Origin of the sequence: Nostoc paludosum FACHB-159, from assembly GCF_014698835.1 — a bacterium.
GTDB classification, from domain to species: Bacteria; Cyanobacteriota; Cyanobacteriia; order Cyanobacteriales; family Nostocaceae; genus Nostoc; species Nostoc paludosum.
The window spans coordinates 1-57,671 of record NZ_JACJTU010000030.1 but is presented as its reverse complement, the minus strand read 5'-3'; the positions used below and the strand labels follow the sequence as shown (position 1 = coordinate 57,671).

Sequence of the window (57,671 nt, the reverse complement as noted above, 5' to 3'; positions counted from 1 at the left end):
AATTACACAAGCTGCGGCGGCGGCGCTTCCGACCATCCAGTTGAAACGAGAACGGCGGCGCAAACGTGTCAAGACTTGCTCGGCTGTTGCTTCCGGCGACTGTTGGGCTGTTGGCACTGGGAGAGTCCGTAAGCCCTGCCTCAGCTTTAACAGTCGGGCATACAAGCATTGAACTGAGGCATCATTAGCCAACCATTCTTCCACTTGCCTGCGTTCGGCGGCTGTGACTTCACCATCGAGATAAGCACTTAATAACTCGAAGCGATCGCGCTTCACCATATCCATAAAACCCGTTGATTCATTGGTATACTCAACCATTCCATCTGACAAATCTTCAGGAAGTTGTAAGTGGGAACGATCATCAAACTGAGAATCAGTAGTCATCTTAACATTATTACCAATTCATACACGGGTTAAGTGAACCGAAAATTTGGACAAATTACTCAATTTTCCTCCTCGCGGCAGAAGCAATCTACATCTTTGGTGTAATTCTTAATCAATGCTTAAATTCTGCCATTGGACAGAGGTAAAGTACTGTAAATTAGGAGTCTAGATAGTTTTGCAACTGAGCTTGCAATCTCGATCTAGCTCTGGCGATTCTTGATTTGACAGTTCCCAAGGAAACTCCAGTAATTTCAGCAATTTCTTCGTATGCCATGCCTTCAATTTCTCTTAGGACAATAGTAGTACGAAACACCTCTGGCAAATCCGCGATCGCTTCCCGTAGTTGTTCGTAAAATTCTCTGGTTGTCAGTTCTTCTTCAGGCCCTGGGGTATCACCAGCAATTTCCCAATCCATCTCGCCATCCTCTACTGAGCGGGGGGCATCGAGTGACAAGGGACTCACAATCCGCTTGCGTTTACGTAACTCATCGTAAAATAAGTTGGTCGCAATGCGGCTTAACCAGCCCCGGAATTTAGCAGGCTCTTGTAAGCGGTTAATATTCCGATACACTCGAATCCAAACTTCTTGAGCCAAATCAGCTCTGTCAGGCCAATCTGGAGCTAAATGGTATAAAACCCTATCAACTTGGGTTTGATAGCGGCGCAATAGTTCCGCAAACGCAGCACGATCCGGGCGCAGTCCAGCTTGACAACGCAAAATTAAATCGTGGTTAGGAAGTTTGTCAACTTGCACTGATGCTTCTGGATACTTTGCATCAACCGTTGACCAGGATACAGTAATCGACTGACTCATAGATCGTACTGGCTCTAAATCATCCCTTTCTATTAGACCTGCTAATACGGCACAAGTTCCTTGCTAAGGTGACGGATTTATGACTGGAACACTGAGGCACACAAGTTTGGCTAAATTTATAGCAGTAAAAAGAGCTTGTTTCTCCTTATACTACTTGGATGTTTCTGTTTGCCCATGAGCTAACAAAGGCATCTTAGATAAGCACGTTTTGTTACTTTTAGCAACTGGGTATATACGCTTGATCGAGATAATTAAATTTGGTTATAAGGATGAAGATGAAAATTTTGTAATTCTAACTTCTTGATACCTTTAAAATTTAGGCAATAATTTATAGAAGTTGGGCTGCTCTGGTGGCGATAATGGTGGTTTATTTTTTTGATTTTCTTACCAGAATAGTTGCTGATTGTTCTGGTTGTACCCCGTAACTAGCACCAGTGTTATTTTGTTCTGGTAAGTGAACTTGAAAAAAGAAATTGAGGGAAAATGTAATCGTGACTGCTAGCAATAGTTTTTCAAACATAGTTTTTCTCCCACCCACACCATTAATAATTGATTGCTGCATTTCCAAAGTTGTGTCAGAAAGTCCGAGTAGAGGCTTACGACCTCCTGAACTTTGGAGGAATCAGATTCCTCGCTTAGATTTTTGCTGCTGGGACGCGTATAGCCTTAGTTTGCCCAGAGCTATTGGCAGATTTATATCAGAAGTGATAAGTATTGATAAATTTTTAGCGATCGGATGATGAAGCCATCCAATTCTTCAGTTGGATACGTCAGGGATAAACAATAGGCAATAGCAATGGTAAAAAATGAATCTGTAGGGCGTATGGTAATGTTGCTTTGTTTTGGCACAGCATTTTTGTCTTTAGCTGTGCATTGGCGCATTAGTACAGCACAACGGCAATTTGAAAAGTCTGCATCTGCGATGCGGCAAGGCTCTAGCCTAAACAACCCTCAAGGAAGCCGTCCAGAGGAAGCCTATAAGAATTTCTCACAGGTGAGTTTAGGGCAAGTTGCGCTGGGCGCATCTATGCCTCCTGTTGAAAACACCCAAGCCTCAACTGTTGAAAGGAAGTTAACATCAAAGTCTTCAGCGGTTAAGTCTAGTTCTCAGTCGAAAAAAATTAAAAAGAATGTAGCTAAAGCAACACTTCGTAAGTCTTCTAAACTCAAGGCTCAAACTAAGTCGAAAAAAATTAAGAAAAATCTAGCTAAAGTAACTCAACCAATAGCTTTTAGACTCAAGCGTTCTGCGGTGAACTCTGAAACTAAGTCCCAAACAATTAAGAAAAATATAGCTAATCCCACAGAACCCACAAACAACACGCGGCTAGTGGCACAAGCAGAAACACAAAATCCAATTGTGGATAGTTGGCCAAAAGCTTTATGGCCTCAAGCTTCAGCCCAACAAGTACCATCTAATAAGTCAGTATCGGGTAAAACAAAAGTCGTAGTTGATTTAAGCGATCGCCGCACCTACGTATACGCAGGAGATGAAGTGATTGCCAGCTACCCGATTGCTGTAGGTAAGAAAGGTTGGGAAACACCGACGGGTTCTTTCCAAGTAATGCATATGCGGCACTATCCAGTTTGGCGTCACCCAATTACAGGCAAAGTATTTGAGGCGGGTACAGATAGTCCTTTGGGAGACAGATGGATCGGCTTTTGGTCAGATGGACGGAATGAAATTGGCTTTCATGGCACACCGGATATTGACCTGCTGGGAACAGCTGTATCTCATGGTTGCTTAAGAATGCGTAATTCTGATGTCAGATTGTTGTACGAGCAAGTAAGTTTAGGAACAACTGTGTTAGTACGTGAGTGAGTTAAGGGTCATTGGTCATTTGTTCTTTGTTAATTGTCCTTTTTAGAAAGTCTGAGCGCCAAAAGCCGACGCTCAGACTTTGTGTTTTTTGATTTTTCGTTTGTCCTTTGCAAATGATTAATGACCAATGACTCTTAAAATTATGATTTTTGCTCAAAGTTAGGTGCATATGCTCTAAGCAAAGCACCAATTTGCACGAGAGCTTCATTGCCAGTGCTTTTGCCCAAGACTTGTCGTTCTGGGAACGGACTAGGCCGATCTAGGTAACGATTGATCGCTTCATTTACTTGCTGGGAAATTAGTTCTTGTAGTTCTGCTTGAGCGCGTTGGCGCTGGTAGTTAGCGCCTTCTTCTGTAGTTGCATACAAGGGTGGTAGCCGATTGAGAGCGTAGGCTGCAATATCACCAACATCCAGGGAACTTTCGCTAGTGGCCTCAATTTCAGCAACTCTGGCGATCGCTTCTGTGAGTACCAATTCTTCCATGACGTTAATGAATTGTTTTCGAGGTACCGCCACTACCTCACCTGTCAATAGCGCACCCATTAGGCGATCGAGCGCCATATACTCTTCAATAGAGAGTTCCGAAGCGTTGTCACAGATTCTACCGACTTCTGCTTCCATTGCTGGTGTCAAATAACCATCCTGGAGAGCTTGTTCTACAATTTTTTCGATACTCATAACGCTTATCATCATTTATGTTAGCCAAGGAAGGTAGGGACGGTATCAATTCAATTGATTTTGCTTACTTTGGGCAAAAATATCCAAATTATACACAGACGCTATCAATTCCGCCTCTACTATTTCACGACCTTAGTTCGCCAAGGTGTTGGATCGACAGATAGCCCGTTGACATATAGACCCCAGTGCAAATGCGGCCCAGTGGAAGCACCTGTTGAACCTACTGCACCGATGAGTTGACCAGCTTTGACAAAATCGCCTTCTTTAACATTAATACGACTCAGGTGCATGAAAATACTGCTCACTCCCTGACCGTGGTCAATGCCAACTACGTTACCGTGAACCCTAAATCCTTGGGATACCCTACCTACCAAAGCAACTCGTCCAGCGGCTGGAGCAATCACGGCTGAACCGGTAGCACCAGCGTAGTCAAGGCCACGATGATAGTAGTCCTCTGCAAATTTACCATTATAGTAGCGACGTACACCATAGGTTGTACTCATTCGCCCTGCATTTGGCCTCAGAAATACTCCATTCCAGTATTTTTCTGGTGTTTGTAGAGCTTTGAAAGCTGCTACGCGCTTGAGTTCATACTCTGTGGCATCCACTCCAGCTTTACCTGGTGGTAAAGTAATGCGTTGTACAGGGAATTTGCGATTTTGCACTTTCACTGCCAAGTTTTGCACCTGACCATCTCCTGTAACCTGAAGCGATCTAGTTCCAGCTTTTTCTAAGGGAGTTGTAGGAATAAAAGCTCGATACTGATTGGGCGCAATTTCAAATGCTGGGTATGTATTTTTACCAATAGCTACTGTTGGATTTGTAGCATTATCCGGATTATCTAAATTAATTTCCACCGAAAGTGTATCCCCTAATTGAGGATTAGTTGGAGTCACTTTTACTTGCAAAGCATCTACAGGCAATGCCCAGGTAATGGAAATAACAGCAAACATTCCCTTTAACAAATTTATTGCACGACCATTAGGTGTCAACTTTTTGACATTCAAGCCGAGCAAGTTTTTATTTGAATTGCTAGTGCGATTCTCAGTAATCATAGAGCTACCATAAATCCCTTGCTTGTGTTGGAAAATAGACTAGTTTATTACTAGTAGGATTTTCTTTTGACAGCAGATATTGTTGAAAGCCATAAATTTTGTTTGCCCAATGCTCTAGGCACTTATGAAAATTAAGTCAACAGCGAACAGTGACGAATGGAGAATGATTTGTAAGCTTAATTTGTAAATTTCTATTAACTCTAATAACTAAGGTGTATGGCATTGTGATTGTTCGTAAAATTTCGCTTGATTGATGGTAAAACCGCTTTAGTGGCTTGCCATAGGGATCGCTTGTTAAGCAACAAAAGAAACTTTTTATGGTTAAAGTCACTACATAATGGTACTTGAATAAAATCTGGGAATCAACTGGACACTTCTTCAACTGGACACCAATACCACACTTTCAGGTCAAAGTTGGTCTAAGCAAATCTGCTAAATCTGCTAAATCAGAGGGGAAGTACCAGAAATAACCCAAAAATTTAACCCCGTTAGGATTTTACACAAACCTAGTTCAATTTAGTATGTAATTCCTAATCTCCATCTACATAGTAATAACAGATTTTTTGTGTGTTGGTAAAATATAAAAAATTTCAGTAATTTTACTTAATTATTTTTACTTGGGACTAAGAAGCTTCAAGAATCGAGATTAATGCTTGAAATTTCGACTTATCAACTCGAATAATCGAGCTGAAAAATCTAATTTCCCTGATTTATAGAATTTATAGTAATCTGCTTTGATTTTTGAACTTATTTGTCTACTGGAGAGTAGGTAGACGCGATTAACCCTTGTCTGTACGGAGTGAGGGAATGAGAAAGACAAGACAACAAAGAGAATAACTCCTAACTGGAGGTGGAGCTTTCCTTGCTTTGCTCAACAGTTAACACTTATAATGACCAACAACAAACTCAGCACTTTGCTATAAATTTCAGCTAATTAGCTCCAGGCTGATAGTTTTAGTTTTGAGTTGAGCTTACCATCTTCCATGCGAACGATGCGATCGGCAATGTCTAGGATGCGGTTGTCATGAGTAACCATCAAAATGGTACAGCCTTGTTCTTTTGCCAGTTTTTGCATGAGGTTGACCACATCTCGTCCCGTTTGGCTGTCAAGGGCGGCGGTGGGTTCATCGGCTAGGATAATTTGGGGATGACTGACTAAGGCGCGGGCGATCGCTACTCTTTGTTTTTGTCCCCCAGACAGTTTATCAGGATAGTAATGCAAATGGTTGCCTAATCCTACCTGCTCTAGCATCTGAGCTGACCGAGTTAGCATATTTTTTAAACCAATATGTTTATGTAATTCCAAAGCCATTTTCACATTTTGCAACGCTGTCAAACTGCCATGCAAATTATGTGCTTGGAAAATGTAGCCGTTATGGCGTCGCACTTGTACTAGTTCTTGGGCGCTAGCACCACAAAGTTCTCCTCCCAACACCCGCAAACTACCAGATTGCGTAGAACGCAACCCACCCACTAAAGTCAGCAGAGTAGTTTTTCCAGAACCAGATGGCCCGGTCATGATAACAATTTCACCAGCGTTAATCTCTAAGTTGATATTACATAAAACTTGCTTGCGGAGTGAGCCGTGACCAAAGTAGTGGTCGAGATTATGTATAGAGATGACGGGAAGCATATCAATTTTGGATTTTAGATTGGGCATAGGGCATTGGGCATTGGGCATTCCAGGAAGTGTGGGAGGTGTGGGAGGTGTGGGAGGTGTGGGAGGTGTGGGAGGAAAGGGAAGCATAAATTCTCTTTTTCCCCATCTCCCCACACTCCCCTCTCTCCCCACACTCCCCACACTCCCCACACTTCCTCATCCCCCTCATCTGCCCATGCCCATTTTTCAAAACATATCAGCGGGGTCGGTGGCTTGGAGTTTGCGGGTGGCGATCGCACCAGAAATTGCACACATAATTATGGTCAGCACTAATACTTGTAATGCCCTAATCAGTGTTATGTACATGGGCAAATTTGTAGCTTTGCGAGTCAGTTGGTAAAGTGCTAAGGATACTCCCAATCCGGGAAAGAAACCTAGTGCTGCTAATATTAAAGACTCTTCAAACACCACACCTAGCAGGTAGTAATTGCGATATCCCATTGCTTTGAAGGTGGCATATTCCCGAACGTGGGCATTAACATCAGTGGAGAGGACTTGATAGACAATGATTACGCCCACCACAAAACCCATCGATACACCCAGATTGAAAATAAACCCAATTGGGGAGTTTGTTCTCCAAAAGTTATTTTCAAATTCAATAAATTCTGTGTGGGTTAGAACTCTAACATCATCTCGTAGGTAGGCTTTGAGCATTTCTGCCACTTTTTTCGAGTCATAGCCTGGTTTTACCTTAATCAACCCTAGACTGATGCTGCTAGACTGTCGCCCAGAAAATAGCCGCAAAAAATTTTGATCGCTGGTAATTAAGTTGCCTTCAGCGCCGAAGGAAGCCCCGACTTGGAATAAACCGCTAATGATAACTGTGCGGCGTTCTATTTCCGCAGTTACGATTTTACCTTCTTCAATTTGGGCGATCGCTTTTTGATAATCTCCTCTTGCACCGCGATCGAATAAGGCCGCACCTGGCAGCTTAATTGCCTGCAATTGCTGGTTAACATCTGGTAAGTCAAAAGCTGGCTTGTCTGGATTAAAGCCGATAACTAACACCCCAGTCTCCCGGTGTGTTAGAGGATTTTTCCAGATTGTGTTGTTAAAATACATCGCTTGGGCTGACTTCACCCCCGGTATATCCATTGCTTGGTAAAGTCGCCGCCGAGAAAAGGTAGATAAGCTTGGCAAGTTACGGGCTTGGGGACTAATTAAAACAATGTCTGCTTGCAAACTGCGATGTAGTCTAGTGTTACTGTCATACAGCGCAGTTTGAAAGCCCAGCTGCATGAACATCAGAAGATCCGCAAAGGCAATGCCTAACAAAGCTACCAACAGACGACTTTTTTCATGACTTAGTTGCAGCCATCCTAAAGGAGTTCGGCGTCGCAGTTGTTCAATCAATCCCATAGTTTGAAGTGAGTGGGGAGATGGGGAGGTGGGGGCAAAGGGGCAGAGCCGAGGAAGCAGAGGTGAGAATAATTAATCACTAATGACTAATGACCAGTGACTAATGACTAATTTCAATTACTGCTTTAACTTGCATATTGGTTAGGTTGGCGGCTTTTTGGCTGGAGGCTTTATCTAGTTGGATATGGACTTCTACTACTCTGTTGTCAATATTGGTGGCAGGATCGGTGTCAATGACATTTTGCCGCCGCACTTGCAAGCCTTTGCGATCTACGATTCCTTGGAGTTCAATGGACAGAAAATCGCCAAAGATTCGTACTTTTTGCCCTGGATGTACTTTGCTGATATCGCTTTCGTAAACTTCGGCGATGACGTACATTTGGCTGGTTTGCCCAATATCAGCAATGCCATCATTTGATACTAATTCGCCAGGATGAGTGTGGATATTGAATATCCGTCCGCTTTGGGGCGATCGCACTTCGGCTTGTTTGAGGTTAACTTCCGCTAGATTCATGGCTGCTAGGGCACGATTGACTTCTGCTTGGGCAGCTGCTACATCTACTCCCCGAACTTCGCTGATGCGATCGAGTGTTGCTGTGGCTTCTTTGATTTGTTGCTGGCTAGTCGATTGGGTGCGATTTAACTGGGCTTGGGCTTGTTGCAAGTTTTTTTCGGCTGTTTCCAAATTTAAACGCTTGCTGTCCCGTTGGGAAGCGGAAATTGCTCCTTGTTGGTATAGTTGCTCATAACGTTCGTTTTCTGCTTGGGCGTTTTGCAGTTCGGCCTGGAATTTGGCAATTGTGGCTGCTTGGGCGTCAATATCGCCTTGGCGTTCTGCTTTGAGTCTAGCGATCGCTGCTTTTTGGGCGGTAATTTCACCGCGCTTGGCACCTGCTTGGGTACGGTTTAGGTTAGCCTGGGCTACTTTGACTTGTTCTTGCGCCTCTTTTAATGCTGCTTGTAGGCGATCGTAGCTGCTCAAAATCGCAATTACTTGTCCTGGTTTTACTCTATCGCCCTCCTTGACTAACAACTTTTCTACTCGGCTTCCTTCCCCAGACACCGCAGCAGATAGTTTAATTACTTCACCCTGTGGTTCGATTCTTCCTAAGGCTGTTACCGTTTTTAACTGTGGCAATTGTTTTGCTGCCACTTGTGATTCTTGAGTGACAGAATTTTGCCAGAATTTTACTGTATAAATACTTATTCCGCCAACCAATAAAGATGCAATTATACCTATAGCAACGGATGGACGCAGAATAGACTTAGGGGACGTTGTGTACCCTAGCTTTGAGTTTCGCACCATAGATTACCTCTTAACTAGTGGCGCAGAAAAAATAACAATTTGAAGAAGTCAGAATTGAAAAATCAAAATTTAGAATTGTTAATTTATCACTGTTAAATCCTTAATAAAATTGGAAATTTTGGGAATTTTACTGAGATAAGCTGATTTAGCCAGATAGGAGAATAACAAAACTCTGATTTATGAGGAGTTTTGTGTTAATAGTGAACTACTTTGGTTTTATTAAAGTACTTATGGTGATAGTAAACGTTTTTGAAATTACGGGTTGTAACAGCGCCAACAATCAGATCTAAATTAAGTAAGTAAACTAAATATTTGTGTCTTTGCGACCAGGCAAATTAATGCTCGACTTTGCTATAGTTACTAGTTTTAATACAGTCTATACCTAAGCAATAATAGACTAAACATCAATTTAAGATATAAATATTTTTACGTAAGTAAGTTATTTACGGTCTTTAAATACAAAGTAATTAGTCAGTAAAAGTTGCAATTTATTTTTATTTATAATAAACTTTTATCTTTTAAAAATATTTAATTTTCCCAAAATATATTAATATATTTATCTATATCAAATAATAGACCTCTTGCAAAAGTCCTTACTTTGCGTCCTCTTCTCTGCGCCTGGAGCCTGATACAAAAAATATTTATGCAAGAGGTCTAATGTTTTTAAGCGTAAAGCTCTCCTAGATAAATTTTCACAGTGGGTAAATAAGTGAGGAAAAAGTGCATCTTGGCTTCTCAACTAACAAGATAGATATTGCTACAAATTTATAGATTTGTGCCCATATTCTCAAATCAGCTTAATAATTTACAGTTTTTATACTATTTGTATCCCTGAATACTTGATTTTAGAACATAAGCCTAAGAGACTGATTGTGTCTTTCAATACTAAAAGTATGAGGAAAACTAGGCTTTTTAAATTTCTGCTGCCTTGTGTAGCTGTAGCCCTACCTATAGCGCTGATTGCATATTTACGCCCAACTAAAGCACAATCATCAAGTGTGCATTTAACCTTGGGCAATCCAAGTAATGCAACAACAAGCGTCTCAGTTCCAAACAACTATTTATTATTAAAACCCCAGTATGCACTCAGTTACAGCCGTGATAGAGGGATTGCAAATTGGGTGTCTTGGCAATTAAACTCGTCGTGGCTTGGTTCAGCGCCAAGACAAGACGACTTCCGCGCTGATACCAGCCTCCCTACAGGATGGTATCAAGTAAGTGGCTCTGATTATTCTGGTAGCGGGTTTGATAGAGGGCATATGACACCTTCCGCTGACAGAACCAGAACAGTAACCGATAACTCTGCAACCTTCCTGATGACAAATATGGTGCCACAGTCGCCAGATAATAATCAGGGGCCTTGGGCTTCATTAGAAAACTATTTGAGAAGCTTAGTGAGTCAGGGCAAAGAACTATATATTATTTCTGGCCCCTACGGTATTGGTGGAACTGGCTCAAATGGCACAAGAAATACAATTGTCAATGGCAGAGTTCAAGTTCCAAATAGAGTCTGGAAGATTGCTGTAGTCGTTAACCCTGGTACTGGGCCATCTGGGATTACGACTAGCACGAGGGTTATCAGTGTTGATATGCCCAATACCCAAGGCATAAGAAACAACGATTGGAGAACATATAGAGTCTCTGTTGATTCAATTGAACTCAAAACAGGTTACAACTTCTTATCTAATGTGTCCACATCTGTTCAATCTACGATTGAATCTAGAGTTGACAATCTGTAGTTAATAGGACTTACGCAAAAAAACCTCTCTAACTCTTATTCCTCTGCGTTCTCTGTGGTCCCCTGCGGGAAGCCGCTTTGCGTCTACCGTTTTCCGTGACCTGTGCGTAAGTCCTGGTTAAATCAAAACTAAAACTACACAGCTTTAAACATAATTGTTAATTCGTAATACTCGCCACAGACAAGTATTACGAATTAACAATTAACTGCTAGGTTTCTACAACTTTAGTCGAAAGACCTGCTAAATCTCCAGATGATGTTTTGCCGAGAATGTAGACATCAATATTTATCGTACCTATGCGATAAACTTTGATTTCATTAAGGTTATTTCTAAGTGTCTGTACAAGGGTTTGAAATTTTTTGACATTCTCTTTCTGTTGGTCGTCGTGCCATTCTTTTTCATAGGCGCAATTCCGAAAGAAATAATCTAAACCTACTTCCTCAACCTGCGAATCTGATGGATGATTTGTTAACTGGAGTAGTTTTTGAGTTGTCAGACTGTCAACTGGGCCAGTCCAGAAAACAACCTCAAAAGGGTAGTCTGACTCACTCATCATTAACAAATCAGCAGAAGATTGTTTTAAAATTCCAGCTATTTCATTAGTCATTAGCTTTTAGTTGTTGATAACTTTTTATGGTGATGTAAGGTATAAGATAAGCACGCATTAGAAAACTTACCTTAAATCGCTATGAGTCTTTTTTGTCTAGTTCATGGTGCTTTCCAAGGCGCTTGGTGTTGGGATTTGTTAATTCCTTACTTAGAAGCGCAAGGTCACAAAACGGTAGCAATGGATTTGCCAATTGAAGATGCATCTGCAAGTTTATCGCAATTCGCGGATGTAGTATTGCAAGCACTTCCAAAAACTGATGATGATATTGTGCTGGTTGGTCACTCAATGGCTGGTACAGTGATTCCCCTTGTGGCAGAAGCCCATCAAGTACGTCAACTGGTATTCCTTACCGCCCTTATTCCATGCCCAGGAAGCAGTACCATTGACCAATTTTCTCATCATCTCGATTCTGATAGCCTCAAATCATTAAATTACCAAGCAAAACAGTCGCGTGAACTCGAACAATTCGATGATGAACCTTATATGTTTAATCCAGTTTCTGCGGGTAAAAACTTTGCGGATGAAGCAGTATTGATGGAAGTTTTCTATCAAGATTGTCAACCGGATGTAATGCGTTGGGCACTTTCAAAAAGACGTTCGCAGCAATCAATGGCATATATTTATGAAGTCAATCCTTTGAAGGCTTTACCAAATGTAGATTATAAATATATTTTTTGTACTGATGACCTGATAATCTCTCCTGCATGGTCGCGCTACGCTGCACGCAAGCGCTTGGGAGTTGATGCCATAGAACTGCCTGGGGGACATTGCCCACATTTATCTCGTCCTGCTCACCTGGCCTCAGTATTAACTAACGATCGCCCTAGTAGAGTGAATTAATCAGATTTTGGGAATAATCCTCATAGTGTATGAAAGCATCGTTTTGGTTAGTCTCACACTATGAGAGCGCGATTTCTAGAAAAAAAGCAGATTTTTTGGGGTTTATCTGTTGCATTTAGCTGTATTTGTTGGCTTTGTTTGGCTTTGATTCCAGTACACGCCAATTCTACAGAGTCTATTGATATGCTACGCCAACAACAGCAACAAATGAATCAGCAGCATCGGAGTGTGGTTAACGAACGTGATCGCTTAACAAATCTTCAGCAACAGGCGCAACAACACCTGACTGGTTTAAAGCAAAATCTACAAACCACCGATAGCTATATTCAAGAGAGTGAATCGCGATTACAACTGGCTAGCCAACGTTTGCAACAGTTGGAAAATGATTTAGCTGTAGCCCAACGTTCTTACGAAACTCGTCAAGTAGCAACAGTAGCACGATTGCGCTATCTCCAGCGATCGCCAGCTAGTCAAGGATGGGCTGTTTTGCTGCAAAGTCAAAATATCAGTGACTTTATCAGCCGCCGTCATCAATTGAAGTTAGTCTATCAAGCAGACCAACAAATTTTGGTAAAACTCAACGCCCAAGCAAACTCTATAAATCAGCAAAAAACCGAAGTAGAGGAGCAAAAAAACGAAATTGCTTTGATTCGCGAACAGCTATTAGCACAAAAAGCCGATTATCAAACCCAGGCGGAATCACAATCAGAATTGATTCAACGCCTCAATAGCGATCGCCTCGCCTTGGAAGCAGCGCAAAATCAGCTAGAAAGAGAATCCAAATATTTGGAAGTCTTAATTCAGCAAAAGGTAGCAGCAGCACAAGCAAAAACCAATAGCCGCACAAGTATCATCATTCAAGGAACTGGGATGTTTGCCTATCCTAGCGATGCTCCTACTAGTAGTCCCTTTGGCTGGCGGATGCACCCAGTTCTCGGCTATCGTCGCTTTCACGCCGGTCTGGATTTTGCTGCTAGCTATGGTAGTACAATTCGGGCAGCCGATTCGGGCACGGTAATTTTTGCTGGGTGGTATGGTGGTTATGGCAGAGCTGTAATCATCGACCACGGCAAAGGCATTACTACACTCTACGGTCATACCAGCGAGTTGTATGTTACAGAGGGACAAGGAGTCGAACGAGGACAAGCGATCGCTGCTGTTGGTTCCACAGGTTTATCGACTGGGCCCCACCTCCACTTTGAAGTACGCCGTAATGGTTCGCCCGTTAATCCAGCCGATTATCTTTAATCCGAGAGGAAATGCGATCGCATCTGTGCTATAATGCAGAAGACTAAGGGCGCGTGGCTCAGTGGATAGAGCAACAGATTCCGGTTCTGTGGGTCGGGGGTTCAAATCCCTCCGCGCTCGTTGAAATTAAGAAAAGTACAAATAATTGTAGGGGCACAACATGTTGTGCCCCTAAATTTTACTATTTGTCATGCTTGTTTGGCTAGCTCCTAATCATCAGCGAACAGGACAAGTAAACAAGGGAACAACCCCATATCTAAAGTCAGAACTTTGTAATACGTATTAATACATTTAATTGTACCTGCTACTTTTAATCATATCTGTAGCGATAACTCACAGTTTGGGTTTTCTCAAACAACGAGGAGAGTGGGAGGAATTTAAAGCTTTGGAAGCCTCAGGCAGTATTTTTAAAACATCCTTTTACCTTGACTTTATCCATTTTTGATTTAATTAAGCCAGGTAAACAGTAAAGTCTCTCAAACGCTCAAATAAAAAGTCGGGGAGTTTTATAACTATGAGTTGTTTCGGACGACCTGGAAAAAGGCCAGCCCATAAAAACCGCTTAACGAAAGCTTAAATAAACAACGGATTTCCCAGAAAGTGAAGTACACAAAATAAGTCTCAAAGTCATGGATAAAGCCTGTTTTAATTCTGAGTTCCGTCGGCTGATGCCCTGGAAAGCTTGAATTCACTAATTTTGCTGGATGTTATTGTTTCTATAACAAGCTGTTAACCCAAATTATCAATTTCTTGAATCTGTATGTAGTTATCCTGTAACTGGAAAAGCTCTTTTGATGATTAGCCATAGCTCCAGCTAATCTGTTTCAAGAAATTATTGCTATTGATTATTCTTTGATAAAAAACTTTTCCAGTAATTCAATATGTATTAAGCAACAACACTTATGCTACAGACTGTAGTTTTAATTACATCGGTTAGCCATTATGAATAAAAAAAATCACAAACCTACTATCTAGATTTTGCAAAATGTATTATCATAACTTCGTAGCGTATAGATTTTACAGGTAGAGCGTCCTGTAATATAAGAACCTTGCGTCAAGCAATAAGGTTCTAGGCATGTTAAATGCCAAAATTTTTAGTTGAAGTTAATTTGTATTATTTTCCTGGTTATGTTTTCTGTTAGTCTAATATTGTTTCACTCGTGTCAAACTATCTTAAAATACTATTTTGTATAAACTTCCCATATAATTCACGCCTTTCCTCATTCTTATTTTCATTTATCTGTATACCTTTCTTCAAGAATTGGTAATAAGCTTAATTAGTAATAAGCTCTAATAGCTTGTTACTAATTAGGCAGATAAGTTAGAGGTTTCGTGCATACTCCAGCTTAATATAAATACATAAGTCCAAACATCATTCTTACTTGAAGCCAAATTAAACTAAATGACATACAAAGATTTAGAAGACATCATAGACGCGAAGATACAAAAAGCTATACGTAAGCACGAGATAATAGTTGCTTGCATTAGTAGTATTATTGGTTTGATTTTTATAGTAGGTTTGTTCCACGCAATTTGGCTCAACCACGTTCAAATTCGACAAATTTGGTTGAATTGATTATCGGTTGGCTCGAATGAGTCTTGATTAACAAGCGTTCCCTGATGTCGAGAAAACTAATTAAAGTTACAGATATTTTTATCAAAGGGAATTGCACCTATGGAGAATAAAAATAATGGCAAAGCTATATTTGTCTTATTTTTGACTGTATTTATAGACTTACTTGGCTTTGGAATTATCCTACCGATACTGCCTTTATATGCTCAAGAATTTGGCGCAAATCCAAATGAAGCCACTCTACTTGTAGCTATTTATTCTTTAATGCAGTTCCTATTTGCACCATTATGGGGTGGTTTTAGCGATCGCTACGGTCGCCGTGGGATTTTATTACTCACTTTATCAGGTTCTGTAATTGCATACATAGGGTTAGGCATTGCCAACTCATTATGGATGTTGTTTATTGCTCGTGGTTTTGCCGGGATGATGGCAGGGAATATTGCCACTGCTCAAGCCTACATAGCAGATATTACCACTCCAGCAAATCGAGCTCGTGGTATGGGCGCAATCGGAGCGGCTTTTGGTCTTGGCTTTATCCTCGGCCCAGCTATTGGAGGTATTCTCACAGGCTCCGATCCCAACAATGCTAACTTTCATCTACCGTCCTTGTTCGCAGGTGGATTATCTTTATTAGCATTAGTTTGTGCTTTGATATTACTTCCAGAATCCCTAAATTCTGAGATCAAAGCTAAAATCCAAGCTCATCAATACTATCAACCAAAGTTGAACTGGCTACAACTATCCAGGCGTCCACAGTTGTGTATCCTCATTGGTATCTACTTTTTAGTGACCTTTGCTGTTGCAGCTATGGACTCTACATTGGCTTTATGGTCTAAACAAGAATTAAACTGGGGCCCTCAACAAACTAGCTATCTTTTTGCCTTCATGGGGATTGTAAGTACAATCATTCAAGGAGGACTCATTGGATTCCTCAAAAAACATTTGGGTGAAATCAAGTTACTTTTCTTGGGGATATTTGGATTAGGTTTAGGATTGCTACTAATTGGATTTTCGCAAAGCTTAATTTTATTGTTAATTGCTACCGCACTTGTGGCATGGGGAATTAGTATCAGCCAACCAATATTGACCAGCTTGATTTCTCAGATGGCAGCCCCAGAAGAACAAGGACAAATATTAGGAATTGCCAATTCTTCCTCCGCATTAGCCCGTATCGGCGGGCCTACCTGGGCAGGGGCTAGCTTTATGAATTTTGGGAGTTCTGCTCCTTTCTTGAGTGGCTCATTAGTAATTCTGTTAGCTTTAACTTTGAGTTTGCGGGTAACTAAAAGTGCATCTCAACCAAAAGTAGAACGTGTCGCTAGGTAAGAATTTAGAATTCACAATTTACAATTCAGAAGATTTTGATACCCAAGCTGAATAATTCTTGCCAACAGCTTGGGTATCAATTTTTTTAATCGCAAATCTAAAATCTAAAATCTAAAATTCAAAATCAGTATGATTGGTCGCCGAGTATTGTTTATAGGCATCTTTGTCAGTATTCTCATCACCTACGGAATTTGGCTGGGTGGGAGCATTCCTGCAAGCATCACCAAACTTCCTGACCAAGGATTAAATTGGTACTACTGGAAGCTTCCCAACCCAACTTTTTGGAGTCGAGCCACGGCTTGGGGTATGTATCTTGGGCATCAGTTTAGCATCTGGGGGTGTATCTGGTGGGCGCAGCAAACGCGGCTGAAATACAAATCAGCCTTGCACCCAATTAATTACTTGATGCTTGGTATTAATCTTACGTTTATAGCTTTGCATTTTATCCAGACATATATTTGGTACGATGCTCTGGCTCAAGATACTTCAATTTGGGCTTCCCAAGGCGCGGTCGTACTTTTACTAGTCTTCGTACTGATTTTAGAAACACCTCGGCGCGGTTTGTTTTTTGGTAATCCTGTCCCATTTCATCGACAGTTTTTGCAAATTATCAAGCTGTACCACGGCTACTTTTTCTCCTTCGCCGCTATCTACACCTTTTGGTACCATCCAATGGAAGCGACTTCGGGGCACTTAATTGGTTTTCTCTATATGTTTTTGCTGCTGCTCCAATCATCGTTGATTTTTAACCGCACCCATGTCAACCGTTGGTGGACATTTAGTTTGGAAATTATGGTACTTTTACACAGTGTAGTTGTGTCTTGGATGCTGGGACAGACCAAATGGCCAACATTTCTTTTTGGTTTTATTGGCATTTTGGTAATTACCCAACTCCACGGTTTACCTGTCGGTATCTGGACTAAACGCATTATCTACGCAGCTTTTTTAGTGAGTGTGCTAGCCGTTTATACATTGACTGAACGTGGCTTAGGCAGAATTTACGAAGTAACCTATATTCCTTTAATTGAGTTTGGGTTAGTTGGTGTAATTTACTTCATATTTGTGCTGTTTTTATGGACAATTTCTCGTTTACCTGTGAAGACTTAATATAGCAGCCAACAGGCAACAGGCAATAGGCAATAGGCAATAGGTTTGAACATCTTGTTTGCCATAATTAAGGGTGGGCGAGATGCCCACCCCACAAGAAATAGTAGGATATTTTTGTATTTGGAAGTTCCTAAGCTTTTTATTAAAGCTATTTCGAGGCCGTAGAAACTCTAATGCGTTGCCGTAGTTTCAAAACTCCACCGGAAACACCAAAAATTAATATTGCCAAGGTAGAAGCTGGTTCGGGAACTCCAATAATGCTGACCTTATTGATAGCCAAACCTTGTTGGGGAAAAGAACTACTAAAAACGAGTCGTGAGATGTTTGCCTCATCACTACGAACGCCCAAGAAAAGTGCAGAATTATCCAACAGTAGTGAGGAAGTGCCTTGGGCTGAGAAAGTACCTAAAAGATTATTGTTAATATCATAAGCTGAGACAAATGCATCGAATGTAAAGCGATCGTCTACAGCTATTTGAGTTCCAGCACCAAAAACAGGCTTGTCAAAAGTAATGGTGAAAGGCCCGCCGTTCCCGTCAGTGGGAAAAGAGGCATTAGGCCCAAAACCTGTTACGTCTATACCTCCGAAGAGAACGTAGTCACCTTGGGCGAAGTTAGTCCGAATACCAGGAGGAGGTAAAGTTTGGAAGACAAATGGTTTGGTAATTAAAGGATTATTAGTTGGAGCTATATCTACATCCAACCCTAAACCACCTTGGGATGTTGCTGAAAAGGAGTTAGGTAAAAGACCAGAAATCTCATTAGTGATGGGATTGAATTGGAATACTTTACCTAAACTTACCCAATCAAGTTCATCATTACCTCCAAAAGTAGTGCGATCGGTTACTAAAAATGTAGCCGCTTTAACTGGTAACGAAAAAAGAGTTATTAAAGCTGTAATTGCTGGTAAATATTTGATTGGAAACTTCAATAATTGATTTAACTTAACTGCCACTAGGCTTACTCCTCAATTTTTGATATTCAAATGAACAAAGCAGTATTGTCTCTAATTTAGAGTTGTTTTTTAATATACACAAAATTCTGATTTATAGTGATGAATTTATCTTACAGGATATGGTGAAAATATTGAAGTTTTATCTAAAATCAAAAGTTACAGCAAATAGCAGGTTGATAAAGAATATCAGCTTTGAGGACAGTATAATAACTGCTGTGTAATCTTATTGCATTGACTTACAAACATTACAGCTTTTTTCAAATAATTCAACTACACCATTTTGTACAGATGGGATTAATCACATCTGTCTTTGCTTGAATCTGTAAACAGGTGAAAACTAAATATTTCGTAACTATTAATACTAAGTGATTGCGTTGCAAAAACTTTTTGAAGTTTGGCTGATGAAAGTTGAGGGAATTCATACTTTCTAGCCAAACGTCTTTTTTGCAACACAACTTTGAATCTGAAATACAAACACAATTACTCGTGTTTGTAGGACTCTCAATTTGATATTGATAAAGTACTAACCAGTACTTCTACAACAAAAAGTTTTAACTTGCGATCGCCTCGCCACTGTATCACTTTTTAGACCAACTCAATACTGATACTGGGTGCAGCGTTTTCTAGGAACGCGAATTGAGTTCCCAGGAAAGACAAATTACCGCTAGAGTTATCGTAGAAAAAGTCAGCAAGGCTATTAGTACCAAATCCTACTTTAGAAATTTGGATTTTGTCGCTCTGACCAAAGTTGTAATCTTTGATTGTATCAAGGCCGTCACTGACACTAGCGAAGAAAAACTTATCTGCACCAAAGCCACCTACGAGACTATCGTCACCTTTGCCGCCAGAGAGAGTGTCATTACCAAAGCCACCGGAGATAGTGTCATTGCCATCATTGCCGAACAATTGGTTATTTTGTCCATCCCCAGTAATGCTGTCACTGGCGTTTGTGCCTGTAACATTGTCAAAGTTGATTACAGTAAATGGCAATGTCCCCAAACCAGGAACGTTATTGGCAGCCAAACTTTGATTTTGCAGGTCAACAGTGATAGATACCCCAGGCAAAGAGGCAGATGCATCTATGGTGTTGTTAGCAACGCTAGCATTAGCGACGATGGTTTCAACATTAAAGAGTTCGTCTTTTCCAAATCCGCCAGCTTTTGTAATTGTGCCAACACCTGAGAGAGTAATGCTTTGACCTAGCTTGCTGTAATCTGCGGTATCAATGCCATCGCCACCATCGATGCTGTCATTACCCTGGCTGCCCTTGAAGGTGTCATCACCTGCACCACCTGTTAAGTTGTCAGTACCGCTTCCACCATCAATGAGGTCGTCACCACCTTTACCATCAATGGTGTCATTACCAGCGTTACCAAATAATTGGTTAGTTTGTCCATCGCCTCTAATACTGTCAGCGATATTGGTGCCTTTAACATTGTCAAAGTTGACCACATTAAATGTTAATGTCCCCAAACCAGGAACGTTAAGGGCAGAGATAGTTTGGGCTTCTAGGTCAGCAGCGGCGGATACTCCAGGCAAAGAGCCAGATGCATCTATAGTGTTATTAGCAACACTAGCATCAGCAATAACTGTTTCTACCTTAAATACTTGGTCTGTACCAAATCCACCAGCTTTTGTAACTGTACCAACACCTGAGAGGGTAATAGTTTTACCTAGCTTGCTGTAGTCTGCGGTATCAATGCCATTACCACCATCAATGGAGTCGTTACCACGGCTGGCCTTAAATATGTCGTTGCCGCCGTTGCCGGACAATTGGTTACTTTGGTTGTCACCAGCAATGATATCACTGGCCTCAGTACCGATGACATTATCAAAGTTGACTACATTAAATGTTAATGTCCCCAAACCAGGAACATTATTAGCAGAGATAGTTTGAGCTTGCAGATTAACGTTGATAGATACCCCAGGCAAAGATGCAGATGCATCTATGTTGTTGTCAGCAACGTTAGCATCAGCAATAACCTTTTCAACTTTAAATACTTGGTCTTGTCCGAGTCCGCCAGCTTTTGTAACTGTGCCAACACCTGAGAGGGTAATGCTTTGACCTAGCTTGCCGTAGTCTACGGTGTCAGTACCATCACCACCATTAATGCTGTCGTTACCCTGGCCGCCTTTGAAGGTGTCATTGCCTGTACCACCTGCTAGGTCGTCATTGCCGTCTCCACCATCAATTAGGTCGTTACCACCTCTACCATCAATGGTGTCATTGCCGGCGTTGCCAAATAATTGGTTATTTTGTCCATCGCCTTTAATGCTGTCAGCAATATTTGTGCCGATAACATTGTCAAAGTTGATGACATTAAATGTTAATGTCCCCAAACCAGGAACGTTATTAGCAGAGATAGTTTGGGCTTGTAGGTCAGCAGTGGCGGATACTCCAGGCAAAGAGGCAGATGCATCTATGGTGTTGTTAGCAACACTAGCATCCGCAATAACTGTTTCTACTTTAAATACTTGGTCTTGTCCGAGTGCGCCAGCTTTTGTAATTGTGCCGACACCTGAGAGAGTGATGGTTTTACCCAACTTGCTGTAATCTGCGGTGTCACTACCATCACCACCATTAATGCTGTCATTACCCTGGCCGCCTTTGAAAGTGTCATTGCCGGTACCACCTGCTAGGTTGTCATTACCGTTTCCACCATCAATTAGGTCGTCACCACCTCTACCATCAATAGTGTCATTACCAGCGTTACCAAATAATTGGTTAGCTTGTCCATCGCCTTTAATGCTGTCAGCGACATTTGTACCGATAACATTGTCAAAGTTGACGACATTAAATGTTAATGTCCCCAAACCAGGAACGTTATTGGCAGAGATAATTTGATTTTCTAGATCAGCAGTGGCGGATACTCCAGGCAAAGAACCAGATGCATCTATGGTGTTGTTGGCAACATCGGCATCAGCAATAACTGTTTCTACCTTAAATACTTGGTCTGTACCAAATCCACCAGACTTGGTAATTGTGCCCACACCTGAGAGTGTGATGCTTCTATTTGAATAACTATAGTCTGCTACGTCAAGACCATCACCACCATCAATGCTGTCATTTCCTTGACTAGCCCGAAATATGTCGTTACCGCCATTACCAAATAGCGTGTCATTACCTTGTCCACCATCGATTAGGTCACTTCCCTGATTACCAGAGATGTTATCGTTACCCCCAACTCCAAAAATCTGATCGTCACTATCAGTACCCGACAAAAAATCGTTGTTAGGAGTACCAGCAATAGTCGCCATAATGTATACCTTTTGGGTTTGATGGAGCGAGTAGATTCGCTCAATGTAATACTTGCATATTACAAGACAAAAAGGAATTAATTTCTGGTTAAAAATACTTAAATAACCGTAAATATACCTTTAACAAGTTAAAGCTTTCGTGAAGTTACACTCTTTAACATTAAAAACCTGCGGTTTTTACTTATTTAATTTGTATATAAAGAAAAATAGTTGTTGTATAAATGGAAACAGGCAATAGGCAACAGGGTTAAAAGTTTGCTGGTGTTGGGGTTTGACGATCGCACCATCAATTTATGTCCTAACCTAGCTGGCAACTGCTATACTGCCGGATTTTTGCTGGAATCCGAATTTGATCTGCAAGAAATAACGAGCATACTACAAGCTTGTTGTGCTGCGATCGCACTGAATATCCACTCACAGCGTAACTGCCGTATAATTACTGCCATTGGGAGATTAAGGGACTTCCAAGTAAAAAAATATCCCATTGCTATTGTTCACTGTTGACCGTTGGCAGTTCACAGTCAACAGTCAACAGTCAACGACTTGAAGTGGAATAATTTATTTTTTGGAGTTCCTAACCATTACTGTGTTGTTTGGCTGAGAGTCATCAGATGCTGTTTGGGGTAAGCGCTCAATTTTCACCGCAGCAGAGAATTGACTGGTAGTAGGTAAAGATGGATAATTCTTGGTGCGCTCGCCTAATCGATTCAGCACATTACAAAGTTGGCACATTGGTTTACTTCTTTTTGGTAATGTAGTAGTCATTGTGTAGATCGTGAGCCAGTTGCCGGATCTCCACACTAGTGAAGCCAGCTTCACTCAGCATTTCCACTGCTTTTTCTCGTCCCCACATGGCTCCCAGTCCCATACCGCCAGCTGCTAGGGATACTGTCATACAATGCATACAAGAGATGGTGTACAGAAAAGGGGCAACAGGATGTTCCAGATTGCCATTCACATCAGTTGAGGCGTGGATGTCTTGCATCAGGTAAATACCATTGGGACGCAGGGCATTATAAATATTTTGTAATACAACATCAGGTCTTGCTTGGTCATGCACCGCATCAAAGGTAGTAATCAAGTCGTATTTCTCTACTTCGTCGAATGTAGCAGCATCCTTAACTTGAAATTGAATATTGGTGAGTCCTCTTTGCTGGGCTTCAGTAGAGGCAGTGGCGATCGCTTCTTGGGATAAATCATATCCTGTAAAGCGACTGTTAGGAAACAGGTGTGCTAGCTTGTTGAGGGCACGACCACTACCGCAACCTACATCCAGCACATCAATTCCTTGTTGTAGGGCTTCTGTTAAACCAGAAATCAGCGGCAAAATATGTTCCTCTAAAGCAGCCACCACAGTTTGATTGCTATCTTCCGCCATCACTTCATGGAAACGTTTATATTGTGAGTAGGGTACGCCTCCGCCTTTGTGGAAACAATCTACAATCTGGTCTTCAACTGTTCCTAACACCGATATAAATTGAGTAAAGGGAGCAATGTTATCCGCAGGGGCTAATCGTGTTAAGAATGCAGCATGTTCTCTAGGCAAGTAATAAGTTTTTTCTTGTGGATTATATTCAACAAAATTCCCAGTCACCATTGCCCCCAGCCATTCCCGCACATAGCGTTCGTTTAAGCCTGCTGCATCAGCAATTTGTTGACTTGTAGAGGGTGAAAGTTCTGCTAAAGTATCAAAGAGTTTGGTACGATGCCCAATAGAAATCATCAGCGCCAATGCACCGTTATTGATAATATTCAGCATCCTCATCGCAAATGTTTCTGCTTTGGTTTGGTCAAAGATTTCAAGCGCCATAATATCCTCCTTTTTGAGTATTAATACACTGTTATTTGCTGCATTTAGATTTAAGCGATCCACACAAAGTTTGTAAAACTGCTTTCAATACAATTCACAACAAAAGTATGGTATGTCGCATTTTTTTAAGAGTGTATCAATTAACAACAGTTCTAATCTTACCTATGACCAAATAATTTATAATTCATCATTCATAATTCATAATTCACGAATGACGAATTATTTAGACATGGCTAGTTTCGATGGTTTTAAATCTGAGGCAAACCAAAGCTTTGAGGCAATAGGCAATAGCAATTAATTTCCTATTGCCCATTCCCTATTCCTATAACTAATACTCAGTTACATGCAATGGGGGAGTAGAGAAGAGAATAATAACTCCTCACTCAACAGTCAACACTCAAGAGTCAACACTATCAGCTTTCCAATTTTCTAAGTCAGCTAAAGAGCGATCGCGATAATGTCCATAACGCTCTTGTTTATTTTTGATTTTCACACCCAGTTCGGGAAAAATCCCAAAGTTGGGCGGCATTGGTTGGAAATGTTTGGGCGAAGCAGAACTGATAAATTCAAATAGCGCCCCCATCATTGTTGTTGCTGGCAAAGTCAACGGTTCTTTACCCAAAGCCAGCCGTGCTGCATTAATTCCCGCCAAGCAACCACTGGCTGCGGCTGCGGTGTAGCCCTCTGTACCAATTAACTGCCCAGCTGCTAACAAAGTTGGACGTGCTTTAAATTGCAAAGTAGGATGCATTAACTGAGGAGCATTAATAAAGGTATTGCGGTGCATCACTCCCAAGCGCACAAATTCGGCTTTTTCTAAACCAGGAATTAGTTGAAATATGCGTTTTTGTTCGCCCCAGCGCAAATTAGTTTGGAATCCTACCATGTTCCAAAGTTGCCCAGCTTTATCTTCTTGGCGCAATTGCACTACAGCATAAGGACGTTCCGCTGTGCGACTATCTGATAAACCCACTGGTTTAAGCGGGCCATAGCGCATGGTGTCTTCTCCCCGCTGTGCTAGTTCTTCAATGGGTAGACAGGCTTCAAAAAATTTCGCTGTTTCGCGTTCAAAATCTTTGAGTTCTGTTTGTTCGGCTTTGCAGAGTTCTTCTCGGAACCTCAAATACTGCTCTTTATTCATTGGGCAGTTGAGATAAGCAGCTTCACCTTTATCATAACGCGATGCCATGAAGGCAATGTCACGGTTAATGGAGTCTCCCACAATAATCGGGCTAGCGGCATCAAAAAAGCTGAGGTATTCCATGCCTGTAAAGCGGCGCAAATCTTCTGCCAAATCAGGACTGGTTAAAGGCCCGGTTGCCAAAACTACAATTCCTTCAGGAATAGCTTGCACTTCACCACGTCGGAATTCAATTAAAGGATGACTCGATAGAGTTTGAGTCAAGTCTTGGCCAAATTGTCCCCTGTCTACAGCTAGCGCCCCACCGGCAGGAACGGCGTGTTCATCAGCTTTTTGAATGACGATAGAACCAAGCTGACGTAATTCTTCGTGCAACAATCCGGCGGCGCGATCGCTTGCCATTGCTCCAAAGGAATTACTACACACTAATTCTGCCAAATGTTCCGTGTGGTGAGCAGGACTAAAGCGCTTTGGACGCATTTCATATAAAATCACCGGCACTCCAGCTTGGGCTATTTGCCAAGCTGCTTCTGTTCCAGCTAATCCACCTCCAATTACTTGTATCGGTTGTTTTTCCATAGTTATATTTTCCAGTTGACCGAACTATATTAAGTTATCAATTAAAATCGATTGGAAGCATAGTTGAGGACATAACTTTACCGTAAAACCCAGATACTAAGATACTTTCTTTGCCTATTGCCTATTGCCTTAACGAATATTTAACCAACTATAAATATTGCGGAAATTGGAGTTAACCAACAGAAAGTAGTATACTTTTTTGGGTTCTCATGATGCCTATCTAAAGGTTTCATTCAAAAACTAAAAATTTTGGGGTTGCTCTAATGCTAAGTCCTGTAGTTACAGTCGGTATATTTCAAAAACAACCCAATCCTAAAGTATTTTCACCAGGCGAAGTCATCTTTGAACAAGGAGAGACTGGTGATAGCATGTACGGCATTGTGGAAGGGCAAGTAGATATATCAGTTAATGGTAAGGTTGTAGAAACCATTGATACAGGTGAAGTTTTTGGTGTGGGCATACTTGTAGGGATAAAAAATAGAACTTACACCGCTATTGCCAAAACGGACTGCAAACTTGCTTTCCTTGATGAAAAAGCGTTTCTCTTTGCCGTTCAAGAAACACCGATGTTTGCCATCAAGGTGATGAAAAGTTATTCAGAGCGTCTGAGTAAGTTATTGCATATGCTCTAAGTACTTTCTGGATGAGGGAGTTGGGAGTAGAGACGCGATGAATCGCGTCTGTACAAGAGTTGGGATTTGCCGGAGGTTGGAATGGTGCGTAAACGATTGATAATTGAAATGGGGATGGGAGTAGATCAGCATGGACAAGAACCAACAGTAGCAGCATCTAGGGCGGTACGCAATGCGATCGCTCATAATGCTTTACCTGGTGTTTGGGAAGTCGCTGGTTTGAGTCATCCCAATGAAATGATTGTGGAAGTGCAAGTAGCAGTACCATACCCAGAAAAAGTTCGCCAAGAGGAAGTACTAGCCGTACTACCATTTGGTCAAAAAACCCTGACAGTAGAATCTGGGGGGATGGTAGTTCAAGGACGAGCAATTCCTGAACTCAACGATCAAAATGACGAAATGTTGATTGCGATCGCAGCTGTTACAGTTCTGATCGAAAATGACTAGCTGAGGTCAAAGCTGCAAGATTTAATTAATAAAAGCGCTAAGCTAGAAACATTGGGATACAAATCTCTGGCAGTAAGTTCAAAAATCAGTTATGGCGATCTCACAATGGACAACAGTTATTCGCGAACAGTTTTACGATTTGTAAGTAAACAACTGTTCAACTGTTGACTGATTGAATACACTACTACTCTTCACCGCTGCTAGTAAAATGTCTCCAGAACATAACGAATCACTCCTTCAGGAAATCACCAAACTCAAACCGAAACACTTTGCTGATTTAGTCAGATCTGCACAATTGATTTACGATCCCACAGCGGGAGTTTCGGGCAGAAATATAAAAATAGACTGGGAACAATTCGGAATTCCCACTCATGTAGCTGACAATCTGAAATCACTTGGTCAGCAGTACCAATATGCATCTCCTCATATTCCTGCTGAAGACATCTGGAGTAAATTAACTCCAGAAACTCGTATTTGGTTCGTTGAAAATAAAGATAGATTGTGGCAATTTGAGGAAGTTTTCCCGGCGCTTGATGAAGATTAAAGCAGAATTCAGAATCGGCTACGTCTCCCTACGCTAACAGAATTCTGAATTCAGTTAACAACAAAAGTAGGAAAATAGGTTGGGTTGAATGGAAGCATTCCCCAACCTATACAAGTATAAATACAGCAGAATTGGGAATTAATGAGTTAGACAATTTTAGAAGGAAGCCTTGGCTCTCCTGGTGAACTAACTCCTCCAATTCCTGAAAATTTTCTTGGATTATAGATATGCAAGACTGTCACTACACACCCAGAATGCTAACTCTGTTACATTTAACATATGTCACATTCTTTTTTATTTGCTCCAACTCGTTTAGTTATTCGATACTTTCTTAGATATCGATATCTACTACCCCGGTTATTACGTATACTCAATGATAAATAATCTGACATCGAATATCTGTCGCATTATTTTTCTAAATTAGATTAAATTAATAAAAAAGCTTATATCGATGAATCAAAGCCTTAGTGTTGCTCCCAACCTAGAAGAACACATCCATAAAAATTCTACTGTTACCAAGCAACAATTATTTGTAAAACAATCAATTGTTCTTACCCTGGAAATACTTTTAGCACTGCCTATGGGTATAGGTTTAGCAAAGTTTCACATTGGTGGGATTGCTTGGATATTTGCTGGGATTGCAGCTGGTACAGTAGTTCTCCAAGGATGTCGAATTTTCTATGAATATTCTCCCAAACCTAACCGCATTGCCAGAAAAGTGGGAATGGCACTTGTAGGCTTAACCGTCGGAGCTTCCAATGCTCACGCTAATTTAGCTAGTATTGCTTCTGGTATTCCCATCTTTATTTTTCTCACGTTGTTTCTGTTACTGAGCGGTAGTTGCATTGGTTACATTTACTCCCGCCTTAGCAAAACCAATTTATTGACAGCAATGCTGGCTACGGTTCCAGGTGGTGTGGGAATTATGGCAGCGATCGCAGCAGATTACAATAAAGATGTGAGCTTGGTTGCTTTAGTTCAAGCAATTCGCGTTACCTCAGTAGTTTTTCTGTTTCCCTTCATCGCTAGAACATTAGTTGGTAATTCCTGGATGCAAACACTACCTGTCAAAAGTGCTTTGCTCAATTTCGATCCATCTCAACTAGGATTACTCTTATTACTACTTGTAATTACTGCATTAGTAGTTTATCCAGCTATATTTTTCAAAATTCCGGCTGGCGATTTTTTTGGTGCATTGTTAATTGGTATCGGGTTTAATCCTTTGCTCAATTCGCTGCCTTTTGTGAGTGATATTAGCTTTACTCCACCGCCTTTAGTTAACTTATTCGGTCAAATGCTGCTGGGAATCACTATTGGTGAGTATTGGGGAGACAAACCCAACTTTACCAAGCGGACTGTCGGCTATGCTTTGATATCTGTAACAATGACCCTCGCAACTGGAGCGATCGCTGCTATACTTGCCATGCAATTAACCTCTTGGGACTGGTTAACGTGTCTTTTAGTCACAGCACCAGGAGGCTCAGCAGAAATGATCCTAGTTTCCCTGGCACTCAATCATAATGTTGAAATCGTCACAACTGGTCATTTAGTACGATTAATTGCGATTAACAGTTCTTTACCTTTTTGGGTGTATTTATTTAGCTGTCTGGATAAGCAACTTGATTCAGCGATTAAGGACTGGTGATTGGGGACTGGGGACTGGGGAGATAGGGGAGTGTGGGGAGTGTGGGGAGATGGGGGAGTGTGGGGGGAAAGATTTCTTCCCCATCCTCCCACACCTCCCACACCTCCCACCCCTCCCACACCTCCCACACCTCCCACACCTCCCACACCTCCCACACCTCCCACACCTCCCACACCTCCCACACCTCCCACCCCTCCTGCTTGCCCCATACCTAATAACTAATGACAAATTCGCTTATCCTTTTGTTATCCAGACACAAAGGATGTTTTAGATGGTTGCTCAAATCCAAGAACTTGAAGCGCAGCACTGGGTGAAAACTCGTTCTTCTCTCGACCCTAGCGAATCCACTTTCCTAATCTGGAAAGGTAAAATCTACGCTCTGATCCCCGGTGAGAAAAGACAACTTTTGTTTAAAATATTCGGATTGAGTGTTAGCAGGTGTATTCCTACAGAAGAAGGTAGCTGGGATTTTACTTCTAGGGAACTAACTTACTACCTAAATCCACAAACAGAGGAAGTCTTAACCAAATGGGAAAATCCTTGGACAGGGGAGACAGTTCCAGTTATCCATGTTGCGAATAATCCCGTGCAAGGCATATTTAAGGGAAATTTTCCCGCACAAGTGGATGGTGACAGCACAACCTTCATTTTTGATATATTCCCTTATTACCCCAATCCCTTAGCAGACGATCCCAAGTTTGCCGAATACAGCCCACATCCAATTTATCAAGCAGCAGAATTATTTAAATTAACTGTGCCAACGGCAGATTTATTCAATCCAGCACTTTCCTCAGTTTCTGAACTTAAACTGAGTTGGGATAGAATTGGTCAATGGCTCCCTTGGATGAAAATGGGCGATCGCCCCGGTCAACTTATCTACAGTGCTTTTGGTAGTAAAATCAATGGCATAAAAGAACTGCCTCCATTCCTGCAAGACGAAATTAATAACCGGATTCCTTTATATAAACAAGCGCCAAAAGGCTTTCTCGATGGCGAAGATATGACTTCTTGGTTGTACTTCCAAAAACATTTTCAGGCTTACTTAGCTGGTGAAATCTTCCCACTTCCCCAACCAGAAGAATTATAAGGGAGATCTCATACCGAGTTGCCTTCAAAAATATTAGTTTTGGCAGGCAGGGGGAGAAATACTACATATGATTGCAACTTGGTATCAGAAATAAAAACAACTACTGGCTGATGACTGTTGACTGTTGACTGTGAACAGTGGGATATTTTTTTATTTGGAAGTCACTAAATCAGCTTCAAATAAATATCCAACTCTTGCCAAGAGATAGCTTATGTTGATTAGAGAAGCCAACTTAGCCGATGCACCTGGCATCGCTAAAGTGCATGTAGATGCTTGGCGAACAACCTACAGGAACTTAATGCCAGCAAAGTTTCTAGCAGATTTATCCTATGAGGCAAGACAAGAAATGTGGGTAAAAATTTTCAGCAACATAGCTGAGTGTAATTTTACCTATGTTGCTGAAAATGAAATTGGGCAAATTGTTGGTTTTGCCAGTGGAGGTCAAGAGAGGACAGGCGATCGCCTTTATCAAGGAGAGTTGTACGCTATCTATATTCTGGAGGAGTACCAACGCCAAGGTTTAGGACATCGCCTGATTTCCACCATCGCAACAAGGCTACTCCAGTCAGATATAAGTTCGATGTTAGTCTGGGTTTTAGCCGATAATACCGCTTCCAGCTTTTATCAAAGTCTTGGTGGTCAGCAGGTGAACCAAAAGCAAATCGAGATTGGCAATGTGCAATTGGTTGAGGTTGCTTACGGTTGGACGGACACGCGAAGCGGGTTGATTTAAAGTTTGGCGATCGCGAAATTCAAGTTATAGCAGTTGCCAGTTAGGTTAGGACATAAGCCTATCGTAAAACCGAGACATCAAGAGACTTTTTTTGCTTGTTACCTGCTATAATTGCCCATCTTAATCAAGACTTACGCACTGAAGCTTGAAACCCCGATCCCCCCTAATACCAATCAGTCCACCCCATTGCTATCTGGATGATGTAGTGCAAATCGGCGATTGTGCTGTTGCTGAGGATTTTGACCTCGTATTTTAGATAACTATTTTAGTTTACAAATATGCAATCTTACAGACAAAAGGTAGAATTTATGTTCCATCTTTTGGGGTATTAAATTGCGATCGACAATGACTATAGTTGATTAATTAAATAAGCAATTTTAAACGAGCAAGGAATAATATGGGCGGAAGGGATTGCTCAAAGCGATCGCTAAAATTGATTGAGAAGTAGCAAAAAGTCCTAAAAAAAGCCGAGACTAAGAATATATAAACAAAGCAGCATTATCTGGAGGTCATACCAGATATATTTTTATTTCCTATGAATACTCAATTTGTGTATTGATTTAGGTAGGAGTTAAAAAACTAAGTCTTTGTATGTATTTCATTAATTTGTATCTCTAAAAATCAAGTTATTTTATTGTAAAAATTATAAAATCTAGCTGATTTTTTGCGATTTTATAGATGTTTGAATTGATAATTACTAAATTTTTACAAGTATGAAATTAATTAATTTCATCATCAGTGGTTTTAGTGCAGTTTTAGAAAAAGTTATCTGCGGGAGTCGCACCACACCGAAAATGAGGACAAATAAGTCTATGGAACTTAAGCCAGGGAAAGTTTATATCCAAGATTGTGTAATCAATGAATTAAGCAAACTTTACACTCTAGATTTAGCCACAGGTAAAGCTAGTTTAGTTGGCGAGATAGTTACAGAAGTATCTGACATTGCTTTTGTAGGGGATGAACTATACGGACTAGATGTAGAAGGCAATAAAACAACATTAGTCAAAATAGACTTCAATACAGGGGATGCAGTCTCAATTGGTAATGTTGGCTTTGCCACAGTAGGCTTAGCATACAATCACCAGCGTCAGACACTCTACGCTACAACTGCCAAACAACTGATTACCATTGATATCAAAACCGGAAAAGGTAAGCTAGCCTTTACAGTCGCCGATAAAGACCACAACTGTAGTGAAGTTGCTTTCGATGCAGAGGGTAAAGCTTACATAACATTGATTGGTTACGACAAGAAGAAGTTGTTAGCAACCTGCAACTTAGATACAGGCAAGGTCAATATTATTGGTGATATAGGCTTTCCCGATGTTGCCAGTATTGAATTTGTAGATGGAATACTGTATGGAGTCACAGGCAACTTCTTTCAATTAGGTAAAGACGGTCAGTTAATCCGGATAGATATCAAAACCGGTAAAGGAACCTTAATAGCCATGACTGATCCTATCAGTCGTTGGGCAGGTATGGCTATTTATGCACAAAGAACAGCAGGAGTAAGCGTAACTACTTCACAATTAAACCCAGGCAAAAAATCAGAAAATATCAAGGTTTCTCAAGTATCCCAAGTCATTAAAACTAGCAAAAAAGAGGAATTCATGAGTACTTTAACAATCGATACCAAAACAAATTGTTATGTTATTGATGCTAGCCAAATGAATCATTTGCAACAGAAAGTTGCAAGTGCTTTTACCTTTGAGAAAGGCACTTTTGAGGTTAGAATTAGTGGGGGTAAGTATACCTATAGCAAGACAAAAACCACAGGAGAACCTTTTGTCTTACTCTGGATTTACGGCGATAACAACACCACTTTTATCAACAAAAATACAGGATTTGAAGTAGGTTCAACATGGACAACTTTAAATGGATATAACGATAAATTGACATTAGAAGTCAAAGAAAGAACAGTTATCAGTGCCTTGTTCTTTGATTTTAGCAATGAAGATAATGGCGGTTCAATTGACTTGTTAATTACCAGCAGTAAGCCATTTTTTAGTCCTGTAAGTTTAACAGTAGACAGTAAAAAGAATTGTTATTTACTAGATGAAAACTATTTATCTAGTCTTGGCCAATTAGGAAGTAATCTCATTGAATTGAACCCTGGTAATTATCGAATTAAAATTCGTGAAGGTAATGCCAGTTATTGGTCAGATAACAAAAAATTTGATATAGAACCTTGGGCTATTATTTTAGTCAAAGGAGGCAAATTTATTACAAAAGTGACTGGTATTGAAGTTGAAGAAACTTGGGTTTCATTAAACGGTTTGAAAGATGAAGTAGTTTTAGAAGTCAAAGAAAAAACTACATTAACCGGGTTATTTATTGACACCTACAAAGAAGATAACGAAGGACAAATTATTTTGGCAATAGAGCCAGTACAGGCAGCTGAAATAACTGAAAGATATAAACAGCAAGGAAAAAGTGTTATCAACGAATCTCGCACTAGTGTCACTTATCATAATGTCAGCACTAGTCAAAGTAATAGTGCATCTAACCAAACTAGTGTAGCAGCATTTCAAAATGGTGCTACCTCTACACAATTCACCTTCCGTCTTAATGAAGAAGAATTTAAGAAAAAGTGGGAGGAACAGTTACAGCAGATTAATGCTTCTATAAAAATAGTGGATAAAGCCGATGTCGCCCTAGAAGCTAAGTACTGGGATCAGCTAGAACAATGGTTGCTGAAAAACTACGAAAAGCACTTCAAGAACCTATCTGTAGAAGTTGCGAAAGTTAGATTTTCAATGGATGCTTATCAACAGCAAATAGAGTTTAGCTTAAACCAGTATCTACAAGGTTGGTCTAGTTATCTAGAGCGAATGCTGGAAGATAAGATTAACGTTGAAATATCAAATAGAGTTAACCAGCAAATTACCCAATACGTAGACCAAATCTTTGAACAAAGAATACGTAACGTTGTTGTTAATCGTCAGGAAATTAGCCAAATTGTCAATCAGCAAATTGATAGCATCTTTGAACAAAATATACGCAAAAACATTAGTCTCTTGACTCAGAACATCATCAATAACAACACTGAGCTAAATCAGTATGTTAACAAGCAAATCGGACAAAACTTTGAGCAGAACATCCGTAACAACATCAATCAGCTAACCCAAAGCATCATCAATAATAATACTGAGCTAAATCAGTATGTTAACAAGCAAATTGATCGGAGCTTTAATCAAAACATCCAAAATCACATTCAAGTGATTACCCAAAACATCATCAATAATAATGAAGTTTTCAACCAGTACTTTGAGCACCACTTACAACAGGTTGTTAATAACAACACAGAAGTTAACCACAATATTGTGAATATCGTTGCCAACAGTACTAAAATTAACAACAAACTAGAACACATCCGTAACGAATGGAAACAATCATTCATCGGTTTAGTTAGAGAGCGAGTGAATGAACTGATAGAAATTGTTGGTGCAAAAGAAGAATTTAAGCAATTAATTACTCAGAAAATCACTGAGAATAATACAGTCATTAATGAGTACGTAAGTCAGCAAATTGATAATACCTACGAACAAAAATTGCACAACTATGTCAGTCTCATAACTCAAAACATTATCAACAACAATGAGACATTAAATCAGTACGTTGACCAACGCTTACAGACTAATGTAACCAACAACAATATTGTCATTGAGCAAATCTTTGATAATGAGCAAATGACTCAGAAGATTCAAAACCTCTTGGTTGAGAATTCCCAAATTCATCAAAAGATTGAAACTGTTGTCATCAACAGTGCAGAAATCAACAACAAGATTCTGAACTTCGTTGTGAACAGCAATGAAATCAACAACAAGATTAGTAATGTCTACAAAGATATAGATATTAAAGTTGATAACCTCCGCAACGAGTGGAATCAGTCATTTATCACCTTGGTAGGACAGTATGTTGATGAACTGATTAATATCATCGGCGATCGCGAGTCATTTAACCTGCGAGTTGCTAACATGATTAACATTAAGGTGGATGAACTGCTCAACCAAATCTTGAGAATCAGAAACGAACTAACTGTAATCATTAACAACTCTGATAGACATCTTTATGAGTGGACTTTAGGCGAACTCATGGCTATCAAAGGATGCTTAACAGATCGACAAGCTTTAGTAGAACAGTTAGTTACTTTCAGTTCTGAACTAAGAACCAAGTTAGATAGTACTGTTTGTGTAGATATCAACACCTTCCAGCCGTTCAAACCACTTTCAGCGAATCCTGCTCACTTGCCTCCCATGCAAGCGCCCCAGTTACCAGAAAGCAAATAAGCGTAACGTAACTCAGCGCCTTATTTTTGTATTTTGGACTTTGAATTGCTTATTGATACTGCTGAGATTTTTGTCACGATCTTGGAATTGTGACCATGATTGTGGTGCTAATTCGTCATTATCTTTGGGTGATGTTAAATGTTTTGTAGTTTGTGCGATCGCTCGATCCACTAGAGAATCGATATCGGAATTATTCAAACTAGAAGTAATTCCAGATGTGAGATATTTGGTATGTTTTGCAAATGCCTGGCTTCCAAAATAACTAACATCAGAATTATTGAAACTAGAAGTTATTTGAAGTATCCGATATTCTCTAGTTCGTGTAATTTGTGGTTCTTTTAAAGAATCAACATCAGAATCATTTAAACGAGAAATAGTGTCAGGTGTCAGATATTTATTAGTTTCTACAAATGCCTGACCTTTCACAGAAATTAGAACGGAATTATTTAACCCAGAGATTTTTTCAGGTTTGCTATATTCTCTAGTTCGTGTAAGTCCTGGTTCATTATTCAAACCAGAAATAGTTTCAGATATCGGATATTCTCTGGTTTGTGTAAATGCTTGATTTCTTAAAGAACCAACATCAGAATTATTCAAACTAGAGACTGTAGTTTGTGTACTATTTCCTGCTGTCTCTGTGATAATCTGACGTATTTGTTCGGGAGTCAGACTGGGGTTAGCACTAAGCATCAGAGCAACTACACCAGCAACGTAAGGAGCTGCCATAGATGTGCCGCTTTTAATTGTATACCGCTCACAAGATTTCCCTGTGAAAGGCTCGGTGGCTCCTGGGGGTATTGAGGAATAGATATCAACTCCTGGGGCTGTAACATAGTTGATTTCATTCCTTCCAGCACGGTTAGAGAAGTAAGCTAAGTCATTATTCCTATCGACTGCCCCAACAGCAATTCCCGAATTGTATGCGAAGCGAGCAGGATATTCTGGCTCTGGGCGACTATCGTTACCTGCTGCCATGACAACAGTCACTCCTTTGCTAGTGGCATAGTCAATTGCTGACTTTTCAAGACAGCTAGGAAATGGACTGTCTAAGCTAAGGTTAATCACCTTAGCGCCATTATCCGCAGCATAGTAAATGCCGTTAACTATAGAAGGTATAGAAGCGTGAGGATTGGGGTAAGCGTCATCAAAAACTTTTACAGGCATAATCTTGGCATCATAGGCAATACCAGTGACACCATAGTTATTTTTCTCTCCAGCAATGATGCCAGCAACGTGAGTACCATGACCGTCCCATTTGTCTAGAGTGTTGTTGTTGTTGTTGCCAAAGTTCCAGCCTTGTACGTCATTAATGTAGCCATTATTATCATCATCAGAATTTATGTCACCGAAAGCTTCTAAAGGATTCTTCCAGATATTATTTTTTAGATCCTCGTGGTTGTAGTCAACTCCAGTATCTATAACAGCAACAAGGACATCCTTACCTGTGTATCCTTTTGCCCAGGCTGCTGGTGCTTTAATCAGGTCTGCACCCCAATTATTGCCAGCAAGTTTAGGAACATCAGCGAAGGTATTCTGACCAAGAGCTTTAGCGACTGCTGCTGCTGCATTTATTGTGCCGTAACCATTAATAGGGCTATATTCCCCTAAACTAGTAGTAATTGCAGTACCATCACTATTATCTGCTTTTGGCATATAGCTACTATGGCCAAAGCGCAAGCTATAGTCATCCTGAGTGTGAAAAGTATCTGTTAAAGGGAGATAAGTAGAACTTAGCCCGTTATGAGCAAGTAATTTGTCACTAGTGTCATTAGTGAACATAGCTTTTTCTCCTAAATAGAGAATGACTGTTTTTTAGCGGTGTTAACTGTTAAAGGTGAGGCTTTTCAATATTCTCAATTAGTCCCGTAATCTGCCTATAAATTCGAGTTAAGGCTCATATTTCAATGCCATAATCTCTCAATAAAGTTAGGTTAAGGACTATGAGATGGTTGAAAGATAGGAATGATATTTTCAGATGCAAATAAACGCAGAACTTGGTATGCAGAAGTTTAACCTCTGAAGCATTAGTACCATATCATCACCCAGTTCTTGGGATAGGACATTAAGGAATTTCTGAAAGTTTTCACTATCAAGATGAGGATATTCTTGACCATACCCCGTTGAGAATCTTTGTAAGGTATAAGTATAGGGTGTGGGGGAAGAATCTAACCGCAAAAAATAATGATACAAGCTCAACTTGGATTTGTAGTGTAATCTTGGGAGTTGCTCCAGATGATGTTTTCATCTCTTATAATTTCTCTAACTCCCCTTGCCGATACTTTTGTAACCAGAGTGTTACAGTTGAGCCATCTTTACCTAATATGCAGCTCACTTCTTGATGCTGTATCACTTGTTCTATTTTGATCTACCATAGAAGAAGCGATCGCTCTTTTTTTTGCAGATGTCCGAGCCTTGCTAAAAGTTTTGGGCAAATACTCAGCACTCTTCGATATTTCTAGATTGAAAGAGCCTGCCATTGTTTACTTTTAGTTTCTTGGCGTTGACTTATCTGTTTGTCGTTAACACTTTTACCTTTAGTAGGGTAGAACTATCGTAAAAATATATTGGCAAGTATTGTCAAATCGCTCAATAAAAAGCCTGAAAATCAACAGATGATGTAAACCTACTTTTGTTAAAGTTTTAGATTTCCAGAAATTGGACTTTTAATCAAACTAATGTCCTTTCTTAATTTGCTGACACAAAATTCGTAATTTATAGCGTTTTAAAACACTCAAAGATTAGCTATTTGAGCCATTTCCAAATAATATTTGGTTCTATACATCATTATGATAAGCTCTAAAGCTGAATCCTCTAACCAAAGTTAGATAAAACTAAGTCAAAAGGATGATGTAGATATCGATTTAGAGCGAACACATCTAAATATTAGTATGACTTTTACCGTTAAGTTTCTCGCAAGATTCCAACCATCACAATAGTCGTGCAATTTTAACTAGTCTCGCCACAAGACTTAGATGCCAATAGGCGTTTTACTTTTTGAACATTTTAAGAGGGAGAAAAAGAGTTGCCCTCCCTTCTAACTACGTATGAAGATAAGTATCGCTCCCCAATTATCTAATTATAATTGAGGAGCGATTTTGACAATGGATTACACTTAGGTACTCAATGCTGATTTTTCAGTACTAAAATTGAAAATGGCTCACGATTACAGAATTGCGATAAAATCACTTTCCGTAATCAAGCTGGGTGTAATGTTGTTTAAAATGGCTAATGTCTCATTAGTGGAACTAACCCGAATAGAAGTCTTAGTACCACTTGCAGAGATAGTTAAAGCCCCATAAGTTAAGCCACCGAATAAACCAAGTTTGTCGATACCATCCTGAAAATCATAGATAGTATCAGTGCCGTTTCCTGAGGCGAGAACAAAAATATCTGCACCTGCTTGTCCATAGAGGGCATCATTGCCAGCACCGCCAATTAGGGTGTCGTTATCTGCACCACCATAAAGTCGGTCAATTCCAGCATTACCAATCAGGCGATCGCTACCATTCTGTCCGTATAAGTAATCATTCTGACTACCACCCAAGAGACTATCATGGCCATCACCGCCGTAAAGATAGACGCCGGCTATTGTGAATGATGAAGCATTTAAAGTATTGTCACTGCTACCACCCGTCAGCGTTACCTTTTCAATACTGCTGAGGTTATCAGTACCTAAACCAAATAGTTGAGTATTAGTTAAAGTAAAGTTGACATCAGCAGATTCCTTAAGTGAATCAGTGCCATCACCACCATCGAGAATATCATCACCTCCACCACCATAAAGGTAGTCATTACCAGCACCAGCAATCAGGCGATCGTTACCATCATAGCCGTATAAATAGTCGCTTGCTTCATAGCCGTAGATAGTATCATCAGTTGTACTGCCGTATAGCTTATTGCTTAAAGACGTGCCATAGATAGTCTTTTCGCCGGCATCATTAAGATTGACAGCGATCGCTTGCATAGCACTAGTGTCTGTGCCATCGCTGACAGTAACTTGTAATTGAAAGTTAGGCTGACTTTCAAAATCGAGATCGTCGCGATCGCCAACTGTAATTTGTCCAGAAGTAGAGTTAATGCTAAAAGCAGCTTTACCATCTCCATCGAGGTCAAGGTTGCCACTAATAATTTTCCAATTGGAAAATGAGTTAGTCCCCTCGACATCGGTAGCAACTACAGTACCAACCACCGTACCATCACTGGAGTTTTCCCTGATATTGAAGCTTTGATTTGCGGTAATAACTGGCGCATCATTGACAGCAGTCAGGTTAATTGTTTGAGAGACTGCCGCACTAGTACCGCCATCACCATCACTCAAAACAAAGCTGACACTACGGGGAGTAGTAGCGGGATTATCTGAAACGTTGGCATAACTAATACTATTTACTAAAGCTTGGACACCAGCAGCCGTAGCTTTAGAAGTAAAGTAGATTACCAAGTCTTGAGTCCCGATACCGCCACTGAAAGCAGCGATAAAGCTACCATCGTACAAAATGATTGTGTCGGTGACTGTAATTTTATTTGTCGTGCTGCTTTGGATGATGAGGCGGTCATCAGCAGTTCCACCATTACTGAAGCTTACAGTCAATTTACCTAAATCGAAGTCTTGGGAATCAGGGTCTACAACAGTTGCATTTGGGTCAATGAAGATAGCAGGAGCATTTTCAGTGTATATAGGGTTAGCACTTGGTAAAGTAATTATCGGAGAATCGTTGACAGCAGTAATATTAATTGTCTTAAAGACTGTTGCACTAGTACCACCATCACCATCAGTCAATACAAAGCTGATGCTACGAGGAGTAGTAACGGGATTATCCGAGATGTTGGCGTAACTAATACTACCTACTAAAGCTTGGACAACAGCAGGTGTCGCTTTAGAGGTAAAATTGATTACTAAATCTTGAGTACCGATACCGCCACTGAAAGCAGCGATAAAGCTACCATCGTACAAAATGCTTGTGTTGTTGACTGTAATTTTATTTGTTGTGCTGCTTTGGATAATCAGGCGATCGTCGGTAGTTCCGCCATTATTAAAGCGAACAGTCAATTTACCTAAATCGAAGTCTTGGGAATCAAGGTCTGAGACAGTTGCATTCGGGTCAATGAAGATAGCAGGGGCATTTTCAGTGTAGTTCAGGTTAGTTCCTGGCAAACTGAGTATCGGAGAATCGTTGACAGCAGTAATATTAATTGTCTTAAAGACGGTGGCACTAGTACCGCCATCACCATCAGTCAACACAAAACTGAGGCTACGGGGAGTAGTAGAGGGATTCTCAGAGATATTGGCGTAAGTAATACTCCGTACTAAGGCTTGGACAGCGCCAGGTGTTGCTTTAGAGGTAAAATTGATTACTAAGTCTTGAGTACCAATACCGCCACTGAAAGTACCGATAAAGCTACCATCGTACAAAATGCTTGTGCTGTTGACTGTAATTTTATTTGTTGAGCTGCTTTGGATAATTAGGCGATCGTCAGCGTTTCCACCATTATTGAAGCGAACAGTCAATTTACCTAAATCGAAGTCTTGTGAATCAAGGTCTGCGACAATTGCATTCGGGTCAATGAAGATAGCAGGTGTATTTTCAATGTAAGTCGGGTTAGTGCTGGACAAAGTGACTGTAGGCGCTTGATTGCCAACATATAAATTAACTGTGGCAATATTAGAATCTACCAGCGCATCATTAGCTTTATAGCTAAATGTATCAATGCCTTGAAAGCCGAAATTAGGAGTGTAAGTAAAAGACCCATCAGAATTGAAAATCAGGCTACCGTTATTTGGCCCAGATACTAAGGTTGCTTTCAGTGCCGTATTTTCGCTATCTGTGTCATTGGTTAATACACCAGCAACTAAATTATTGGAGGTAGCGCGGTATTGAATGCGGCCTTTGAAGCTTTCGCTAGCAGGGTCGCCATCGCCGTATTCTTGGAAAGTAGCATCAAAGTTGAGAATTTCGTCGCCAGAACCGTAGACTATTTGGTTGACTGTAAACTGACCTGTGAGGTCGTTATAGCCGCGTCCATCACCACTGACATTTAAACCAGGCTGATTAGAATTTTGGAATGGGAAACGTGCTACACCTGTGTATGTAGTGCCTGCTGTCAGGGGAGCATTAAATGGCGCTGCAAATTCCAGACCCCACCAGTGACCACCAGATCCCGGCTCAGAGTAGCTGATGCGAATAGCATTATTGCTACTGGAATTACTAGGATAAGCACGGACAGCACTGAAATTACCTGTGGCCGGAGTATAGCTATAGTAATCGCTCTGACCGATATAGTTACCGCGATCGCTATCTAAAGTCAGTGCTGTAATCGCAGCACCAGTCTGTAATTGCCCGTTTGCCGCAATAAAGTAACTATCATTTTTAGCTACTGGTAGTTGATTGGTGCTAATAGGTTTACTCGTAACCTTGATATCATCTACTCCAATCCACTCATCTTCTCCATTAGCATCAGTAGTAATAAAGCGAATTTGGACTTTTGCCTGATTGGTAACTTCGGGTGGCAATAAAACACTGATGCGTGCTTCCCGTGCGTCATAAGACGCTGAGCTTGAGGCGTTATTAGAAGCATCGGGTACAAAAGCTGCTGGCAGATTGATGAAATTTCCTGTTTCTCCAACGCGGTATTGTACAGCAATAGATTGAATGGCATCGCGGATTGAGGTATCTATATCACGTAACGTAAAGCTAAGTTGGAGATTTTGCTGCCCAGTAGCATCTAAATAAATAACTAAATGCGGTGCTGTAGCAGTTGATGAACCTCTGAGGGCAATAGTTGGATTGCTTAATGCGAATTCTGTAATCCCGCTATTTGTGTAGGTATTTGGATTAGTTTGATTAGCATTCACATCAACAGGAGTGGCAGAACCATCAACTAGTAATGTTTGTGGGTTAGTACCTGTGCTACTAACTAAACCATCACCCCGAAAACCCCTAATATTGGGTAAATTACTCCAATTATCATCGGTAGTAATCAAATTAGCATTTGACCAATCTTGGCTAAACTCGCTGGTTGCTAGTTTGTAATAAATTACATCCAAAGGAGTAAGAACATTACTAGAGGGTGCCTCGTAACGCGCTACAACAAAGTTACTGTTGTCACTGCCTGCGACTACAATCTTACTGTCAGACTGAACGGCAAACCCAGTGTTTTGAAAAGAACTACTGGTAACGGGGGTTATGACTTTACCGTTATCGCCAAAACTGGTATCTAAGCTGCCATTGGAGTTGTAAACAGCTAAAGCAATGTCGCGGTTAGCGTTTGTGTTTTCAGCAAAACCAGATACTACAATTTTGCCATTCTGCAAAATAGCCAAACTTTGACCAACATCGTTGCCGCCGAAATCTGTAATAACCTTACCACCATTACCGAAATTAGCGTCTAGAGTGCCATCAGAGTTATAGCGTGCCAGAGCAAAATCTCCATTGATACCAATGTTCCCAGTAGATCCCCCTACAACAATTTTGCCATCAGATTGAAGAGCAACGCTATTTCCAAAGTCATCTGTGCCAGGAAAGTCTGTGATTACTTTACCGTTACTGCCAAAATTAGTGTCTATACTGCCATTGGAGTTGTAACGTGCCAAGATAAAGTTATTGCTGCCATTATTGTTCATGCCACTCCCTGTCACTACAACCTTACCATCTGGCTGAATCAGGATACTTGCAATAAACTCTTGGCCGTTGCTCATTGAGGTAATAACCATACCCCCATTACCAAAGCTAGTATCCAGACTTCCGTCTGAGTTGTAACGTATCAGAGCAAAGTCATGCTGGGGGGTAGCACTGATGGAACCGTCACTCGGACTAACATATCCTCCTATGACAATTTTGCCGTCTGACTGGACGGCAAGGCTTTTTATCCATTCGTTTTTCCCCTGAAAGTTGGTAACAACTTTTCCACCATTGCCAAAGGTGGTATCTAAGCTGCCATTAGAGTTGTAGCGTATAAGAGCAGCATCAGTTTGGTTACCATTGTAGGTAATTCCCGCAATTAAAATTTTGCCATCTGACTGAATGCTAACACCGTAAGGTATATCGGTTTGGTTAGCAAAATCAGCGATCGCTTTACCGCTATTCCCAAAGGTGCTATCCAAGCTACCATCTGAATTATAGCGAGCCACTGCAAAATTACCATTGCTATTGTAGGTTTCTCCTACTACTACAATCTTGCCATCCGCTTGAATGGCAACACCATAAGCTCTCTCACTACCACCAATATCTGTAATGACTTTACCACCAACTCCAAAGGTAGTGTCGAGGCTACCAGGAGCAAGTACTCCAGTATAAGTGGAAAGTGCTTCTTGGCGAAATGCTAAAGCTATGGGATTTGTGATTGAAAAATCTTTGCCAACTTGAACCTGTAAATCCCAATCTCCTCCTAACGACGCATTACCTGTGAGTGTAGTTGAAGCCGCGATATTTGCCCCAGTCAATCGATGTAACTTCTGCAAAAATTCTTCTCCCGCGTCACCAGCAGCAACGTTACAGCCGTAGAGTATTACAGCTTGGCACAACCAAGTTTGGAGCTGTTGAGTATAGCGTTCTAAACTGCTGAGACTGAGTTGGGTATTACCCAGGTAAAGGCAACCAGGAGAACCATGAGAGACAATGTGGACGCTTTCAACTTGAGGACGTTGTAACAGTATTTGAGTAATTTGTTCTACTCCATCTTGGCTGGAGTCAAGAACGATTGGTTCAACTTTTAATACAACACAATCAAGCAATATTTCGTAGTCTTGAACTGATGAATCAATGAAAAGAATGCCTGTATTTTGACTATTCATGTTATTTAAGCTATTCACTAATTTTTGTAGTTAAGATATTAGGAGAATAGATATTTTCAGCACCAAAGGATTATTTACAGTGAAAAGCTTACAAGTTAGCACCACACTAACCTAAGAATTTATGTACTGTAATTGATTGCAAATCACTAAATGAAATCATTTTTGAAAATCAAGCTTAATTTTTCAGCTTAATTACTCAAAGACATTTCAAAAATAAAAATTATTCTCCTCTTAACATTTTGCTGATTGCAAGCATTAATTTCATCGATATATTTTCTGAAATATTATTAATAATATGTAAAGTATGAAAAATTACTTAACTTAACAATCTACTCGAAATATAGAATTAGGGGGTGAAAGAGCAACTAGCTGCCCTTTTACCCCCTTTTATTTAGATGGCGATCGCTTTTCTTTACTTACTTTTTTAAGTAGATCGACTTATTGACAAAAGATACATTATATTTATACCTTCCCAATGGGAACATACAACCCAGGAATTAACCGAGGAAGTAGTTAAAGGATTTTTTGCTCAGAAGTTGTTCTACCAATTTCAAATGGTGCGTCACATTGTGTGAACGCACCCTACTATTTGGGGCACTTACTCGTCAATTTGACCAACGCGGCGGATATTCAAAATGTCGCTCATTTTCTTAATTTGGATAAATACTTGCTCTAGCTGGGGGCGATCGCGTATATCTATTCCCAAATCCATTAATGCAGGTTGACCAACGGCAGTTTTTACCTGGGCATGGCGCACATTTATTCCCTGGTCGCTCAGCCTTGATAAAATATCCTTTAGGACTCCTACGCGGTCAAGTGCTTCAATTTGAATCTCCACTGGGTAAGTTTGCGGGCGACCACTATTTTCTGCTGCTGGATTCCACCTAACTGGTACTAAACGCTCATACTCGACATTTTCCAGATTATGGCAGCCTTGGCGATGAATTGAAATCCCCCTACCTCGCGTCACTACGCCAATGATTGCTTCGCCAGGAATCGGGGTACAACACCCAGCTAAATGATACACCAAACCTTCTACGCCAATAATCGGCGAATCTGTGGAGCGGGAGGTATTTGGAGGCGCATCTCGCAAAGCTTTTGCTGTAGATGTCGATTCTTTGGGAAGAAATGGCGGTGGAGTTATGACTGGTTGTTGTCCTTTCGCCACTTCTCGCCAACGATTTAGGACTAAATTTAACGTCACTTCACCGTAACCCAAACCAGCTAGTAAATCTTCTACGCTGTGATAGTTACACTTTTCAGTGACAATCTGCATTGCTTCTGACTTTAACAGACTATCAAAACCAGTTTTACCAAGTTCCTTTTCTAACAATTCTCGTCCGCGAGCGACATTTTCTTCCCGGCGCGATCGCTTGTACCATTGTTTAATTCGATACTTTGCTGCCGAAGTTCTGACAAAATTCAACCAATCCAAACTTGGATGGCAATTCTTTTGGGTGAGAATCTCTACAATATCGCCATTTTGCAGCCGTGTTGACAGAGGTACCATTCGCCCATTTACCCGCGCCCCAGAACAATGATTCCCTACTTCTGTGTGAATGCGATAGGCAAAATCTATACTTGTAGACCCAGGGCTTAAAGGCACAACATCCCCCTTAGGGGTGAAGACATAGACATCATCTTCAAATAGATTATCTTTGACGCTATCAAGATATTCTTGGGCGTCCTTGAGATCTGTTTGCCATTCCAGCAGTTGCCGCAACCAAGTAAACTTTTCATCCGTCGCTGTCAAGTGGCTAATGCCAGAACCTCCTGTTTCTTTATACTTCCAATGGGCGGCAATACCATACTCAGCGATATGATGCATTTCTACCGTGCGAATTTGGACTTCCAAAGGACGACCAGTCAAGCCAATCACTCCAGTATGCAACGACTGGTAACGGTTAGGTTTTGGCAGTCCAATATAATCTTTAAATCTCCCAGGAATTGGGCGAAAAGCATCATGAACCACCGCCAACGCCCGATAGCATTCTTCATTGGTTTGGACAATAATCCGCAGGGCTGCCAAATCATAAATTTCGTGAAATTCCTTTTGCTGCCGATGCATTTTTTGGTAAATGCTATAAAGATGCTTGGGGCGACCGCTGATATCTTGGCAATGAATTCCAGCTTGCTGCAAACGCTCCCGCAAAATTTCTGTAGCTTTAGCCAACTTCTCTTCTCGCGCCGTCCGTTTTTCGGAAACATGCTGCTGAATTTCGCGGAAAGCTTCTGGTTCCAAATATTTAAAAGCCAAATCCTCCAATTCCCACTTAATTCGCCAGATCCCCAGGCGATTGGCTAAAGGTGCAAAGATATCTCGTGTTTCCTGGGCACTGCGGCGACGGCTGGCTTCGGACATGTATTGTAAGGTTCGCATATTATGCAAACGGTCTGCCAACTTCACCACAATCACTCGAATATCTTGCGCCATTGCCAAAAACATTCGCCGGAAATTTTCCGCTTGGCTTTCAGTTTTGCTGGTGAAATTGATTTTAGAAAGTTTGGTGACACCTTCCACCAATTGGCGGACTTCCGGGCCAAACCTTTCTTCGATTTCTTCAATAGTGACTTCTGTATCTTCAACTACATCATGAAGAAACCCAGCTGCTATCATAGCAGGACTACCTCCCAAGTCCCGCAGCAATCCGGCCACAGCAATGGGATGAGCGATGTATGGTTCTCCCGATTTGCGGTATTGGCCTTGATGGAGTTGGTAAGCAAATTCAAATGCTCGACCAATCAAAACTGCGTCATTATGCCTTCGGTCATCTTCGGCTTGGCCGCTAGTTGTGGATAATTCCTTTAAACATTTCTTTAACCATTCCGGAATGGCAAGATCGACTGGTGAATTGATCGCTATGCTGCTCATACAATTGGGTCTTAAGGGGATCGGTAGATAAGTGTTGAGATAGACAAAACTGGCAGCATCACCGTGGGTAGATGCTGTTGCCACTAGATGGTTAGAAAAAACAGTGTCGGGATGGTTCTCCAATTGGCAATGGTGGTCATCCAGTGTGAATTTCAAGGATCGTAAACTTGAAAATCGATTGATTGCAAACAAAGCCTCAAATCACGATTTGAGGCTTATAGTACTGATAAGTGGTTAAGAGAGTTTATTGTATAAGAAAAATTGCTTGACATTTATACTATCTTAACTAGCACTCGATGTCTTTAAACCGTGAGAAATATCAGGCATTCGTAACCTTACTAGAGCAATTACGCTCCGATGCTACAACTGGGCAAATTGTTGCACCCGAACTGCGGCGGCGTGTAGCCTCGTTGCAGCGGCTGTTTGGGGAGGAAATTGTGCCTTTGGCTGATGAAAACTGGCGAGTCCAGTCTTATCAAACTGAGATGAGTAAGCAACTGCGCTTGTTGGAAATAGATGTGATGTTTTTCCAAGGAGCGCGGCAGGCATCGACTGTACAAACAAGACTGCAAACGATTAGCGATCGCTTGACCACTCTCATACAATACTGTAACGCCATTTTGCAACCACAAGCGGAGGGAGAAAAATAACAATTGTTCACCTTTTTCTCTAATTAATACATCATCTCATTTACAACGATTTGTGAAAAGTTATTTTTGCAACAAGTTGGAAATGGGCATTGGAAAAGAGGAGGCAGGAGGCAGGAGGCAGGAGGCAGTGTTTCGACTACGCGGTAATCGAGCGAAGTCGAGATTCAACAACCAGGCAGGAGGCAGAAGGCAGAAGTTTTTTTTGAATTTTGAATTCATTTGTCTCCCCACACTCCCTCATCCGCCATGCGCTATTCCCTTCATGAGAAGATTTATCGTGCGGCGCATGTAGGCTTCTACCGGCTCGGTTGTGGGTTTGAAGATGAGTGCATAATACAGCGATCCACTCACAAGGTCAATAATTAGGTCTATGTCGGCGTTATCGTTGATTTCTCCTCTAGACTGGGCACGCTGAAGTACTTTGGCAAAGGCTTCACGTCGGTGTTTTATATATTTCGTCCAGTAAACTTCGGCAAACTGAGGATTGCTAGAGGCTGTGCTGATAATCAAGGCGAGTGTCTGACGACCAAGAGGACTATCTATTTTTTTTGCTGCGTTCTTGATGACGATATCCATGTCTCCCCAAAAGCTGCCGCTGTCGGGGATCGCTAAATCGTCTCTCAAGCTTTCTATGGCATCGGCAACGAGTTCTTCTTTGGAAGTGTAACGCCGATAGATGGTGGTTTTACCAACCCCAGCACGAGAAGCGATCGCTTCTATACTCATGCTCTGATATCCTACCTCTGCAAGCAAGTCTAGGGTCGCTTGCAAAATAGCTTGGTCGGCGTGGATGCTGCGTGGGCGTCCAGAAGGGCTGTTGATTTGCTTGCTCATAAAAATATCATCCCCAAGCAATACCATCTTGGCAATTTTCTTTTTTCTTCTAGCTTTGGGCAGACAAAATAATACATACATAGGCATATAAATCAGCCCTGTAAGCTATTTTCTCCGCACTAAAACCCCAGCAGCGACCATACATTTTGAGAAACAGTATTTCTTTTATACAAGTCTGCCTTGACCGTTTTTTTATGATACGCTACCGTAGCGTATACATAGCATATCTCATTTTTGCTTTGGGGATCGCTCTGAATTCTGTGAAATACTACTCACACTGACAATGGCTACCAACATTAAACGTTCCACTTTTGACGAATTTGGTTATGTCCACGGGCCTTTGAAGTGGGCGATCGCCTTTACGGCTGCCCTTGGTGCCATCTTAGAAGTGATTGACACTAGTATTGTCAACGTTGCTTTAACCGATATCCAAGCCAGTCTTGGTGCAACTATTACTGAAGTGGGTTGGGTAGTGACTGGATATGCGATCGCCAACGTTGTTTTAATTCCCTTATCTGCGTGGCTGGGAGATTATTTTGGACGCAAAACGTACTTTATTTTCTCCTTGATTGGCTTTACCATTGCCTCGGTTTTATGCGGGTTGGCATTTAATTTACCGATGCTGGTGATTTCTCGAATTCTTCAAGGTTTATGCGGTGGCGGGTTGCTAGCTAAAGCACAAGCAATTTTGTTCGAGACTTTTCCACCTGCGGAACAGGGTTTGGCCCAGGCAGTTTTTGGGGTGGGTGTAATTGCTGGGCCAGCCATCGGCCCGACCTTAGGCGGATTCTTGGTAGATGGTTTGGGCTGGCGGTGGATTTTCTTTGTTAATATTCCCTTTGGGATCGTTGCAGTGGCAATGTCATTAGTATTTTTGCCCAAAGACAAAGACAACAGCCAGACGCAAAATCAAGCCGTGGATTGGTTCGGAATTGGGTTTTTGGTGATTGCGATCGGTAGTATCCAAACTTTGTTAGAGGAAGGAGAGAAAGAAGACTGGTTTTCCTCTGGTTTCATCAGTACGTTAGCTGTTGCTAGTGCGATCGGATTGGGACTATTTATTTGGCAGGAATTGAGAATAGCCCATCCAGCCGTTGATTTGAGAGTTTTGCGTCACCGTTCTTTAGCGGCTGGGAGTTTTTTATCAGCAGTGGTGGGGATGGGGCTTTATGGCGCCCTATTCGCAGTGCCGATATTTGCTCAGAGTGTGCTGCACTTTACGGCAACACAGACAGGACTATTGTTAGCGCCTGGTGCTTTAGCGTCTGCGATCGTCATGGTTTTGTTAGGTAAATTGTCCACCAAAATCGATGCCAGAATTTTAATTGCAGTAGGGGCTGTTGGAACATCTGGAGTGATGTTTCAATTGGCGGCAATTACCCCACAAAGCGGTACAGATGATTTATTTTGGCCATTGGTATGGCGTGGGGCTTTTACTGTATTGATGTTTCTCCCCTTGAGTTTGGCAACTTTAGGAGGGTTACCCAAACAAGATATTTCTGCCGGTTCTGGATTCTACAACCTCACCCGACAACTAGGTGGTAGCATCGGCATTGCCCTACTTACCACTCTCCTTAACCGACGAGAAGCTTTTCATCGAGCCATCCTATTAGCAAAACTCACTCCCTATGACCCGGAAACCAATCAGCGCCTAGATGCACTCAACAGCGCACTCCAAAGCCAAGGTATGGATGCAACAACAGCTCAACAACAAGCACTAGCTTTATTAAGTCAAACAGTAGATACCCAAGCTGCTGTTTTGTCCTACGCAGATTGCTTTCGAGTAGTAGGTATTGCCTTTCTTTGCTCGTTACCTTTATTACTATTCTTGGGCAAAGGCGGCGCAGGAGCAAAAGCGCCGATGGGTCATTAGTGGTAACACGTGAATTTGTAAACAAAATGTAAAAACCCCACTCAGTTTTGAGCAGGGTTATGTAAAGTTTTGTTGCTAAAATTAAAATTTTTTTATTTTAGAAAGCATTCATGATGGTGATGATACTAACGCTGGTCAACGCGATTAAAGCGCCCATAACTATAGATTCACTTAATGGATTGCGGATTTTTGAATTCTTCATTTAAGTAAAATCCTCGTTTATTAATTGTTCCTTAACCATATCAAAATCAGTATATATATCCATAAAAAGCTCGTAAAACTTAAATAACCGTAAATTTTCTTAATAAAGGCTTTAGTATTTACTTACACAATCATTTTGATGGGCATAGGGCAAAATCCTTCGAGTAGGGAAAAGGGAAAAGGGGATGCCCCTTGCCCTTTGCCCTTTGCCCCTGGTGAAGCCATCTCCCCACTCCTAGAATTAATAATTACCTTATCTCCTAGCGGGATATGCGCCTTTATGCGGTAAAATAAAACTTAATCAAGGTAGAAATTATTTGAACAGAAAATTACCATGACAGCTTTCACAGCATCTAAAAACGAAACCATCGCTTTTGACTTAGAAAAATTAAATCAAGAATTTGAAACTGCCACCCCCAAACAAATCTTGGCATGGTCTGTAGAAAATATCCCAACTGGACTGGTGCAAACCAGCGCCTTTAATGTGGATGACATGGTAATTACCCATATTCTGTACAGCGAACTTAAGTTTCCAGTTCCTGTGATCTTTCTCGATACCCTGTACCACTTCGACGAAACCCTAGAACTAGTTGCTAAAGCCAAACAAATATACAACCTGGATCTGCAAACTTACAAAACTCTAGAAGCGGATAGCCCAGCGGCTTTTGAAGCCAAATTTGGCGATGCACTCTGGGATAAAGATATTCTCAAATTCCACGACATTACCAAAATTGAACCACTGCTACGGGGTTTAGACGAACTCAACAGCGTCGCTTGGATTACTGGACGCCGCCGCGACCAAGCAGTAACCCGTGCGAATATGCCCATATTTGAATTCGACGGTAAGGGTCGTTTGAAGGTAAATCCTATAGCCACCTGGACACGGAAAGATAGCTGGCTTTACGTAGCTGAACATGGAGTTATCTACAATCCCCTACACGACCAAGGTTATCCCAGCATCGGCGACAAACCCATCACCACCCAAGTTAAAGAAGGCGAAGACGAACGCGCCGGACGCTGGCGGGGAAGCAATAAAACAGAATGTGGAATTCATATTTAAGGAAAAGTAGGGAGAGGGAGTAGGGAGTAGGAAATTAAAGAAAACAAGAATTTACCCCGACTCTCTTGTTTCCCTATGGTCTTCTGTGTCCACTTTGTGTCTGTGTAGTTTCAATATAGACTCCTAGATAAAAAATTTAGAGGTAGTTTATTGACCTTTTTGCTGAAAAAGTTTTTCTAATGAAGCTAATTCAGCTTCTGTTGCTGCATCAATTGGTGGCAAAGGTCGCTGCATAATTGAATAAAGCGATCGCTTTTGCACTGTTGCAGCCTGTAAGCCTAACTCCCGTAAAAAATCCTCAATTTTCAGCACCATTTGTTTACGGTCAGCTTTTGTAACATCAGGACTGTGGTAAATTGCAGCCTTAATAGCAGGCAAAAATATTGTTTTAACTACTTCATATCTCCCATCAAGCACAGCCTCTTGAGCTTTATCAACCAGTTCTTTGATGCTGTTTAAAGACTCCCAATCTTGAGCAGTGCGCTTTTCTATACGAAACAGCATATAGCTATAACCTTCTAAGGGTTTGCCGTCACGCTCAAAAGTTTTCGTTGTTCCAGGTGAACCAAGACACAGGCTATCATTGACAACGCAAAGATTATCGTTGTTTATCTTGTTATCTTGGGCCAAAATTGCAGCAAAATAACCCGCTTTCAGGGAATTACTACCACCTCCATTAGCTTCAGAAAATGTTTGTTGGTAGCCTAGTTCTAATCGCCGATCGCCAATATCCAGTAAATCTTCAATACCCCGATATACTGGTTCTGCTAGCTTTATAACACTTGAAAGTTCTGGCACGGGTAGCAATTCAGAAAATCTGCCCATCGTCTTAATAAATTTACCGATGGAGTCATTATTAGCTATGCTAAATAAACCTGCTTGTAACTCGACTAATCCATCATTGAAGGGAAATACGGATGTGAGAGGATAGTTGCACTGAATTACTTTATCCAAATTATCTGCTATTGATTTTTCTAATTGTCCAGGTGCAGCTAAATAGGGAATTATTACGGATTTATCACCGTGATTGAAGCGTACAGCAGTATGAACTACTGGATATCTTTGTTTGAACCATTCTACATCTTTAGCCAAGCGCATTTCTACTAGCCAGATACGACAATACGCTTCACCTGCAAAAATGGGTTTTTCATCGTAGTCTACATCAACTCGATGTTTTGGTAGAGAAAAGGTTTTATATTTTGGAGCCTCACGGCTGAAACTTTCAGATAAATTTTGAAAAAACCTCATGAAATTATTCCTCTGTTACATCAACCTAAATGTGGTGAAATCTGATTCCAGATAGCACGAATGGGAATACCTGCTGTTGAATCTGGAGTAACAGAACGTCCTATACCGGGATTGCCTTGATGAATTGCAATCAATTCCCATTGGCGATTAAAAATTGGTGCGCCAGAGGAACCATCATCAGTTTTCACATTATGGTCAATGTAATCTTCTCCTACTTGTGTAATTTGTCCAAAATCGGAAATTATAACTGGGTTTCCTTGTGGATGATGGATAATACGAACATCTTGACCACTATCTAATGTTTCATTGCTACAAATAGCTTTTTGTTGCTGAGGATTATTTTTTATTTTGACTAAAGCGTAGTCAGGGCGATTATGATAGGTGACAAAAGTCATATCTAGTTCAAATAAATCTTTGTCTAACTGATGGCTGTCAGCATTGTAGTTAAAACGTACCCAAGCTTGTCTAACTTGAGTTTTGCTAAAAATGTGATTGCAGGTTAGTAATACATTTTTACCTACCAATACTCCTGTACCAATACCCATTCCTTTGGGTGATTCGATTCTACAAACAGTGTTACGAGCTTTTATAGCTTTTAAATTCTCTCTACATCGTTCAGTTAATTTAGTGAATAAGTCTACATCTTTTTCTTCCAACTCATAGCTTTCTTTTCGATTGAGTAGATACTGTAACAAATTTACCATAGGGTGATGATCTACTTGCTGGTTAGAAACTTTATAATCTTTAAATTTTGCTACTACTCTGTTGCTGAATTCTACAGGATTATTAATAAAAATTAGAGGTCTAATAAACGAATCTTCAACCCCAGATGAGCTAAATACACTTCTCCAACTACCTGCATTATCAAACCTCGTAGCAAAGAATTTTTCTAGGCTCTCTTCTAAACATACAACATCATTTTGATCTAAAAATATTTCAGGATTCATCACACTGCTAGGTGTCCCAGTTACATTAAAATTTATATTCGTATAAATAAGATGTTTAACAGCTTGAGTTCCTTGAATCGATAATGAATTAGGAATATGTTCTAACGCTTCTGGCTGGTTGTAATCTTCTAAATTATAAATAGATTCTTGCTGTGTATCACTAACTTCCATACTAACTATCGTAGGAGTACTAAGTTGAACAGATATCTTTTGTTTAAAACGACGCTGCAAATCTTGAATAAACTCTTCATTAGAAGTTGATTGGAGGTAATATTTCTGCAAAGCTCTCTCAATTGGTTTGAGAATATTTTCATAGAGATCATCAATATAGGCCACTCGTACATCGTATGATTTATCTAAATTGAATGACCAGTAATGATACCATTGCCAAAGTGACCTAAAATTGTTAGAATGTGCTACATATATACCTATTTTTTGAAGGATACTTATTTGTAATGCTAACTCTCGATAGAGTTTGCGATAATCTCCATCTTCAGATTTAATTAAATCATCAGTACGTCCCTGAATAGCAACCGAAATCATGATTCCCTTCAACTTTTTAATTATTGCTATGAAGTTTTCAAATTTTGAGATTTGCCACTCATCAGTTAGCTGTTGTTGAGATTTTTCTGTAATATATTGCTGAAATAAAACATTATCAATTTGCTTTAAAGTTGTAGTGTATAGGTCGTGAATATACCCTCCTTTTGATGCATATCCCCTTTCTAAGGATGACCAGCGATCGCGCCAATCTGAAAGAGACTTAAAAGGATTGTGGTTTTCGATTAACACTCCTTCTTCTTCAAGAAAATCTATTATGTCTACGATATCTTTGTAGAGTTTTGTATAGAGCTTCTCTTTATCTCTAATACGATTACGATATGCATCAGTTGCAACAGCAATCATAATTGATTGTAACTGTTGAATTTTAGTTAACAGTTCTTCAATTTTTTCTATTATCATAGATAACCAGAGTCTTCTTCAAATTATTACTTGCAACACTACATTAGTAATTGTGTTTATTTCTGATTGCGTAGATTTTCTATATGCTCTACAAGCCGTTTAATTTGGTCTTCTCTGTTGCGGTCCCACTCACGAGACCAAATTCTGTAAATGCGCCAGCCTAATTTTTGTAGGACTTCTTGACGGAGGCGATCGCGATCGCGTGCTGTAGGATATTTACTATAGGTTTCGCCATCACACACAATCCCTAGAAGAGACTCTTCCTTTTCCGGTTTGGAATTATCCATCACAACTAAGTCGATTGGATAAGCTGAACGACCTACCCGTTTCTTAACTATGTATCCCTTGTCTGTTAAAACTTGATATATATATTCTTCAAAAGGTAAGTCTAAGTCAGACAGGTCATCATTCTTTTTAGCTAGTTTTTGTCCGCCACTTTCAACGTATGCAAAATACTCCTTAAGTAATGCAGCTTGTTCACCTTGTTCGGCTTTAATATGATCCTGATCAATTGAAGCTACTAATACGAACTTGCATCTAGCACGAGTTATTGCAACATTTAATCTTCTTTTCCCTAAATCTTGTTGTTTTCTACTAAAGTTACCAAAGTGGTGATTTAACTTACCAGGATTTTTGTTATCAAAACCAAAGCCAAAGCTTAGAAAAATTACATCTCTCTCATCACCTTGAACATCATCAATTGATTTAACAAAGAACTTCTCTGAGTTCTCTTGAAAAAATTCTTCTATCTCAGGATGTTTAATACTGATTTGTTTGAGTTGTTCCTTGATGGCTTTTGCTTGTTGTTTACTTGAGGTAATAATACCCAAAGATTGCTGAGACTGTTGTTTAAAATGCTGGACTGTTAGCTGCGCGACTGCTTCAGCTTCACGAATATTGTCTCCGCGACCACCACGGTCATATATTCCCCCTTTAACAAAATGGAAATATACGCCTCTGCTAGCATCTTTTGCAGGGTTAGGGAAAGAAATAAGTTTTGAGTTGTAAAATTCTTGGTTTGAGAAGGCAATTAGGCTTTCGTCTTGGCTACGATAATGCCAACTTAAAGTACGAGTGAGCATAATTGATAATTTAGAACACTCATCTAACAAATTTTCATAAACTTCTTCCTCTTCATCATTGCTATCATCGGCTCCTGCACTTTCAAAGTAAGCTGTAGGGGGTAACTGCTTGCTATCGCCTACAACAATTAGCTGCTTTGCTCGCATAATAGACGATACTGCATTTTCAGTACGAACTTGAGAAGCTTCGTCAAAGATAACAACATCCAACTCCACTGCGTCTGCATCTACATATTGACAAACCCCTAAAGGACTCATCAGCCAACATGGTTTAAGAGTAGTAACAATTTGAGCATTCTTCTTGATAAATTGACGGATATTTTGTTGTCTACTTTTCTTTTTAATTTCCCCTTTGAGATTGCTTACTTCTTCCTGTGCTTCTGGCTGCTTTAACCAATCTTGGCAACGTTGTGCATGGAGTTGTCTCAACCGTTTTATTGCAACCTCATACTGTTGTTTATCTTTTTTTGAAAATTCATTTATTCTCTGTTCGTGCAAATTCTGGCTAAACTTTCGCAACTTGGAATTATCATCATGTATGTGTCGCAGCCAATTTTCATAAAAGCCTTTCCGTAAAACCGAATACCACTTATCTGGTAAAATGTCGGTATCTCGTAGTTTAGCTAAAAATTCCTCTGTTCCAATAGCTTCTAATTTATGTACAATTTCTTGACAGTCCAACCATTGTTGGAATAAATCAAGCTCATTATAGGCTTGTCTTCGGAAATCTTCAATCTCATTTAAAGGTGTTCTCTTTAATACATCTAATGCTGTTAGTCTTTCTTTTGGGAAGTGTTTGTTTAAGAATTTGCAGCCGTCTTTAATTTTGTTTAAAGATACTTCCAAAGATTTGAATAATTCTCCTAGTTTTTCATAGCGTTCTCTTGAAGTAAGAACTGCGGCTACTGTTTCTTTATCTAATAGAAGATTTTTATTTAGGTTTTCCAACCATTCAAGACCTTGCTGGATATTTTGCAAAATCGTCATTTCTTTCTGGAAGGAAGAACCAAAAACTTGACGAGCTTGGTAGTTGCGGTCTTGTAATATAATTAAAATATGTTGACGCTCAATCGCTTTTTCAATATCTGCCATTAACTCTTGCTCAGAAATGCTCTTGTGGCCTTGTCGAAGAGCAATTAAACGTTGACGTTCGCGTCTCTTATCATTTAGCCATTTCCAATAAGCTGGTTTAATGAAGCGAAAAATTCCTGTAAATCTTCTAGCAAAAATCTCCCTTATTTTTAGTAAATCGAAAGTAAAGAAATCCCGCACATACTTAGCATTGAGATCGGAACTAATTGATTGATAATTCTTAATGTCTGTTTCTAAGTTTAAATACAACCGGGACAAATCATCTAAATCTGTTGACAATGACCAAGTTGCAATATTTGATGGAGCATTAAGGATATGATTAACTGCTGGTTGTAACTCTTCTAAATCATACAAATTTTCAATTGTTTCGTTGATATTTAGTAGTTGTACCAGTGAAGATACAGTATTCTGAGCCAGTTTTATGCCAGAGCTAAGACTGTCAAGATTTCCACGCAAATCTTGATATATAGCAGACGACCAAGGATATTTTACGGGACTACTTGACCATAGCGTTTTTTGTCTACCCCGGAATATAGCCTCAAATTGACCAAGTTCTTCTAATAATTTTTTCGCATCTAACAATTTAGTTTCTGGCCAATCTTGCACATTAGAGAAATTAAACTCTAGTTGAGGAATATCTTTGTCTTCTCTTTCTAACCTGCGAATTTCGCCATACAAATTAAAAGCAGACTTTTTTAGTGGTTGCTTTTTATCATGTAACCCTTTTGCATGATCGTTGAGAAATTGTCGATAGTCGCGTAAAGGTTTAAAGAAGGTTTCCCAATCTTCCTGTTGTGCTTCGTTACTTTCTGAAAGCTCATCGTAAGTTTGTACTAGCTGATTGAATAAATCTTTGGCTTTTTTTGTAACTTCATGATGTAAATTCAGACAGATATTTTCTAATTTACTTTTTTTTAGTCTTTTAAAAACAACTTCTAAGGCAGTTTGCTTTTCTGCAACTACAAGGACTTTTTTATTTTGACCGATTAACTCAGTGATGATGTTAACAATAGTTTGACTTTTTCCTGTACCAGGAGGCCAGGGCTATTTCATTCTAAAAAGTTGCTTAAGTGTGTATAACCCAAAAGAACAGAGCCGTTGAGCTTGTGCCATGTTTTCAAACATCTGGTCACGGTATAAATTGAGTGCAAAATTGCGAGCGATGGTAAAAATATGAGGCAGAGATTTAGTCCGAATTCTAGATGCATCCTCTCCCTGAGTAACGTCTCGAACATAGTGAACTTTATTCTCAACACCCCAATATCCACGGATGCGTTCGGCAAATTCTTTGGCTGTTAAACTGAGTGAAGAAATGTAGTAACGAGTCTCAGTAGTAACTTCAATCAGATGATGTGTAAATACCTGACGTTCTGATTTAACTTGAATTAAAGTGGCAAGTCCAGGCCAAGAACGAATACAAT

General features: G+C 40.5%; 40 protein-coding genes and 1 tRNA gene (1 of these 41 running past the window's edge). 18 read left to right on the top strand and 23 right to left on the bottom strand.

From position 1 onward, the window contains the following. From H6H03_RS25870 to H6H03_RS25860, 3 genes are all read right to left on the bottom strand, one after another. Positions 1-384 carry the 5' portion of an anti-sigma factor family protein gene (locus H6H03_RS25870; protein ID WP_190957918.1) on the bottom strand. The gene continues 231 nt to the left of window position 1, outside the view, so the window shows 384 of its 615 coding nt (coding positions 1-384); its start codon is at positions 382-384; its stop codon lies off the left edge, out of view. A 157-nt stretch (positions 385-541) separates the two neighbouring features. Then, positions 542-1,198 carry a sigma-70 family RNA polymerase sigma factor gene (locus H6H03_RS25865; protein WP_096539842.1) on the bottom strand — a complete coding sequence of 219 codons (657 nt, stop codon included), beginning with the start codon at positions 1,196-1,198 and terminating at the stop codon, positions 542-544. A gap of 367 nt (positions 1,199-1,565) precedes the next feature. After that, positions 1,566-1,760: a hypothetical protein gene (locus tag H6H03_RS25860; RefSeq protein ID WP_190957917.1), complete on the bottom strand. Its 195-nt coding sequence runs from the start codon at positions 1,758-1,760 to the stop codon at positions 1,566-1,568. Positions 1,761-2,423: 663 nt separating this feature from the next. Between H6H03_RS25860 and H6H03_RS25850 the strand changes: the two genes are divergently transcribed. Next, the gene (locus H6H03_RS25850; RefSeq protein WP_390842901.1) at positions 2,424-3,020 is read left to right on the top strand and encodes a L,D-transpeptidase; all 597 of its coding nucleotides are present in this window, start codon (positions 2,424-2,426) and stop codon (positions 3,018-3,020) included. 140 nt (positions 3,021-3,160) lie between these two features. Here H6H03_RS25850 and H6H03_RS25845 read toward each other — a convergent pair whose 3' ends face one another. From H6H03_RS25845 to H6H03_RS25825, 5 genes are all read right to left on the bottom strand, one after another. Next, positions 3,161-3,700: a late competence development ComFB family protein gene (locus tag H6H03_RS25845; protein ID WP_190957916.1), complete on the bottom strand. Its 540-nt coding sequence runs from the start codon at positions 3,698-3,700 to the stop codon at positions 3,161-3,163. Positions 3,701-3,819: 119 nt separating this feature from the next. Further along, a complete protein-coding gene (locus H6H03_RS25840) occupies positions 3,820-4,755 on the bottom strand; it encodes a M23 family metallopeptidase (protein WP_190957915.1) in 936 nt (311 codons plus the stop codon). A 934-nt stretch (positions 4,756-5,689) separates the two neighbouring features. Then, a complete protein-coding gene (locus tag H6H03_RS25835) occupies positions 5,690-6,388 on the bottom strand; it encodes a DevA family ABC transporter ATP-binding protein (RefSeq protein WP_190957948.1) in 699 nt (232 codons plus the stop codon). A gap of 213 nt (positions 6,389-6,601) precedes the next feature. Beyond that, positions 6,602-7,774: an ABC transporter permease DevC gene (gene devC, locus H6H03_RS25830; RefSeq protein ID WP_190957914.1), complete on the bottom strand. Its 1,173-nt coding sequence runs from the start codon at positions 7,772-7,774 to the stop codon at positions 6,602-6,604. A gap of 100 nt (positions 7,775-7,874) precedes the next feature. Beyond that, positions 7,875-9,077 carry an ABC exporter membrane fusion protein gene (locus H6H03_RS25825; protein ID WP_190957947.1) on the bottom strand — a complete coding sequence of 401 codons (1,203 nt, stop codon included), beginning with the start codon at positions 9,075-9,077 and terminating at the stop codon, positions 7,875-7,877. An 896-nt stretch (positions 9,078-9,973) separates the two neighbouring features. Between H6H03_RS25825 and H6H03_RS25820 the strand changes: the two genes are divergently transcribed. Beyond that, positions 9,974-10,819 carry a DNA/RNA non-specific endonuclease gene (locus H6H03_RS25820; protein WP_190957913.1) on the top strand — a complete coding sequence of 282 codons (846 nt, stop codon included), beginning with the start codon at positions 9,974-9,976 and terminating at the stop codon, positions 10,817-10,819. 208 nt (positions 10,820-11,027) lie between these two features. Here the strand turns inward: H6H03_RS25820 and H6H03_RS25815 are convergent, their stop codons facing one another. After that, on the bottom strand, positions 11,028-11,426 hold the full coding sequence (locus H6H03_RS25815; protein ID WP_190957912.1) for a nuclease A inhibitor family protein: 399 nt from the start codon (positions 11,424-11,426) through the stop codon (positions 11,028-11,030). A gap of 81 nt (positions 11,427-11,507) precedes the next feature. Between H6H03_RS25815 and H6H03_RS25810 the strand changes: the two genes are divergently transcribed. The 5 genes from H6H03_RS25810 to H6H03_RS25790 all read left to right on the top strand — a co-directional run bounded on the left by H6H03_RS25810 (position 11,508) and on the right by H6H03_RS25790 (position 17,523). Next, entirely contained in the window at positions 11,508-12,269 is a 762-nt protein-coding gene (locus H6H03_RS25810) for an alpha/beta fold hydrolase (RefSeq protein WP_190957911.1), read from the top strand. A 60-nt stretch (positions 12,270-12,329) separates the two neighbouring features. Next, entirely contained in the window at positions 12,330-13,517 is a 1,188-nt protein-coding gene (locus tag H6H03_RS25805) for a murein hydrolase activator EnvC family protein (RefSeq protein WP_190957910.1), read from the top strand. A gap of 47 nt (positions 13,518-13,564) precedes the next feature. Then, positions 13,565-13,637 (top strand) — tRNA-Arg (locus tag H6H03_RS25800). A 1,555-nt stretch (positions 13,638-15,192) separates the two neighbouring features. Further along, positions 15,193-16,416 (top strand): MFS transporter, encoded by a 1,224-nt coding sequence (locus tag H6H03_RS25795; protein WP_190957909.1) that lies wholly within the window; start codon positions 15,193-15,195, stop codon positions 16,414-16,416. Positions 16,417-16,545: 129 nt separating this feature from the next. Beyond that, positions 16,546-17,523 (top strand): hypothetical protein, encoded by a 978-nt coding sequence (locus H6H03_RS25790; protein ID WP_190957908.1) that lies wholly within the window; start codon positions 16,546-16,548, stop codon positions 17,521-17,523. A gap of 148 nt (positions 17,524-17,671) precedes the next feature. Here the strand turns inward: H6H03_RS25790 and H6H03_RS25785 are convergent, their stop codons facing one another. Next, complete coding sequence (locus tag H6H03_RS25785) at positions 17,672-18,478, bottom strand: hypothetical protein (protein WP_190957907.1); 807 nt, start codon at positions 18,476-18,478, stop codon at positions 17,672-17,674. A 585-nt stretch (positions 18,479-19,063) separates the two neighbouring features. Beyond that, complete coding sequence (locus H6H03_RS25780; protein WP_190957906.1) at positions 19,064-21,736, bottom strand: beta strand repeat-containing protein; 2,673 nt, start codon at positions 21,734-21,736, stop codon at positions 19,064-19,066. Between the two features lie 210 nt (positions 21,737-21,946). Here H6H03_RS25780 and H6H03_RS25775 point away from each other — a divergent pair, with 210 nt between their 5' ends. Next, the gene (locus H6H03_RS25775) at positions 21,947-22,240 is read left to right on the top strand and encodes a hypothetical protein (protein WP_190957905.1); all 294 of its coding nucleotides are present in this window, start codon (positions 21,947-21,949) and stop codon (positions 22,238-22,240) included. A gap of 54 nt (positions 22,241-22,294) precedes the next feature. On the opposite strand, the gene H6H03_RS25770 is transcribed toward H6H03_RS25775, so the two are convergent. The 3 genes from H6H03_RS25770 to trmFO all read right to left on the bottom strand — a co-directional run bounded on the left by H6H03_RS25770 (position 22,295) and on the right by trmFO (position 25,266). After that, entirely contained in the window at positions 22,295-22,468 is a 174-nt protein-coding gene (locus H6H03_RS25770; RefSeq protein WP_190957904.1) for a hypothetical protein, read from the bottom strand. Positions 22,469-22,472: 4 nt separating this feature from the next. Next, positions 22,473-23,546, bottom strand: a complete 1,074-nt coding sequence (locus H6H03_RS25765) for a class I SAM-dependent methyltransferase (RefSeq protein ID WP_190957903.1) — start codon at positions 23,544-23,546, stop codon at positions 22,473-22,475. 397 nt (positions 23,547-23,943) lie between these two features. Beyond that, complete coding sequence (gene trmFO, locus H6H03_RS25760) at positions 23,944-25,266, bottom strand: FADH(2)-oxidizing methylenetetrahydrofolate--tRNA-(uracil(54)-C(5))-methyltransferase TrmFO (protein ID WP_190957902.1); 1,323 nt, start codon at positions 25,264-25,266, stop codon at positions 23,944-23,946. 263 nt (positions 25,267-25,529) lie between these two features. On the opposite strand from trmFO, the gene H6H03_RS25755 reads away from it, so the two are divergent. The 4 genes from H6H03_RS25755 (at position 25,530) to H6H03_RS25740 (ending at position 28,534) form a co-directional block, all read left to right on the top strand. Beyond that, complete coding sequence (locus H6H03_RS25755) at positions 25,530-25,898, top strand: cyclic nucleotide-binding domain-containing protein (protein ID WP_190957901.1); 369 nt, start codon at positions 25,530-25,532, stop codon at positions 25,896-25,898. Positions 25,899-25,979: 81 nt separating this feature from the next. After that, positions 25,980-26,345 (top strand): Lin0512 family protein, encoded by a 366-nt coding sequence (locus tag H6H03_RS25750; RefSeq protein WP_190957900.1) that lies wholly within the window; start codon positions 25,980-25,982, stop codon positions 26,343-26,345. 208 nt (positions 26,346-26,553) lie between these two features. Further along, the gene (locus H6H03_RS25745; protein WP_190957899.1) at positions 26,554-26,889 is read left to right on the top strand and encodes a hypothetical protein; all 336 of its coding nucleotides are present in this window, start codon (positions 26,554-26,556) and stop codon (positions 26,887-26,889) included. A gap of 451 nt (positions 26,890-27,340) precedes the next feature. Continuing rightward, on the top strand, positions 27,341-28,534 hold the full coding sequence (locus H6H03_RS25740; protein WP_190957898.1) for an AbrB family transcriptional regulator: 1,194 nt from the start codon (positions 27,341-27,343) through the stop codon (positions 28,532-28,534). Here the strand turns inward: H6H03_RS25740 and H6H03_RS25735 are convergent. After that, a complete protein-coding gene (locus H6H03_RS25735; protein ID WP_190957955.1) occupies positions 28,432-28,743 on the bottom strand; it encodes a hypothetical protein in 312 nt (103 codons plus the stop codon). The two genes, H6H03_RS25740 and H6H03_RS25735, sit on opposite strands and share 103 nt — an antisense overlap. A 62-nt stretch (positions 28,744-28,805) precedes the next feature. Between H6H03_RS25735 and H6H03_RS25730 the strand changes: the two genes are divergently transcribed. From H6H03_RS25730 to H6H03_RS25720, 3 genes are all read left to right on the top strand, one after another. After that, the gene (locus H6H03_RS25730) at positions 28,806-29,621 is read left to right on the top strand and encodes a DUF1838 domain-containing protein (RefSeq protein ID WP_190957897.1); all 816 of its coding nucleotides are present in this window, start codon (positions 28,806-28,808) and stop codon (positions 29,619-29,621) included. Positions 29,622-29,832: 211 nt separating this feature from the next. Beyond that, a complete protein-coding gene (locus tag H6H03_RS25725) occupies positions 29,833-30,354 on the top strand; it encodes a GNAT family N-acetyltransferase (protein ID WP_190957896.1) in 522 nt (173 codons plus the stop codon). Between the two features lie 713 nt (positions 30,355-31,067). Further along, positions 31,068-34,640: a hypothetical protein gene (locus H6H03_RS25720; RefSeq protein ID WP_190957895.1), complete on the top strand. Its 3,573-nt coding sequence runs from the start codon at positions 31,068-31,070 to the stop codon at positions 34,638-34,640. 12 nt (positions 34,641-34,652) lie between these two features. Here the strand turns inward: H6H03_RS25720 and H6H03_RS25715 are convergent, their stop codons facing one another. The 3 genes from H6H03_RS25715 to H6H03_RS25705 form a co-directional block, all read right to left on the bottom strand. Further along, positions 34,653-36,419: a S8 family peptidase gene (locus H6H03_RS25715; protein WP_190957894.1), complete on the bottom strand. Its 1,767-nt coding sequence runs from the start codon at positions 36,417-36,419 to the stop codon at positions 34,653-34,655. A 1,384-nt stretch (positions 36,420-37,803) separates the two neighbouring features. Next, positions 37,804-43,428 carry a DUF4347 domain-containing protein gene (locus H6H03_RS25710; protein WP_190957893.1) on the bottom strand — a complete coding sequence of 1,875 codons (5,625 nt, stop codon included), beginning with the start codon at positions 43,426-43,428 and terminating at the stop codon, positions 37,804-37,806. A gap of 598 nt (positions 43,429-44,026) precedes the next feature. Beyond that, a complete protein-coding gene (locus H6H03_RS25705) occupies positions 44,027-46,300 on the bottom strand; it encodes a RelA/SpoT family protein (protein WP_190957946.1) in 2,274 nt (757 codons plus the stop codon). 296 nt (positions 46,301-46,596) lie between these two features. Here H6H03_RS25705 and patD point away from each other — a divergent pair, with 296 nt between their 5' ends. Continuing rightward, positions 46,597-46,950, top strand: coding sequence for a heterocyst frequency control protein PatD (patD, locus tag H6H03_RS25700; protein ID WP_190957892.1), 354 nt, complete (start codon positions 46,597-46,599; stop codon positions 46,948-46,950). A gap of 237 nt (positions 46,951-47,187) precedes the next feature. On the opposite strand, the gene H6H03_RS25695 is transcribed toward patD, so the two are convergent. Further along, positions 47,188-47,784, bottom strand: a complete 597-nt coding sequence (locus H6H03_RS25695; RefSeq protein ID WP_190957891.1) for a TetR/AcrR family transcriptional regulator — start codon at positions 47,782-47,784, stop codon at positions 47,188-47,190. 283 nt (positions 47,785-48,067) lie between these two features. On the opposite strand from H6H03_RS25695, the gene H6H03_RS25690 reads away from it, so the two are divergent. Both H6H03_RS25690 and cysH read left to right on the top strand, forming a co-directional pair. Beyond that, a complete protein-coding gene (locus H6H03_RS25690) occupies positions 48,068-49,657 on the top strand; it encodes a DHA2 family efflux MFS transporter permease subunit (protein ID WP_190957890.1) in 1,590 nt (529 codons plus the stop codon). Between the two features lie 535 nt (positions 49,658-50,192). Beyond that, entirely contained in the window at positions 50,193-50,918 is a 726-nt protein-coding gene (gene cysH, locus H6H03_RS25685) for a phosphoadenosine phosphosulfate reductase (RefSeq protein ID WP_190957889.1), read from the top strand. Positions 50,919-51,065: 147 nt separating this feature from the next. On the opposite strand, the gene H6H03_RS25680 is transcribed toward cysH, so the two are convergent. The 4 genes from H6H03_RS25680 to H6H03_RS25665 all read right to left on the bottom strand — a co-directional run. Next, a complete protein-coding gene (locus tag H6H03_RS25680) occupies positions 51,066-52,166 on the bottom strand; it encodes a hypothetical protein (protein ID WP_190957888.1) in 1,101 nt (366 codons plus the stop codon). Positions 52,167-52,186: 20 nt separating this feature from the next. Next, positions 52,187-54,076: a trypsin-like peptidase domain-containing protein gene (locus H6H03_RS39860; RefSeq protein WP_199339091.1), complete on the bottom strand. Its 1,890-nt coding sequence runs from the start codon at positions 54,074-54,076 to the stop codon at positions 52,187-52,189. A 56-nt stretch (positions 54,077-54,132) separates the two neighbouring features. Further along, positions 54,133-56,928 carry an AAA domain-containing protein gene (locus tag H6H03_RS25670; protein WP_190957887.1) on the bottom strand — a complete coding sequence of 932 codons (2,796 nt, stop codon included), beginning with the start codon at positions 56,926-56,928 and terminating at the stop codon, positions 54,133-54,135. 366 nt (positions 56,929-57,294) lie between these two features. Beyond that, positions 57,295-57,671, bottom strand: a 377-nt coding sequence (locus tag H6H03_RS25665) for an ISAs1 family transposase (protein WP_190957886.1), incomplete at its 5' end; no start/stop codon positions are given.

What these genes read in the sequence shown, in the direction of transcription:
- H6H03_RS25865 (WP_096539842.1), bottom strand. Translation starts at nt 1,198, where the DNA reads ATGAGTCAGTCGATTACTGTATCCTGGTCAACGGTTGATGCAAAGTAT.
- H6H03_RS25860 (WP_190957917.1), bottom strand. Translation starts at nt 1,760, where the DNA reads ATGCAGCAATCAATTATTAATGGTGTGGGTGGGAGAAAAACTATGTTT.
- H6H03_RS25845 (WP_190957916.1), bottom strand. Translation starts at nt 3,700, where the DNA reads ATGAGTATCGAAAAAATTGTAGAACAAGCTCTCCAGGATGGTTATTTG.
- H6H03_RS25840 (WP_190957915.1), bottom strand. Translation starts at nt 4,755, where the DNA reads ATGATTACTGAGAATCGCACTAGCAATTCAAATAAAAACTTGCTCGGC.
- H6H03_RS25835 (WP_190957948.1), bottom strand. Translation starts at nt 6,388, where the DNA reads ATGCTTCCCGTCATCTCTATACATAATCTCGACCACTACTTTGGTCAC.
- devC (WP_190957914.1), bottom strand. Translation starts at nt 7,774, where the DNA reads ATGGGATTGATTGAACAACTGCGACGCCGAACTCCTTTAGGATGGCTG.
- H6H03_RS25820 (WP_190957913.1), top strand. Translation starts at nt 9,974, where the DNA reads ATGAGGAAAACTAGGCTTTTTAAATTTCTGCTGCCTTGTGTAGCTGTA.
- H6H03_RS25815 (WP_190957912.1), bottom strand. Translation starts at nt 11,426, where the DNA reads ATGACTAATGAAATAGCTGGAATTTTAAAACAATCTTCTGCTGATTTG.
- H6H03_RS25810 (WP_190957911.1), top strand. Translation starts at nt 11,508, where the DNA reads ATGAGTCTTTTTTGTCTAGTTCATGGTGCTTTCCAAGGCGCTTGGTGT.
- H6H03_RS25805 (WP_190957910.1), top strand. Translation starts at nt 12,330, where the DNA reads ATGAGAGCGCGATTTCTAGAAAAAAAGCAGATTTTTTGGGGTTTATCT.
- H6H03_RS25795 (WP_190957909.1), top strand. Translation starts at nt 15,193, where the DNA reads ATGGAGAATAAAAATAATGGCAAAGCTATATTTGTCTTATTTTTGACT.
- H6H03_RS25790 (WP_190957908.1), top strand. Translation starts at nt 16,546, where the DNA reads ATGATTGGTCGCCGAGTATTGTTTATAGGCATCTTTGTCAGTATTCTC.
- H6H03_RS25780 (WP_190957906.1), bottom strand. Translation starts at nt 21,736, where the DNA reads ATGGCGACTATTGCTGGTACTCCTAACAACGATTTTTTGTCGGGTACT.
- H6H03_RS25770 (WP_190957904.1), bottom strand. Translation starts at nt 22,468, where the DNA reads ATGTGCCAACTTTGTAATGTGCTGAATCGATTAGGCGAGCGCACCAAG.
- H6H03_RS25765 (WP_190957903.1), bottom strand. Translation starts at nt 23,546, where the DNA reads ATGGCGCTTGAAATCTTTGACCAAACCAAAGCAGAAACATTTGCGATG.
- trmFO (WP_190957902.1), bottom strand. Translation starts at nt 25,266, where the DNA reads ATGGAAAAACAACCGATACAAGTAATTGGAGGTGGATTAGCTGGAACA.
- H6H03_RS25755 (WP_190957901.1), top strand. Translation starts at nt 25,530, where the DNA reads ATGCTAAGTCCTGTAGTTACAGTCGGTATATTTCAAAAACAACCCAAT.
- H6H03_RS25750 (WP_190957900.1), top strand. Translation starts at nt 25,980, where the DNA reads ATGGTGCGTAAACGATTGATAATTGAAATGGGGATGGGAGTAGATCAG.
- H6H03_RS25745 (WP_190957899.1), top strand. Translation starts at nt 26,554, where the DNA reads ATGTCTCCAGAACATAACGAATCACTCCTTCAGGAAATCACCAAACTC.
- H6H03_RS25740 (WP_190957898.1), top strand. Translation starts at nt 27,341, where the DNA reads ATGAATCAAAGCCTTAGTGTTGCTCCCAACCTAGAAGAACACATCCAT.
- H6H03_RS25735 (WP_190957955.1), bottom strand. Translation starts at nt 28,743, where the DNA reads ATGGGGCAAGCAGGAGGGGTGGGAGGTGTGGGAGGTGTGGGAGGTGTG.
- H6H03_RS25730 (WP_190957897.1), top strand. Translation starts at nt 28,806, where the DNA reads ATGGTTGCTCAAATCCAAGAACTTGAAGCGCAGCACTGGGTGAAAACT.
- H6H03_RS25725 (WP_190957896.1), top strand. Translation starts at nt 29,833, where the DNA reads ATGTTGATTAGAGAAGCCAACTTAGCCGATGCACCTGGCATCGCTAAA.
- H6H03_RS25720 (WP_190957895.1), top strand. Translation starts at nt 31,068, where the DNA reads ATGAAATTAATTAATTTCATCATCAGTGGTTTTAGTGCAGTTTTAGAA.
- H6H03_RS25715 (WP_190957894.1), bottom strand. Translation starts at nt 36,419, where the DNA reads ATGTTCACTAATGACACTAGTGACAAATTACTTGCTCATAACGGGCTA.
- H6H03_RS25710 (WP_190957893.1), bottom strand. Translation starts at nt 43,428, where the DNA reads ATGAATAGTCAAAATACAGGCATTCTTTTCATTGATTCATCAGTTCAA.
- H6H03_RS25705 (WP_190957946.1), bottom strand. Translation starts at nt 46,300, where the DNA reads ATGAGCAGCATAGCGATCAATTCACCAGTCGATCTTGCCATTCCGGAA.
- patD (WP_190957892.1), top strand. Translation starts at nt 46,597, where the DNA reads ATGTCTTTAAACCGTGAGAAATATCAGGCATTCGTAACCTTACTAGAG.
- H6H03_RS25695 (WP_190957891.1), bottom strand. Translation starts at nt 47,784, where the DNA reads ATGAGCAAGCAAATCAACAGCCCTTCTGGACGCCCACGCAGCATCCAC.
- H6H03_RS25690 (WP_190957890.1), top strand. Translation starts at nt 48,068, where the DNA reads ATGGCTACCAACATTAAACGTTCCACTTTTGACGAATTTGGTTATGTC.
- cysH (WP_190957889.1), top strand. Translation starts at nt 50,193, where the DNA reads ATGACAGCTTTCACAGCATCTAAAAACGAAACCATCGCTTTTGACTTA.
- H6H03_RS25680 (WP_190957888.1), bottom strand. Translation starts at nt 52,166, where the DNA reads ATGAGGTTTTTTCAAAATTTATCTGAAAGTTTCAGCCGTGAGGCTCCA.
- H6H03_RS39860 (WP_199339091.1), bottom strand. Translation starts at nt 54,076, where the DNA reads ATGATAATAGAAAAAATTGAAGAACTGTTAACTAAAATTCAACAGTTA.